42 protein-coding genes (1 of these 42 running past the window's edge) are annotated in these 57671 nt (G+C 58.6%); 30 read left to right on the top strand and 12 right to left on the bottom strand.

Annotated elements, in window-relative coordinates; all coding sequences use genetic code 11:
• Window positions 1-693: the 3' portion of a LysR family transcriptional regulator gene (locus tag EOI86_RS11000; RefSeq protein ID WP_161973794.1), read on the top strand. The gene continues 207 nt to the left of window position 1, outside the view; 693 of the gene's 900 nt are visible here — the last part of the coding sequence; its start codon lies off the left edge, out of view; its stop codon occupies window positions 691-693.
• On the opposite strand, the gene EOI86_RS10995 is transcribed toward EOI86_RS11000, so the two are convergent.
• Window positions 680-1372 (bottom strand): peroxiredoxin-like family protein, encoded by a 693-nt coding sequence (locus tag EOI86_RS10995; protein WP_161973793.1) that lies wholly within the window; start codon window positions 1370-1372, stop codon window positions 680-682. The two genes, EOI86_RS11000 and EOI86_RS10995, sit on opposite strands and share 14 nt — an antisense overlap.
• A 270-nt stretch (window positions 1373-1642) precedes the next feature.
• On the opposite strand from EOI86_RS10995, the gene EOI86_RS10990 reads away from it, so the two are divergent.
• Window positions 1643-1897, top strand: a complete 255-nt coding sequence (locus EOI86_RS10990) for a hypothetical protein (RefSeq protein WP_127765265.1) — start codon at window positions 1643-1645, stop codon at window positions 1895-1897.
• Window positions 1898-1941: 44 nt separating this feature from the next.
• Here EOI86_RS10990 and EOI86_RS10985 read toward each other — a convergent pair whose 3' ends face one another.
• Complete coding sequence (locus EOI86_RS10985; RefSeq protein WP_127765264.1) at window positions 1942-2367, bottom strand: Tat pathway signal sequence domain protein; 426 nt, start codon at window positions 2365-2367, stop codon at window positions 1942-1944.
• 273 nt (window positions 2368-2640) lie between these two features.
• On the opposite strand from EOI86_RS10985, the gene EOI86_RS10980 reads away from it, so the two are divergent.
• From EOI86_RS10980 to EOI86_RS10965, 4 genes are all read left to right on the top strand, one after another.
• Window positions 2641-3678 carry a histone deacetylase family protein gene (locus EOI86_RS10980; protein WP_127765263.1) on the top strand — a complete coding sequence of 346 codons (1038 nt, stop codon included), beginning with the start codon at window positions 2641-2643 and terminating at the stop codon, window positions 3676-3678.
• 7 nt (window positions 3679-3685) lie between these two features.
• Window positions 3686-4705: a hydroxyectoine utilization dehydratase EutB gene (eutB, locus tag EOI86_RS10975; RefSeq protein ID WP_127765262.1), complete on the top strand. Its 1020-nt coding sequence runs from the start codon at window positions 3686-3688 to the stop codon at window positions 4703-4705.
• A complete protein-coding gene (locus EOI86_RS10970) occupies window positions 4695-5690 on the top strand; it encodes a cyclodeaminase (RefSeq protein ID WP_127765261.1) in 996 nt (331 codons plus the stop codon). The genes eutB and EOI86_RS10970 overlap by 11 nt, the downstream gene beginning before the upstream one ends.
• Before the next feature lie 131 nt (window positions 5691-5821).
• Window positions 5822-7192 (top strand): aspartate aminotransferase family protein, encoded by a 1371-nt coding sequence (locus EOI86_RS10965; protein ID WP_127765260.1) that lies wholly within the window; start codon window positions 5822-5824, stop codon window positions 7190-7192.
• Window positions 7193-7219: 27 nt separating this feature from the next.
• Here EOI86_RS10965 and EOI86_RS10960 read toward each other — a convergent pair whose 3' ends face one another.
• Genes EOI86_RS10960 through EOI86_RS10945 form a run of 4 tightly spaced genes read right to left on the bottom strand, consistent with a single transcriptional unit; the run spans window position 7220 to window position 12305 of the window.
• On the bottom strand, window positions 7220-7780 hold the full coding sequence (locus EOI86_RS10960; RefSeq protein WP_240035699.1) for a sarcosine oxidase subunit gamma: 561 nt from the start codon (window positions 7778-7780) through the stop codon (window positions 7220-7222).
• A gap of 1 nt (window position 7781) precedes the next feature.
• On the bottom strand, window positions 7782-10730 hold the full coding sequence (locus EOI86_RS10955; RefSeq protein ID WP_127765258.1) for a sarcosine oxidase subunit alpha family protein: 2949 nt from the start codon (window positions 10728-10730) through the stop codon (window positions 7782-7784).
• A gap of 2 nt (window positions 10731-10732) precedes the next feature.
• Window positions 10733-11041, bottom strand: coding sequence for a sarcosine oxidase subunit delta (locus EOI86_RS10950; RefSeq protein ID WP_127765257.1), 309 nt, complete (start codon window positions 11039-11041; stop codon window positions 10733-10735).
• Between the two features lie 13 nt (window positions 11042-11054).
• On the bottom strand, window positions 11055-12305 hold the full coding sequence (locus EOI86_RS10945) for a sarcosine oxidase subunit beta family protein (protein WP_127765256.1): 1251 nt from the start codon (window positions 12303-12305) through the stop codon (window positions 11055-11057).
• 93 nt (window positions 12306-12398) lie between these two features.
• On the opposite strand from EOI86_RS10945, the gene EOI86_RS10940 reads away from it, so the two are divergent.
• The 6 genes from EOI86_RS10940 to EOI86_RS10915 all read left to right on the top strand — a co-directional run bounded on the left by EOI86_RS10940 (window position 12399) and on the right by EOI86_RS10915 (window position 19382).
• Window positions 12399-13349: a GlxA family transcriptional regulator gene (locus tag EOI86_RS10940; protein WP_205032173.1), complete on the top strand. Its 951-nt coding sequence runs from the start codon at window positions 12399-12401 to the stop codon at window positions 13347-13349.
• A gap of 105 nt (window positions 13350-13454) precedes the next feature.
• Window positions 13455-14264, top strand: coding sequence for an enoyl-CoA hydratase/isomerase family protein (locus EOI86_RS10935; protein WP_127765254.1), 810 nt, complete (start codon window positions 13455-13457; stop codon window positions 14262-14264).
• 54 nt (window positions 14265-14318) lie between these two features.
• A complete protein-coding gene (locus EOI86_RS10930; protein WP_127765253.1) occupies window positions 14319-15080 on the top strand; it encodes a glucose 1-dehydrogenase in 762 nt (253 codons plus the stop codon).
• Window positions 15081-15106: 26 nt separating this feature from the next.
• On the top strand, window positions 15107-16279 hold the full coding sequence (locus EOI86_RS10925) for an acyl-CoA dehydrogenase family protein (RefSeq protein WP_127765252.1): 1173 nt from the start codon (window positions 15107-15109) through the stop codon (window positions 16277-16279).
• A 122-nt stretch (window positions 16280-16401) separates the two neighbouring features.
• Window positions 16402-17370: a phosphate/phosphite/phosphonate ABC transporter substrate-binding protein gene (locus EOI86_RS10920; RefSeq protein ID WP_338033046.1), complete on the top strand. Its 969-nt coding sequence runs from the start codon at window positions 16402-16404 to the stop codon at window positions 17368-17370.
• Window positions 17367-19382: an ATP-binding protein gene (locus EOI86_RS10915; RefSeq protein ID WP_127765250.1), complete on the top strand. Its 2016-nt coding sequence runs from the start codon at window positions 17367-17369 to the stop codon at window positions 19380-19382. Before EOI86_RS10920 ends, EOI86_RS10915 begins: the two co-directional genes overlap by 4 nt.
• Before the next feature lie 30 nt (window positions 19383-19412).
• Here the strand turns inward: EOI86_RS10915 and tmpT are convergent, their stop codons facing one another.
• Window positions 19413-20051, bottom strand: coding sequence for a thiopurine S-methyltransferase (gene tmpT, locus EOI86_RS10910; protein ID WP_127765249.1), 639 nt, complete (start codon window positions 20049-20051; stop codon window positions 19413-19415).
• 88 nt (window positions 20052-20139) lie between these two features.
• On the opposite strand from tmpT, the gene EOI86_RS10905 reads away from it, so the two are divergent.
• Window positions 20140-20559 (top strand): helix-turn-helix domain-containing protein, encoded by a 420-nt coding sequence (locus EOI86_RS10905; protein WP_127765248.1) that lies wholly within the window; start codon window positions 20140-20142, stop codon window positions 20557-20559.
• A 93-nt stretch (window positions 20560-20652) separates the two neighbouring features.
• Here EOI86_RS10905 and EOI86_RS10900 read toward each other — a convergent pair whose 3' ends face one another.
• Window positions 20653-21534 (bottom strand): LysR family transcriptional regulator, encoded by an 882-nt coding sequence (locus EOI86_RS10900; RefSeq protein ID WP_127765247.1) that lies wholly within the window; start codon window positions 21532-21534, stop codon window positions 20653-20655.
• Between the two features lie 74 nt (window positions 21535-21608).
• On the opposite strand from EOI86_RS10900, the gene EOI86_RS10895 reads away from it, so the two are divergent.
• Window positions 21609-23207 (top strand): proton-conducting transporter transmembrane domain-containing protein, encoded by a 1599-nt coding sequence (locus tag EOI86_RS10895; RefSeq protein ID WP_240035635.1) that lies wholly within the window; start codon window positions 21609-21611, stop codon window positions 23205-23207.
• A 4-nt stretch (window positions 23208-23211) separates the two neighbouring features.
• Window positions 23212-25635 (top strand): YbcC family protein, encoded by a 2424-nt coding sequence (locus EOI86_RS10890; RefSeq protein ID WP_127765246.1) that lies wholly within the window; start codon window positions 23212-23214, stop codon window positions 25633-25635.
• Between the two features lie 46 nt (window positions 25636-25681).
• Here EOI86_RS10890 and EOI86_RS10885 read toward each other — a convergent pair whose 3' ends face one another.
• Window positions 25682-26638 carry a helix-turn-helix domain-containing protein gene (locus tag EOI86_RS10885; protein ID WP_127765245.1) on the bottom strand — a complete coding sequence of 319 codons (957 nt, stop codon included), beginning with the start codon at window positions 26636-26638 and terminating at the stop codon, window positions 25682-25684.
• Window positions 26639-26909: 271 nt separating this feature from the next.
• On the opposite strand from EOI86_RS10885, the gene EOI86_RS10880 reads away from it, so the two are divergent.
• From EOI86_RS10880 to EOI86_RS10870, 3 genes are all read left to right on the top strand, one after another.
• On the top strand, window positions 26910-27341 hold the full coding sequence (locus tag EOI86_RS10880; protein ID WP_127765244.1) for a 2,4'-dihydroxyacetophenone dioxygenase family protein: 432 nt from the start codon (window positions 26910-26912) through the stop codon (window positions 27339-27341).
• 96 nt (window positions 27342-27437) lie between these two features.
• Window positions 27438-27866, top strand: a complete 429-nt coding sequence (locus EOI86_RS10875) for a nuclear transport factor 2 family protein (RefSeq protein ID WP_205032172.1) — start codon at window positions 27438-27440, stop codon at window positions 27864-27866.
• A gap of 330 nt (window positions 27867-28196) precedes the next feature.
• Window positions 28197-28592 (top strand): VOC family protein, encoded by a 396-nt coding sequence (locus EOI86_RS10870; RefSeq protein ID WP_127765243.1) that lies wholly within the window; start codon window positions 28197-28199, stop codon window positions 28590-28592.
• A 429-nt stretch (window positions 28593-29021) separates the two neighbouring features.
• Here EOI86_RS10870 and EOI86_RS10865 read toward each other — a convergent pair whose 3' ends face one another.
• Window positions 29022-29687, bottom strand: coding sequence for a Crp/Fnr family transcriptional regulator (locus EOI86_RS10865; RefSeq protein ID WP_127765242.1), 666 nt, complete (start codon window positions 29685-29687; stop codon window positions 29022-29024).
• Window positions 29688-30014: 327 nt separating this feature from the next.
• Here EOI86_RS10865 and EOI86_RS10860 point away from each other — a divergent pair, with 327 nt between their 5' ends.
• The 5 genes from EOI86_RS10860 (at window position 30015) to EOI86_RS10840 (ending at window position 38769) form a co-directional block, all read left to right on the top strand.
• The gene (locus tag EOI86_RS10860) at window positions 30015-31781 is read left to right on the top strand and encodes an adenylate/guanylate cyclase domain-containing protein (protein WP_127765241.1); all 1767 of its coding nucleotides are present in this window, start codon (window positions 30015-30017) and stop codon (window positions 31779-31781) included.
• A gap of 187 nt (window positions 31782-31968) precedes the next feature.
• Entirely contained in the window at window positions 31969-33249 is a 1281-nt protein-coding gene (locus EOI86_RS10855) for a phosphatase PAP2 family protein (RefSeq protein ID WP_127765240.1), read from the top strand.
• 47 nt (window positions 33250-33296) lie between these two features.
• Window positions 33297-35552, top strand: coding sequence for a S8/S53 family peptidase (locus tag EOI86_RS10850; RefSeq protein WP_127765239.1), 2256 nt, complete (start codon window positions 33297-33299; stop codon window positions 35550-35552).
• Between the two features lie 353 nt (window positions 35553-35905).
• Window positions 35906-36958 carry a hypothetical protein gene (locus EOI86_RS10845; RefSeq protein WP_127765238.1) on the top strand — a complete coding sequence of 351 codons (1053 nt, stop codon included), beginning with the start codon at window positions 35906-35908 and terminating at the stop codon, window positions 36956-36958.
• Window positions 36959-37044: 86 nt separating this feature from the next.
• Window positions 37045-38769 carry a M4 family metallopeptidase gene (locus tag EOI86_RS10840; RefSeq protein WP_127765237.1) on the top strand — a complete coding sequence of 575 codons (1725 nt, stop codon included), beginning with the start codon at window positions 37045-37047 and terminating at the stop codon, window positions 38767-38769.
• A 301-nt stretch (window positions 38770-39070) separates the two neighbouring features.
• Here the strand turns inward: EOI86_RS10840 and EOI86_RS10835 are convergent, their stop codons facing one another.
• Window positions 39071-41182 carry a D-alanine--D-alanine ligase family protein gene (locus tag EOI86_RS10835; RefSeq protein WP_127765236.1) on the bottom strand — a complete coding sequence of 704 codons (2112 nt, stop codon included), beginning with the start codon at window positions 41180-41182 and terminating at the stop codon, window positions 39071-39073.
• 286 nt (window positions 41183-41468) lie between these two features.
• On the opposite strand from EOI86_RS10835, the gene EOI86_RS10830 reads away from it, so the two are divergent.
• Together EOI86_RS10830 and EOI86_RS10825 are read left to right on the top strand one after the other, a co-directional pair.
• The gene (locus EOI86_RS10830; RefSeq protein WP_127765235.1) at window positions 41469-42200 is read left to right on the top strand and encodes a ferritin family protein; all 732 of its coding nucleotides are present in this window, start codon (window positions 41469-41471) and stop codon (window positions 42198-42200) included.
• Window positions 42201-42441: 241 nt separating this feature from the next.
• Window positions 42442-44073, top strand: coding sequence for a methyltransferase domain-containing protein (locus tag EOI86_RS10825; RefSeq protein WP_127765234.1), 1632 nt, complete (start codon window positions 42442-42444; stop codon window positions 44071-44073).
• 24 nt (window positions 44074-44097) lie between these two features.
• On the opposite strand, the gene EOI86_RS10820 is transcribed toward EOI86_RS10825, so the two are convergent.
• Window positions 44098-45198, bottom strand: coding sequence for an aminoglycoside phosphotransferase family protein (locus EOI86_RS10820; RefSeq protein ID WP_127765233.1), 1101 nt, complete (start codon window positions 45196-45198; stop codon window positions 44098-44100).
• Between the two features lie 580 nt (window positions 45199-45778).
• Between EOI86_RS10820 and EOI86_RS10815 the strand changes: the two genes are divergently transcribed.
• From EOI86_RS10815 to EOI86_RS10795, 5 genes are all read left to right on the top strand, one after another.
• The gene (locus tag EOI86_RS10815; RefSeq protein WP_161973791.1) at window positions 45779-46366 is read left to right on the top strand and encodes a toxin-activating lysine-acyltransferase; all 588 of its coding nucleotides are present in this window, start codon (window positions 45779-45781) and stop codon (window positions 46364-46366) included.
• Between the two features lie 3 nt (window positions 46367-46369).
• Window positions 46370-47158 carry an imm11 family protein gene (locus EOI86_RS10810; protein WP_127765231.1) on the top strand — a complete coding sequence of 263 codons (789 nt, stop codon included), beginning with the start codon at window positions 46370-46372 and terminating at the stop codon, window positions 47156-47158.
• On the top strand, window positions 47155-47682 hold the full coding sequence (locus EOI86_RS10805) for a hypothetical protein (RefSeq protein WP_127765230.1): 528 nt from the start codon (window positions 47155-47157) through the stop codon (window positions 47680-47682). The genes EOI86_RS10810 and EOI86_RS10805 overlap by 4 nt, the downstream gene beginning before the upstream one ends.
• 1496 nt (window positions 47683-49178) lie before the next feature.
• Complete coding sequence (locus EOI86_RS24890; RefSeq protein WP_476702844.1) at window positions 49179-57476, top strand: cadherin-like domain-containing protein; 8298 nt, start codon at window positions 49179-49181, stop codon at window positions 57474-57476.
• The coding region (locus EOI86_RS10795; protein ID WP_150132798.1) for a hypothetical protein at window positions 57404-57671 on the top strand (268 nt) is incomplete at its 3' end. The genes EOI86_RS24890 and EOI86_RS10795, both read left to right, overlap by 73 nt.

Below are 57671 nucleotides of genomic sequence, written 5' to 3'. Positions count from 1 at the left end.
CAAAGCTTAGAAGCCGCTGAGCAGGCAAAGGAACAAGCCGAAAATTATGGCCGTGGCGATGTCGCACCGTTGCGGATCGGCCTGTCGGAGTCGGTACCTCTGGAATTGCTCCTTCCTCTGATCCGCGAACTGACAAAGGCCTATCCGGGCATGCAACTGGAACTGTCGCGCGGCACCGGTTCCTCGGTTATGGCACAGTTGGAGGAAGGGGAAGTCGAACTCGCCCTTGCCGCCATGGACGGGTCGATCTGGTCACGGATCGATGCCTGGCCGCTATTCAGTGAAGATATGCGGCTTTGTCTCGCCGTAAACGGGCCCTTGGCCCTGCAAAGCAGTGTGACCGCTAGCGATCTTTCGGACGCCGTGTTTGTGACGCGCAGGCATTGCGAGAGCAGCGAGGCTATCGTAGACGCGCTGCGTAGGATGAATGTAGCCATGTCCGAAGGGTATTCGGCCGACCGGGAATCGGACTTTGAAACCCTCGTGTCATCAGGGGCCGGCGTTGGATTCGCGCCGCAAAGTATCGTGAAGAATGCCGGCGCGACGGTCGTGGCGCTGCCGGTAGAGGGGTTGGACATTCAGCGCACGGTGTCGCTTTTTGCCGTGGCGGGCCGCCGATATTCGCCTGCGGCAGCCGGGCTCGTCAGATTGGCGCGGTCCGCCGATTGGTCTGTTTCGGTCACGCCCCCATAGACTCGTTCAGCATCCGCAAAGCGTCCAGAATGGACGCGACCGGGAAGCGACGGCGGAAATCGATATCGGCACCGCCGCCGACGATCCGCCCATCCTGCGCGACGATATAGGTCGCAGGGATCGGTACGAACCCGGCATCGTTCCCTTGCCTTTCTTCCAAATCTATTCCAGCCGCGGTCATCTGTTCCCGCAATTCGGGGCCAAGGGAAATCATCAGTCCGCTGGTTAGTGCGTAGCCATTGTCGATATCGGTCAGGATCTGAAACGGCAGATTGAATGCCTCTTGTATCGACTTGGTGCGTGCGGCGCGATCGGGCATGACCGAAACGATTGACGCATTCTGCGCCCGAATTTCCGAATAGGCTTCGCCGAGGGCGGAGAGTTCCAACAGGCAGTAGGAGCACCAAGTGCCGCGGTTAAAGCTGACGACCAGGGGGCCGTCGCGAAGCAATGCGCCGGATGAGACGAGTTCACCATCGGCGTTGGGCAGTGCGAATGGCGGCAAAAAGTCCCCGCGTTTCGGCGCAGTATCCGCCGCCTCACCGGCGTCCAGCCTTGCAATGAATGCATCGTAAAGCGCTGCCGTTTTCGAGCCCGCCGCACGCTGTCGGCTCTCATAGGCGCGTAACTTTTCCTCCAAAGGGGCATCCAGCCCCAGCAAGTCCTCCAAACCGCTCATCCCGCCCGCGTTTCTCCCTGAAATAGGTACCATTCTGACATGGGTCTGACCCTCAAACAGGGACACTAGCAGAAAGAACGATGCAAAGGGGGCATGGAAATCATTCCCGTTTGATATTTAACAATCGGGGATATTCGGCGGCATTCTTCTTTTCGAAAACGTATGCAAGGGCCGGTTCGACAACCGCCCGTCCACTGAAGCCCGACCGAAAGCACTCTTAAGGATCGCCCCATGTCTTCCGCCCCCAAAACGCAATCCGGAAAAGGCCTGATGCCTATTGGTTTGGCGGTATGCACGGTCGCGATGCTATCGATTTCGGTGTCCTATGCGGCGTCGGATTCCCGGCACGATGCGCGAATGCCCGAAACGTGTATGAAGGCCGGTTCGGAAAGCGAAGCGGAGTGCCGGAAGCCAATGCCCCCCTGTCCGCTACGGACCCAAGGCGTACCGGACGGCCCGCTGCTCATGCTGCCCAACGGGGTGTGCGGCATGCTTGTCGACGGCGGCGTAGAGAAGCGGAACTAGCTTCCTCGCAGGCGCTATTTGAGTAAGCGCTATTTGAGTAGGCGCTATTTGATAAGGCTAAGGCCCGGCTTCGCGGACACACCGACAAGGTCCAAGCAGTCGGTGCGCTCACCGTTTTGATCGCCACAAGCCAGCACGGAATTCAGCAGCAAGTGGCCGATCCCCTCGCAGGAAAGGTCGGACATGTCGAACAGCTTCAAGCTGGTCTTGCCCGGGGGGAGGGGCGCGGCTTCAACCGCCAGGCGTTTCGCGACGATTCCGTCCGTGTCGAAGGCGACCAAGTCGAGGCGCAGGGACGAAAATTCGCTTTCCGTTCCGTTCTGCAGAACCAGATAGGCGCGGCAGGCATTCGCCTGGGGTTCCAGCTTGTTCAGTTCTACTTGAACCGCTTGCGATCCGGTTTGGGCATGGGCGGCCGGGACGGCGGCAAATACCAGAAACAAACCAGCGATCATGGTCGAAAAGCGCATATTGTCTTCCTTCGCCTGCATCAGAATTCTTGTGCCGGAGGGGGCGGTCCCGGTTCCGCGACCTCGCTCTGAGGCCGGCAGTCTAGACGGTTCGAAGGTTGAAAGCCAAGTGTTCAAGCCGGTGAGGCCGGACGCATAACCAGGATGTCACAATCCCTCCCACACAGGTCCGGAATGGGTTGCGAAACCAGGGGCGGGTGAACCAGACTGGGCCGACGAATTCCAGTTTCGCCGGTTGCGGATGCGCCGGTATCACTTAGAGGGCTTACGCGTATGAAGACGGTTTTCACGGAACGGCACTACTTGCGGAACTCAAAGACGGAACTTTATGGCGGCACTCTCGTGCGGCCGTTCGAGTGCCCGGAGCGGATCGAATTCATCACCGCTGAGTTGGACAAGCGCGGTCTTGGGGATTACGTGGAACCGGCGGATTACGGGATGGACCCGGTGCTCGCGATACATGACGCCGGCTTCGTCGATTTCCTGTCCAAGGCTTGGCAGCTGTGGGCCGACAGTGGGTATAAGGGAGAGGCGATCCCCACGGTTTGGCCCTCCCGTTCCCTTTCCGTTGACAGAATCCCGAAGCAAATCGACGGTCTTCTGGGCTATTACGCCCTGGCGGGGGAAACGTCGATTTCCGAAGGCAGTTGGGAAGCCGCTTTGGCATCGAAGGACGTGGCGTTGACGGCCGCCGATTTGGTGATGAACGGCGACCGGGCTGCTTTCGCACTGTGCCGCCCACCCGGCCATCACGCATCGACCAGCCAATTCGGCGGTTATTGTTTCTTGAACAATGCCGCCATCGCCGCGAACCATATGCGCGGCAAGGGCGCGGCAAAGGTTGCGATCCTGGATGTGGATTTTCATCACGGCAACGGCACGCAGGAAATATTCTACAACCGGGACGATGTTCTCTTCGTTTCCCTGCATGGCGACCCGGTCGATGCCTTCCCGCATTTCCTGGGTTACGCGGATGAGACGGGGGCTGGCGCCGGCGAAGGCTTTACGGCGAATTTCCCCTTGCCGGTCGCTGCCCCCTATGAGGTGTGGGGCGCGGCGCTGGATGAAGGCTTGAAGCGGATCGCGGATTTCGGGGCAGACGCTTTGGTCGTCTCCCTTGGTGTCGACACCTTTGAAAAGGATCCAATCAGCTTCTTCAAGCTGCGCAGCCAGGATTTCACGGATTACGGTGGGCGCATCGCCGGCGCCAACCTGCCGACCCTTTTCGTGATGGAGGGCGGCTACGCGGTGGAAGAAATCGGGATCAATACCGTTAACGTCCTGGACGGCTTCGAAGCAGCTGCAGGGTAGGGACGGTATGATCGACTATGCGGATTTCACGCCAAGTTGGATAGACGCGGCGCGGGACAGGATTGCCGACATGGCGGTGACGACACCCCTGGTGCCGTCGCCCCATCTCAGCAAACTCGCAGGGAATGAGTTCCTGTTGAAGCTTGAAATGACCCAGCCGATGGGGGCGTTCAAGCTGCGTGGTGCGGCCAATGCGATCCTCGCGCTTGAGGGGGATGTCGGCGGCGTGACCTGTTGTTCGACCGGGAACCACGGCCGTGGGGTTGCCTATGCGGCGCGGGCGCGCGGGATGCGGGCGATCATCTGCATGTCGTCCCTGGTGCCGCAGGCGAAGATCGACGGTATCAAGGCCTTGGGGGCGGAAGTGCGCATCATCGGTAAATCCCAGGACGATGCAATGGCGGAGAGCCTGCGGTTGGTCGAAGCTGAAGGATTGGTCGAAATATCGCCCTTCGACGATCCGTATGTTATTGCGGGACAGGGAACGATCGGGCTGGAACTGCTCGATCAATGTCCCTCGCTCAAGACCGTTCTGGTGCCCTTGTCGGGCGGCGGTCTGGCCGGCGGCATCGCCTTCGCCGTGAAGGCCCGGCGGCCGGATATCCGCGTCATCGGCATTTCCATGGACCGCGGCGCGGCGATGCATGCCTCGCTTCAGGCGGGCAATCCCGTGGAGGTCGAGGAGGTGCCGAGCCTTGCCGACTCGCTAGGCGGCGGAATCGGCCTTGATAACCGGCTGTCCTTTCCTCTATGTCGAGACTTCCTGGACGATGTTTTGCTGGTGACTGAGGACGAGATCTATCGCGCCATGCAGACCATATATTACGAAGACCGGATGGTTTGCGAGGGGGCCTGCGTTGTCGGCATTGCCGCGTTGCAATCCGGCAAACTACCGAAATCTGACGGTCCGATTGCGACCATCATCACAGGCCGCAATATCGATATGACGGTCCACGCGGATATCATGCAAGGTCGCGATGTGACGCTTGGCAACACAACAATAAGGGGGCAAGCCTATGCCGCGTGACATCCATATACTGACCGAAGCGCAGTTGCGCCAATTCGTCTCCGTTGACGAGACCGCGATAGACATCGTCGCGAAAGCCTTCGCGACCCTGGCCGGGGGCGAGGTCATCATGCCGCCGATCATGTCGATGGATATTCCCTCCGTACATGGCGAAGTCGACGTGAAGACCGCCTATATCCCGGGCTTCGACGGGTTCGCCGTCAAGATCAGTCCCGGTTTCTTCAACAACCCGTCGATCGGCCTGCCCAGCACCAACGGGCTGATGGTTTTGTTTTCCGCGAAGACGGGCGTGGTCGAAGCCGTGCTGTTGGACAATGGCTATCTGACCGATGTCCGGACGGCCGCCGCGGGCGGCCTGGCCGCCAAACTGATGGCGCCGCAAAATGTCGAGACGGCAGGCGTGATGGGCACCGGCGCCCAGGCGCGGTTACAAATCGAGGCGGCGCACCTGGTTCGGCCGTTCAAGAAAGTGCTCGTCTGGGGACGCGATGCCGGAAAAGCGGCGGCTTGTGCCGCGGACATCGCCGCAAGGACCGGCGTCGACGCCGTTGCCGAACCCGACCCGGCGCGCCTGGTCGCCGAAAGCCAGCTTGTCGTGACGACGACCCCGTCCGCGGAAGCGGTCCTGAAGGCGGACTGGCTCCATCCGGGTCTGCACATCACCGCCATGGGGTCGGACCAGACCGGTAAGAATGAAATCGACCCGGCCGCCTTCACGAAATTGGACGTCTATGTGGCTGACCGGATCAGCCAATGCGAAACCCTGGGCGAATTGCGGTCCGCGCTTCAAGCCGGTACGGTGGCCACGACGGATGGTATAAACGAGTTGGGGCAGGTCGTATTGGACCCATCCCTGGGGCGGAAATCGGACCGGGAAATCACGCTCTGTGACTTGACCGGAACGGGCGCACAAGATACCGCCATAGCAACATTCGCCTTCGCTGCGGCCAAAACCGCGGGTACGGGGACGATTGTGGAAGCATAGGTGGCAGCCGGCACCAATGCCGAAAAGTTCACCGGCCCAAAGGTCCTTTTTTGCACGGAACGCTGCGGGTGACAGTCTTTACGGAGACTGTCTTCAATACCGGCTGACTGTAAAAAAGAAAGGATCGAAACATGTTGACCAATGATCAGTTGGACAAGTGGGATCGGGAGAACTTCTTCCATCCCTCGACACATCTTGCACAGCACGCACGCGGCGAAAGCCCCAGCCGGATCGTCTCCGGGGGTTCCGGTGTGTATATCGAAGACCGCGACGGCAATAAGATGCTCGACGGTTTCGCGGGCCTCTACTGCGTGAATGTCGGGTATGGCCGTCAGGAAATCGCCGAAGCGATAGCGAAACAGGCGAAGGAACTTTCTTATTATCACGCCTATGTCGGGCACGGGACCGAAGCCTCCATCACCTTGTCGAAGATGGTTGTCGACCGGGCGCCGGCCAATATGTCCAAGGTCTATTTCGGGCTTGGCGGGTCCGATGCCAATGAGACCAACATCAAGCTCGTCTGGTACTACAACAACATTCTGGGCCGTCCTGAGAAGAAGAAGATCATCTCCCGCTGGCGCGGTTATCACGGGTCGGGCCTGATGACCGGTTCGCTGACCGGTTTGGAACTGTTCCACAAGAAATTCGACCTGCCGCTCGACAAGGTCGTGCATACCGAAGCGCCGTATTATTTCCGCCGGCCCGATCTGGACATGTCCGAAAAGGACTTCGTCGATCATTGCGTCCGGGAACTGGAAGCGCTGATCGCCAAGGAAGGGCCGGATACCATCGCAGCCTTCATCGGTGAACCGATTCTCGGCACGGGCGGAATCGTTCCGCCGCCGGAAGGCTATTGGGCGGCGATCCAGGAAGTCCTCGCAAAGCACGATATTCTGCTGATCGCGGATGAAGTCGTCACCGGCTTCGGCCGCCTGGGCAGCATGATGGGCACGACCCATTACGGGATCAACGCGGATATCATCACCATTGCCAAGGGTCTGACCTCGGCCTATGCGCCGCTCTCCGGCTCCATCATCGCCGACAAGGTCTGGAAGGTTCTGGAACAGGGCACGGACGAGTTGGGGCCAATCGGCCATGGCTGGACCTATTCCGCGCATCCGATCGGCGCGGCGGCCGGCGTCGCCAACCTGAACCTGATCGACTCGTTGGACCTGGTCGACAATGCCCGCGTCGTCGGTTCCTACCTGAACCAATCGATGCACGATGCGCTGTCGACCCATGCGAATGTCGGCGATGTGCGTGGCGAGGGCATGCTTTGCGCGGTCGAATTCGTCAAACAGAAGGACGGCCGGGTTTTCTTCGATGCAGGCGACAAGGTGGGCCCGCAGGTCGCCGCCGCGCTGGCGAAGGAAGGCGTGATCGGCCGGGCGATGCCGCAGGGTGATATCTTGGGCTTCGCGCCGCCGCTCTGCCTGGATCGCGCGGAAGCGGACAAAATCGTCGACGCCGCCCGAAAGGCGATCGTGTCGGTGCTGGGCTGAAGGCCCGCTCTTTGACCGGCTAACCGGTCAGGTCACGTTGCGGACGGATTGTTCGACGGCGTGCAGAAAGTTCGCGGCAGAGGAACGGGCGGCCATCAGCAAGAAGCCGTCCGTTCCCTCCCGAAGGACGATCACCCCCATATGCTCCATCACTGTCCGGGCGACTGTCCCGTCCGGGAAGACGGACGCGTCCAGGTCGAGCGGGCAGATGCGCGCCAAGGCGTCGATAGCGGCGCTGCCGGAAAGGTGCAACATGGCCCAGCTGTCCGACTGGTCCGTGTAATAGCCGTTGTCTCCCAACGCTTTTTCGATTTCTGTCACGGCTGTGTCACCATCATAGGCGAACAGTGCGAAGACCTGGCCCGGCTGCAATCCCATAAGGCGTATGGCGCCGTCATTGCCGATGGTGCTTGAGCCGGTGGGCGGCAGGGCACAGCCATAGGCGGACTGAACGGCACCTTGCAGCGCATCGACGCCACCGCGCGGCGTGGCGATGGAAACCAATCCCATCCCCGCGATCTCTTCCAGAACCGTTGCGCCAAAGGTTTCGCTGTATCCGTTCAGCGGCGTCTTGGGTTTCAATGTCATGTCAGGCACGGACGCGTTCCCCTTCCGGATCAAAGAAATGGGGTGAAACGATTTCGACTTCGATACTCTCGCCCCGGATCGGATCGGCGGCGACGATGGTCTCGCCCAGGCGGTCGGATCCGCGTTTGATGAAGCCAAGACCGATGGAATGGCCCAGCGTCGGGGAATAGGCGACGGATGTCATCCAGCCTTCGTCATTCTCCAACGACGGTGTCTTGCCCTTGGGAATGAAATGCGCCCCGGACTTCAATTGCCTGGCCCTGTCGACAGGCCTGAACCCGACAAGGGCAAGGCCGTCTTCCCGGTTCAATTCAGGCCGCTCGGACAGGATGCTGCCGATGGAGTCTTTCTTCTTCGAAACCATGCGGCCCATGCCCATGTCCCGCGCCGTTGTTTGGCCGTTCAATTCGTTCCCCGCGGGATGTCCTTTTTCGATCCGCATGACGCTCAGCGCTTCCGTGCCGTAGGGAACGGCATCGAATTCCTCACCGGCCGCCATCAAGGCGCGGATCAAGCCATCGCCATAGCGCGACGGGACGGCGATTTCGTATGCCAACTCACCGGAGAAGGATATCCGGAACAGCCGGGCAGGCGTGCCGCCGCAGACCGTGATTTCGCCACACCCCATGAAGGGAAAGGCGTCGTTGGAAATATCGAATTCCGGGTCGACGATTTTCTGCAGCAGCTTGCGGGCATTTGGGCCCGCGACAGCGTATTGCGCGAATTGTTCTGTCGCCGAGATCAAATGCACGTCCAGATCCGGCCACAGGCATTGGCGGCAGAATTCCATATGCCGGAACACACCAACCGCATTGGCCGTTGTCGTCGTCATCACGAAATGATTTTCCGACAGGCGCGCGGTGGTACCGTCATCCATCACCATGCCGTCTTCACGCAGCATCAAGCCGTAACGAACCTTGCCGACTGGTAGTTTCGCAAAGCCGTTGGCGTATACCTTGTTCAAGAACTCGGCCGCGTCGCGGCCCTGAACATCGATTTTACCGAGGGTCGTAACATCGCAGATCCCGACTGATTTGCGAGTCGCAAGAACTTCCCTATCAACACTTTCCCGCCAATGGGTTTCGCCGGGTTTTGGGAACCATTGGCCACGAAGCCACATGCCCGCTTCGACGAAAACGGCCCCTTGTTCCGCGGCCCATTCATGCCCGGGCGTCAAGCGCGTGGGGCGGAAGTCCTTGCCCCGGCTGCGGCCGGCAAAGGCTGCGATGGGAACCGGCGTATAGGGTGGGCGGAAGATTGTCGTGCCCGTTTCGGGGATCGATTTTCCACTGGCTTCGGCCAGGACGGCCAGCCCAAGGACATTGGCGGTCTTGCCCTGGTCAGTCGCCATTCCCAGGGTCGTGTAGCGCTTTAACAATTCGACGGATCGATACCCTTCCCGTTTGGCAAGCTGGACATCCTTGGCCGTCACATCGTTTTGCAGGTCAATCCAGGCACGGCCTTTGCTTTCGGTCACATGCCAGAAGGGCGTGATGGCCGAAGCTTCATCCGATGCCTCGGGGATTTCCGCCATGCTGGCGGTGAGCCCCAGGTCTTGCGCGGCTTGCGCCCCGGCCTTCGCCCCCTCTTGCAGGCAGGCCGCAAGGGTCAGGGCGCCCTTGGCCGCGCCGGCGACACTCATCCCCACCGGAAGGTCCTTGCCCGGAACAAAGGCAGCGATTTCGTCCGCCCAATCGGGACGACCGCGTTGGTGGCAGGTCAGGTGAACATTGGGGCTCCAGCCGCCAGACACCGCCAGACAATCGACGGGAACCGTCGTGCCGTTCGACAACGTCACGGCGGAAATACCCTTCCGACCCTTGGTGTCGACAATGGATGCGCCCATCGCGATGGTGGCGCCCGCAACGTCGGCCGGCGCCGCACCGGACCGTGTATCGATCACGGCGGCGATGGAAACACCTTTCGCGGCAAGGTCCGTTGCGGTGCGCCAGCCGTCATCGTTGTTTGTGAAGATGGCGACGTTGCGGCCCGGCGCGACGCCCCAGCGGTTGGCATAGGCGCGTACGGCGCCCGCCAGCATGACGCCGGGACGGTCGTTGTTACCGAAGGCGATCGACCGTTCGGTCGCGCCCGCGCAGAGCACAGCGCGCTTGGAATAGATGCGCCATAGGATTTGTCGCGGCTTTCCGCCGCTCATCGGTAGATGGTCCGTCGACTTTTCCAAGGCGCCATAGACGCCATGATCATACGCGCCATAGACCGTGGTCCGTTTCATCAGCCGGACATTGGGTAGACTTTTCAATTCGGAAAGGACGCTGGCGGTCCAGCCTTGCGCGTCGCCGCCGTTAATTTCATGGGTTTCCGCGTTGAGCCGCCCGCCCGGCGCGAAGTCCTCGTCCGCCAGGATCACCCGCGCGCCGGAACGCCCCGCCGTCAGGGCCGCCATCAGACCCGCTGGCCCCGCGCCGATCACAAGAATATCGCAATGCAGGAAACCCTTGTCGTAGATGTCCGGGTCGTCCTTACCGGAAAGCCGTCCCAACCCGGCCGAGGCGCGGATTGCGGGTTCGTACACTTTTTCCCAGAAGGCCTGCGGCCACATGAAGGTCTTGTAGTAGAACCCGGCGCTCAGGAAAGGCGCGAACAAGTCGTTCACGGCCATCAGGTCGAAGTTGAGGCTGCCGCGGTAATTCTGACTGGCGGCATGCAGCCCGTCATAGAGTTCCGCAACGGTCGCGCGCGTGTTCGGCTCCTGATACGGTCCCCGGCGCAGTTGAACCAGCGCGTTGGGTTCTTCCGGGCCGGCCGTGAAAATGCCGCGCGGCCGGTGATACTTGAACGACCTGCCGACAAAGCGGATATCGTTCGCCAACAGGGCCGAAGCGAGCGTGTCGCCCGCAAAACCTTGCAATTGCTTGCCGTCGAATTCGAAGGAAAGTGGTTTGGACCGGTCGACGATGCCGCCGTTGATGCGCATGCGCTGGCTCATGATCAACCCTCCCTGCCCGTGTTTGCTGGGTCGGCTTGTTTAGCCAAGGCAACGTCATGGGCCAGTTCGACCTTGGTGATGTCATGGGTCAACGTATCCCGCGTGACGATCAGCCAGGAACGGTCACCCTGTTCGTGATACCAAAGTTCACGATGTTCGCCGGCCGCATTGTCGCGCAGATATTGGTATTCGTAGAATTTGTCGGCGGCGTCCGGCGCTTGCCAGTCGGGCCGGTCCAGAAGGGATGCATCGCCCAGGTAATAAAACTCGGCGGCGTCGCGTGGGCCCAGCAGGGGATGATTGATGATCATGCGCCGTGCCTCCTCAATGCAAGTTCGGTTGGGCGCCGGCGCCCTTTTCGTCGATCATGTGGCCCCGTTTGAAACGGTCCAGCCGCATTTCGGTCGCGACCGGGTGCGGTTCGTCCTTGGCCAGCAGATGAGCATAGCAATAGCCGGATGCCGGCGTTGCCTTGAAGCCGCCATAGCACCAGCCGCCGTTGAAATAGAGGCCGTCGATATGGGTCTTGTCGATGAAGGGCGATCCGTCCATCGACATGTCCATTACACCGCCCCACATGCGGAGCAGCCGGGCCCGTCCGATCATCGGCATCAGGGCCATGCCGCTTTCGCAAACATCCTCCACCACAGGCAGGTTGCCGCGTTGGGCATAACTGTTATAGCCGTCGATATCGCCGCCGAAGACGAGGCCGCCCTTGTCGGACTGGCTGATATAGAAATGGCCGGCACCGAAAGTGATGACGCCGGGGATGATCGGCTTCAACCCTTCAGACACGAAGGCCTGCAAAACGTGGCTTTCGATCGGCAGACGCATCCCCGCCTGTGCCATCACCCGGCCGGAGGAGCCGGCGACGCAGACAGCGATTTTCTTGGCGGAAATGGCGCCCTTCGTTGTTTCAACGCCCTTGCAGACACCGTTTTCGATATGGAAGCCGGTCACTTCGCAGTTCTGGATGATATCCACGCCGCGCAGATCCGCACCGCGGGCGTAGCCCCAGGCGACCCCGTCATGCCGGGCGGATCCGCCACGCTTTTGCAGCAAGCCGCCCTTGATCGGGAAACGCGCGTTGTCGAAATCCAGGAAGGGATACAATGCCCGCACGCCATCCTGATCCAACAGTTCCGAATCCGCACCGGATAGGCGCATGGAATTCCCGCGCCGCGCAAAGGCGTCGCGTTGTGCATCCGTATGGCACAGGTTGAGGACCCCGCGCTGGGAAACCATGGCGTTGTAGTTGAAGTCCTGCTCCAACCCTTCCCACAGTTTCATGGAAAGTTCGTAGAACGGTTCGTTGCCGGGCAGCAGATAGTTGGATCGGATAATCGTCGTGTTCCGACCGATATTTCCGGACCCCAGCCATCCCTTTTCCAGAACGGCCACATTGGTGATCCCGAATTTGTTCGATAGGTAATAGGCGGTCGCCAAGCCGTGCCCGCCGCCACCGATGACGATGACGTCGTAAGACTTTTTCGGCTCAGGCTCCCGCCAGGCGGGCTGCCAGCCCTTATTGCCCGTCAGACCCTCCCACAGGACGCGAAGCCCCGAATACCGCATGTCTACCATCCCTTTTTTATGCTGTAGCCATAATTGAAGGTCGGGCATCAGATTTACTTGCCAAAAATGGTCGGAAACTTTCAAAATCCGGGCATGACCTTGCATAACACTGGGCCCTTCCGGGTCGGCTTCCTATTGATCGACGGTTTCGCCCTGCTTTCCTATTCTTCGGCGGCGGAACCGATGCGTGCGGCAAACCACCTGGCAGGGAAGCGTCTTTATGATGTTCGGCATATTCCCGTTGCCGGCGGTCGGTCGGTTTCGTCCAGCGGCGCGGTGATCGAGGGGACGGCGACCCTGGATGGCGATCGCGATTTCGACCTTGTTTTGGTCGTCGCCGGTGGTGATCCCGCGCGGTTCGACGATGGGCGGGTTTTCCAGTGGCTGCGTATGTTGGCGCGTCGCGGTGTGCAGATTGGTGGCGTTTCCGGTGGGCCCGTCATTCTGGCGCGTGCGGGTGTCTTGGCAGGGCGGCGCATGACGGTTCATTGGGAACATGTCCAGACCCTGGCGGAGATTACGCCATCCCTGCTGGTCGAGCGCTCCCTGTATGTGATCGACAGGGACCGAATGACCTGCGCCGGCGGAACCGCGGCCCTGGACATGATGCATGCCGTCATCACCCGGCACCACGGGGCGGCATTCGCAAGAAGGGTCAGCGACTGGTTCATGCATACAGATGTACGGCCATCCGGCGGTCCGCAACGTGCGGGCCTGGTAGAGCGATACGGCGTTTCGGACCCTGCCGTCATCCAGGCGATCGAGATGATGGAAAACCATGTCGCCGATCCTCTCAGCCTGGATCAACTGGCCCATCTCTGCGGCTTGGGTGCGCGGCAATTGAACAGGCTGTTCAGCGAAAAACTGGGGGCCAGCACCATGGCTTTTTATCGTGGTTTGCGGTTGGAAAAGGCCAGAAACCTACTCGAGCAATCGGTTATGAGCGTTACCGAAATTGCGCTTGCAACCGGTTTTGCCAGTTCCGCGCATTTTTCGACCGCTTTCAAAAGCCGTTTCCGACACGCACCGTCAAAAATAAGATAACGCTGTTATAAAAATCCCCGTGCAGGCGCCATGTCGGACTCGCCTGCATCCCGCGGATCATTTACCCTTCATACCAAATCAATAAATTTTTTACGGGAGGGAACGGTGAGCGACCGCTATGCCGCCTACACGAAACTTCGGATCGACTACCCCGCCGACCGGGTGCTGCAAATCACCTTCGACCGGCCGGAAACCTACAATTCCGTCGATCGCGAGACCCACAGCCAATTAGTTGAAATCTGGCGTACCATCGATGCTGATCCCGACATCAATGTCGTTCTGGTGACCGGGGCCGGGAAGGCCTTCTCCGCGGGTGGCGATTTCGACCTGATCGAGGAAATGATCGAAAGCCAGGAAGAACGCATGCGCGTTTGGAAAGAGGCGAAGGATCTGGTCTACAACGTCGTCAACTGCAACAAGCCTATTGTTTCGGCCATTAATGGACCGGCGGTCGGGGCGGGCCTGGTCGTCGGTATCCTGGCCGATGTCTCCATCGCCGGGAAATCCGCGAAAATCGTCGACGGGCACACCCGGCTGGGCGTTGCCGCTGGTGATGTTGCGGCGATGATCTGGCCGCTGCTCTGCGGCATGGCCAAGGCGAAATACTACCTGATGACCTGCCGGCCGGTCAGCGGCGAGGAAGCCGACCGCATCGGCCTCGTCTCCATGTGTGTGGAGGACGATGAATTGATGAAGACGGCCTTGGATGTGGCTGTCGAGTTGAGCAACGGTGCGCAGAGCGCCATCCGTTGGACGAAATATGCCCTGAACAATTGGCTGCGCAGCGCCGGGCCCAGTTTCGACACCTCGACCGCGCTGGAGATGCTGGGTTTCGCTGGCGACGAGGTGAAAGAGGGCGTCGCTTCCCATCGCGAAAAACGCAAGCCGAACTTCAAGAAAGAATGTCCTGTATAGGGGCTTGCCTTCCTTGGAAGTCGAAACAAGAACGTAACCACAGGGGAAACGGCAATGCGTGGACTGGCTGGGAAAAGAGTGATCGTCACCGGTGGGGCCAGCGGCATCGGGCGGGAAATTTGCAAACGGTTCGGCGAAGAAGGAAGCACCGTCGGCATCTTCGACCTGAACGAAGTGGGTGCGGGCGAAACGGCAGGTATCGTCGCCTTGGCGGGCGGCATGGCAACGGCCCATAAGGTGGACATAACGGACCGGGCCTCTGTCGACGCGGCGGTTGCCGCCTTTGCCGAAGACGGGCCGATCGACATCCTGATCAACAATGCGGGATGGGACAAACCTATCGCCTTCCTCGATACAGATACGGATTTCTGGAAAAAGATCGTCGACCTGAACCTCTATGGCCCGCTTCATATGCATCATGCAGTTCTGCCCTACATGGTGGAACGGAAGTCCGGGCGGGTGGTCAATATCGCGTCTGATGCGGCACGGGTCGGGTCCTCCGGCGAAGCGGTTTACGCGGCCTGCAAGGGCGGTATCGTTTCCTTTACCAAGACAGTGGCGCGGGAACTGGCGCGCGCGAACATTCAACTGAATGCGGTCTGCCCCGGCCCGACCGACACACCGCTTTTTGAGGAATTTTCGCAAGGCGAGGCCGGCGCCAAAGTGGCGGAGGGATTGAAGCGGGCCATTCCCATGCGGCGGCTGGGCGAGCCGGAGGACTATCCCGGCATCGTTGCCTTTCTGGCCAGCGATGACGCGGGCTTCATCACCGGGCAGGTGATCAGTGTTTCCGGCGGATTGACGATGCACGGCTGACGCCGGGACCGAAAGGAATAGCCAGGATGGATTTCTCGCTGACAGAGGAGCAAAAGGCCTTCCTTGAAACCGCAGAACGGTTCTCAACGGAAAAGTTGGCGCCCTTTTACATGGACCGCGACCGGGATGACGGTCTTGATCGCGATCTGGTCCGCGAAATGGGGGCGATGGGCCTGATCGGTGTCGACTTGCCGGAGGAATTCGGCGGCCTCGGTATGGGCGGGGTGACCACCGGCGTCATTGCCGAAGCGATAGCCTATGGCGATATGAATGTCTGCTATGTGCAGCTTCTAGGCTCACTGATGGGCCAGATTATCGTCCGGAATGCCAACAAGGATCTCGCCGGGGAATGGGTGCCGCGCATTGTGTCCGGGGATGCGATCGTGGGCCTCGGTCTTACCGAACCGCGCGGCGGCAGCGATGCGGCCAACCTGCAACTGCGCGCCGGTAAAGTGCAGGGGGGCTATCTTTTGAACGGCGAGAAGACGTCGATGAGTTTCGCCGACGGGGCGGACGCCGCCGTGGTCTTCGCCCGAACCGGTGCGGCCGATGGCGGCGCGCGGGCCGTATCGGCCTTCATGGTCGGCATGACGGACGAAGGTGTCACCACGACGCGCTTCAACGATATCGGATCGAAGATGGTCGGGCGGGGATCGGTTTTCTTCGATGATGTCTTCGTGCCGGACGAGCACATGATCGGCGATGAGAATATGGGATTCGTCCAGGTCATGCAGGGGTTCGATTACAGCCGTGCCTTGATTGGCCTGCAATGCATTGCCGCGGCGCAGGCGTCCCTCGATGAGACTTGGGCCTATATCCGGGAACGGGAAGCCTTCGGCGCGCCGCTCGCCCAATACCAGGGCGTATCCTTTCCGCTGGCCGAAGGGGAAACCTACCTGACCATGGCGCGGCAGCTTTGTTACTATGCGTTGGATCTGCGAGATCGCGGCCTGCCGCACACGGCGGAAGCTTCCATGTGCAAATGGTATGGGCCGAAAGTCGCGCATGAGGTGATACAGCAATGTCTTCTGACCCATGGACATTACGGCTATAGCGGCGACCTGCCGCATCAGCAGCGCATGCGGGATGTGTTGGGGCTGCAAATCGGGGATGGAACCGCGCAAATCATGAAACTGGTCATTGCCCGCGAAAAGGCCGGCCGCGCCGCAGTTCAGCATGCCGCGCCGAAACCGTCTTGAGGAAGGTGCAGTCGATGGTGATCCGCGTAGCGGCATTGTGTTCTGGCAATGAACAAGGCGTCTGATGAATTGCCAAGGATTGTGCTAGAGTAAGCCGGGACCGAATAAGGGGGTGTTGGGCTGTGCCGAAAGGCCTGAGGGGAGGTTGCGTGACGCGGACCGGGTGTCAACGTCCCGGAACATGTCGTTCCGTCAATTGCCTTGCCATATTGGTTTTTCTTCTCGTTGTCTTCAATAGTGGAGGCGGCGTCGCGTCCGCGCGCGTATTGGTTCTTGGGTCGATCAGCCTTGATCCGGTTGGGGTGGTCCGTGTTTCCCAACCATTCGTGGACTACCTGGCCGAAAAATTGAGTTCGTACGGTATCAAGCGTGGGGAGGTTGCGGTCGCGGATTCGGTCGCGGGGATGGCGTCTTTGATGCGCGAGAAAAAGGTGGATTTGCTGATCGACAGTTCGGTCACCGCTTTGCTGGTAAACGAACGGGCGGGATCCAAGTTCCTTCTGCGCCGGTGGAAGGACGGAAGGGATGCCTACCGAAGCGTCGTCGTCGTGCGACAAGACAGCAGATTCAATTTCCTGAGTGATCTTGTCGGCGAAACAGTTGCCCTAGAGGAGAGTTTTTCGACATCCGGGTTCATGCTGCCTGTTTTGGGAATGGCCAGTAGCGGTCTTCGGTTGGTGCCGTTGGACGGGTTGGCGCAGGTGCCGCCCCCGGACGCGGTTGGATACGTGATGGGGTATGACAGTGAAACCCAGATGACATGGGTCGAGCGGAACCAAGTCGCGGCAGCCGGCTTGGCTGAGAACGATTTCAAGCAGCTTGCGAAATCGGCGTTGGTCCCGCTTCGGGTTGTCTATACGTCACCGATCGTTCCCTACGATGTCGTCGTCTACGGCAAGCACTTGGATCACGGATTGGTGTCCCGGATCCGCGCAATACTATTGTCTGCGCATGATACTCGGGAAGGGGCGAACACGTTGGACGGTTTCGATCAAACGACAATGTTTGACGAGATCCCCGCAGAGTTGTTGCGGAACGTCACGACCTTCGGACCCGAATTGACCAGGCTGTTGGAGGGCGGCGCAGAATGAGCGCACCTCGCGTCGGTCTAGGTTTCAAGGTGGCGCTCATCGCGTCGGCGATCGTCGTATTTATCGGGGCGGGACTGTTCGGGGTCGTTGCATACGAACAGCGTGTCACCTTCCAGGAAATCAGAACGGCGGAAATGGTAGAGGCGGTTCGTAAGACCGCATTTCAGGCTGAAAATTATCTATACAATTACAACGTTCGGGAATTGCGGTCGATTGCCACGGGAATTATCGAGGGGCGCCGCATCGATCTGGTCTGGATCCTGGATTCGGAAGGACGGCTTCTAACCGATGGATCGCCCTGGCCGGCCCTGCGTAACAAGCGGCCGCAAATCGGTTTCATCGACAGGCTTCTGTCCGGCGGTCTTATACGGACCGAAGCCGACGAAACCAATCTTTGGGCGGGGACGCCGGTTTTGCTGAACAAGAACGAAGTTCTCGGCTATGTCGTCGCGGCCGTGCCGATGGAGGAGTTCAACAACAATATCTGGTCCACGATTAAGAAACAGTTGGTCGTCCTTGGTCTTGCGCTTATTTCCGGGATTTTCGCCGCTATTATTTTCGGTCAGCGGATCGCCGCCCCCGTCGAATCCTTGCGGGAAGCAGCGGACCGCATCGGGAAAGGTGACTGGGATGTTAAGCTGGATATCGATCGGCAGGACGAGATCGGGGATCTGGCGAAGGCAATCAACATCATGGCCGAACGGTTGAACGATGGGGCGGTCACGCGGGACCGTCTGCAAGCGTTGGTCGATGAAAAAACGGCTGAGATTGCCATGCACCGGGACAAGCTTGAAGCCCTGGTTGAGGCAAGGACGCATGAACTTCAGTCGGCGAAGGAAACCGCCGAGCGGGCAAGCTTGGCCAAATCCGAATTCCTATCATCGATGAGCCACGAATTGCGCACGCCGTTGAACGCCATTCTGGGGTTCGGGCAGTTGCTGGACTATTCGGATCAAAGCGGCATGGATGCGGAACAGCGCCAGGCAATCGACTATATCAACAATAGCGGCGAACACTTGCTGAACCTGATCAACCAGGTTCTGGATTTCAATAAGATCGAGGACGGAAATCTCAGTGTCTATGTCGAATCCTTCGAGCCGATGGATGACATGCGTGACTGTTTCGTTATTGCCTCGGCGATTGCCGCCAAACATGGTGTCACCATCGAGCTGAGGAAGCATGTTGCCGTTCATCCCGCCATCAGGGCCGACCGAACCCGGTTCAAGCAGGTCCTGCTGAACCTGATGACCAACGCCATCAAATACAACCGACGGGGCGGCAAGGTTTTTCTGGACTGCGATCTGATCGATGACCGGTATCTGCGCCTGATCGTGGCCGATACTGGCATGGGAATAGCCGCCGACCGGCAGCACTTGATGTTCGAACCGTTCCAGCGCCTGGGCCATGAATCCTCGTCCATCGAGGGAACGGGAATCGGCCTCACCATTACGAAGAAACTGGTGAGCTTGATGCGCGGGCGGATAGGTTTCGAGAGTGAGGAAGGGAAAGGTTCTACGTTCTGGATCGACTTGCCGCTGGATCCGCAATGGAAGGAGGACGCGCCGGCGGGAACATCCAAGGCCTATGAACGACCGGCGGTCATCGCTGAACCGAAAAACGGAAAAAGCTGTACCCTGCTATATGTCGAGGACAATGCCGACAATGTCCGTCTCATGGAAATGATCCTGGATAAAGAGGACGAGTTTACGATGATATCCGCGCCGAACGCCGAGGAGGGGCTGGCAATGGCGGCGCGTGATATACCGGACGTGATCCTCATGGACATCAACTTGCCCGGCATGGACGGGTTCCAGGCGCTCCAGGCTTTGCGGGCTTGCGAGGGGGCAAGGCACGTCCCGGTCATCGCGGTTACGGCATCGGCCTTGCCATCGGAAGTGCAGCGCGGGTTGGACGCTGGATTCGCGGCCTATCTTACCAAGCCAATCCGCATTGATGTTACGCTGAATGCAATCCGCGATGCCGTGGCGTCCCATGAGTCGGATATGGTTTGACACCCCGCCGGCTTCGGCGGCCAGGTTTGTTTACTTGGGGTTTAGAAGCCAAAGGTCTTCCGTCGCGTCGAATTGGCCTTTCAGCCCACCCGGCAAATCCTTGCGCAGCATGTTGGTGACTTCATAGCGGATTTCGTACAGCCGGCGGACTTCGTCTTCAGAAACCGAAAATGGCGGGCCATCCATTTTGCTTTGGTCATAGGTGAAGGTGATCAGGAACTGGGGAGCCGTCGCAGTTAAGCTGGCCAGATGGGCCGCATAGGCCGTGCGCATTTCCTTCGGCAAGGCAACCAGCGCGGCTCGGTCATAGATCGCATCGACCGGTCCCAATTTTTCTGCCGTCAGGTCGAAGATATCGCCGACGAAAATGTCGATGCCGGGTGCGCTATGCCGGTCTAGGGAACCGATTGTGGTGATTTCCGGCGCGAGACCAAGATCCTCAAACAGTTGTTTGATTGCGGTGGCGCTCAACTCCGCACCGGCAACGCAGAACCCTTGGTCCAACAGCCAGGCGATATCCCGCGTCTTGCCACAGAGCGGCAGGAAGACCCGACTTCCCCTGGCAAGGTCGAGGCGACCGAAATGCGCTTCCAGCAGGGCGTTGGTTTCGCCTTCATGGAAGCCGATTTGATTGTCCGCCCATTTACGATGCCAAAAATCCGGGTCCATTTCTCTGTTCGCTCCTGTTGCTCGTCATTGATGTTGATTTTAGGTTACAAGTTCAAGTCGACTTCAAGTCAAGGGGTGGGGGGTTGTGATGACCGCATTGGATATCGGGGTGGTGAGGGAACGCTCGGGCCTACCGGCTTCGACCCTGCGTTACTACGAGGAATTAGGCCTGATCCGCTCGATCGGCCGAAACGGGTTGCGGCGCGTTTATGCGGGCGATGTCATGCAACGGCTTTCCTTCATCGCGCTCGGCCGTCATGCCGGCTTCTCGCTGGAGGAAATCGGCGCGATGTTCGCTCCCGACGGCCGACTGTCGATCGACCGGGATCAGTTGATGGAAAAGGCAGATGGTCTGGACAAGCGCATCAAGCAATTGACCGCTCTGCGCGACGGTCTGCGCCACACCGCCAAATGCTCGGCCCCCAGTCACATGGAATGTCCCAAGTTTCAACGCCTGATGCGAATGGCCGGAAAAAACCCGCTGCGGGGCAGGGACGCGATTGTGTGACGGCGCGCTCGTGCCAGCGGTGGGGGGGTGAACCTTTCATGCGTCGGAGCCTTGGTCCGACTGCGCAATGGCCCCTGTCCCCCCTCTAGGCGATCAGTTCCCGGATGTCTTGATCAGATCGCGCAGCAGCGGGTTCGGGAAGCGCCGCGACGTGGTTACAGCGAAAAAGGTTTCGGTTAGCCCGTGAAGCTGGGCGGCTTCAACGAGTCGCCCGTTTTCAAGCTCGTCCTTCACCACGATCGGCGGCACGACGGCAAGCCCGGCCCCCTCCCGCGCAAGCAGCCGTATCATGGCCATGTCGTCCACTTCCGCCGCGATACGGGGGCGGAGGTCCAGGCGATCGAACAAGGCATCCACACCGGACCGTAGGCTGCTTTCGACGGTTGGCAGGATCAGCGGTTCTGTCTCGATCAGTTCCTTTAAATCCGATCCGGGGCGGACCCTGTCTGGCTTGCCGATCAGGCTGATTGGTTGTTCGGCGAGCGCATGCGATATCCATCTCGTTGCCGTGTCGCGCGGGGGTGAAATGTTGGAAAGCACGACATCGAGCTGATGAGTCTCGAGATTGAGAAGAAGGTCTCGAAGCGTGCCTGAACGGACGACGACCTCGACATCATCCCGCCCAAGAAGAGGGCGCAGAAATCTAATCTGAAAGTTTCTGGAAAGTGTCGCCAAAGACCCGACGCGAAGAACCGTCCGTCTGCCGCCGGCCCTCTCGCCAAGTGTGCTCAAGAGTTCTTCGCCGGTCGCAAAGATGGCGTCTGCGTGATCGAGGGTGATGTGCCCCGCTTCGGTGAGAACGAGTGAACGGCCACGCCGCTCGAACAGTTGTTGGCCCAGCCGGTCTTCAAGCTGCCGAATCTGCGTTGAGACAGCGGATTGCGAGACATTCAACCGCTGGGCCGCGCGGGTCAGGTTCCCGTCATGGGCAACCACGTGAAAATACCGCAGGTGATGAAAATTCAACTCCGCCATAACGTTCACTTAAACAGAATGATAAGTGAAGAACAATGAATTTTTATTAACATTCACTGTTGGCTAGAAGTGCCGTGACGTTGACCTTCACGGAAAGCCGTTCGGCCATGCTCAATGATCTGATTCCTACCCTCGCTCCCGCGGTTCTGCTGTGTGCAGCGACCGCCGCATTCGTGAATCCGGGGAAGCGCCCAAAGCTGGCTCCAAAGGTTATCGAGGCTTCGGCTATGCTGGCGGTGATCGCCGCGCTTGCGTCGGCCGGGCTGTTGATGATGCAAGGCGCCCAAACCACCCTGATCTTTGGGCAAGACGGATTTAGCTTCTCAACCCGGCTCGATATCGTCAGCGTTTCGATGCTGGTGCTTGTGGCTTTCATTGGCTGGATCGTGATTCGCTATTCCGTGACTTACCTGGATGGCGAAACACGGCAGGGGGCGTTCCTTGGTTGGATGGCGGCTACCCTGGCCTGCGTTCTCCTGCTGGTTCAAGCAGGCAATCTTGTGATCTTTGTCTTCGCCTGGATTGCCACCAGTCTGTGTCTGCAGCGGTTGTTGTTGTTCTACACCGATCGGACTTCTGCCATTCGAGCGGCACGGAAGAAGTTCATCGTCGCACGCCTGGGCGATGCAGCTTTGGCAGGCGCGGCTGTTCTGCTCTTTGTCGATTACGGAACGCTCGATATTGCGACGATCCTCGACACAGCACGTGGTGGCATTGTGCCCGACAACGCGATGTGGGTCGCAGGTCTGCTCGCAATCGCGGCCGTGCTCAAGTCAGCGCTGTTTCCGACCCATGGCTGGCTCATAGAGGTCATGGAAACACCGACGCCGGTCTCCGCGCTGCTACATGCGGGCGTGGTCAATGCCGGCGGGTTTTTGCTCATCCGCTTCGCTGATGTGATGTTGATGAGCCCCGGCATACTTGCTGTCCTTGTTTTGGTCGGCGGTTTCAGCGCGCTCTTCGGCGGGCTCGCGATGTTATCGCAGTCCGCTGTCAAGAACTCGCTCGCCTGGTCGACGATCGCCCAGATGGGGTTCATGATCATGCAGTGCGGCCTCGCGTTGTTTCCGCTCGCGCTGCTGCATATCGTGGCCCATTCGCTCTACAAGGCGCATGCCTTCCTTTCCGCGGGCATGGCGGTTGAACGGGTGGCGTCCCTTCGCCGGCCTGGTCCGATCGCGGTTCCGAACGGCGGCGCGGTCGCGCGCGCGTTTATCCTTGCAATAGGCATTTACACAATTATCGGCATAACGTTCGGGTTCGATGTCAAATCGTCACAATCTATCGCGCTTGGGGGCATCCTGATCTTCGGAATTGCCTATTTGTTAGCGCAAGGATTTGCGGATGCCGCGCCGCGCGCGTTAACCCTGCGTACCGCACTTTACTCTGCCGCAGCGTCGGTGAGTTATTTCGCCCTTCAAACCGGTGCCGAGTGGCTCACCGCCAACACTTTGCCGGCCGCGCCCCCGCCCGGCCCGCTGGAATGGGCGATGATGGCGCTTGCCTTGTTCAGTTTTGGTCTTGTCGCCATAGCACAGTCGCTGTTTCCACTGTGGTCCATACACCCGGCCGCGGCGGGATTGAGGGTGCATATGGCAAATGGACTCTACGCCAATGCGATCTTCGATCGAATGATCGGCAACTGGTCTGCCTTGAACACCAAGAGGAGTTGAAGTCATGAACACTAAAAGAAAAAATCAAGAAAGTGACTTGGCGATGTTTGAGGCCGCAGCCGACAAAGCGGCGCAGCAGATACCGCCGCTTTGGCCGCTTGCCTCCTCGGTTGCGGTAAATCCCTTCTTGGGCCAAGCGACGGAAACCTTGGCGAAGACGGGCGCCAGATTGGCGCGTGTCGGCGGTGTTGCCGTCACAATGCCGCGGTCTTGGTATCAGCGAAAAATCGATGCTGGAGACATCATCGACGATGACCTTGAAGCGGCGTTGACGGCTACGCGTCATGCCGGCAAACCGGCGGATCTCGCGGCCCTTAAAAGCGCCGCATCGAAAACGAGGCCCGAGCCCGCCGCGGCGCCGACCATAGCGGACTTGGCGGCCAAGGCCAGTGGCATTGATTGGCCGGGCCTCATCGCGGACAGGTTCGGTGCATGGGCCGGCGGATATTTTGACCAAGGGCAAGCGCTGTGGGCTGCACCGCGCGGCAAATCGGCTTGGAGTGCCTGGAAGGCCTATGCGACCCATGACCTGACGCCGGAAATCGCCGGGCTCAAAGGTTTTGCGTCCCTCGTGGCCGATGCACCCGAAGATCCGACCGCGGCAATCGCCGATGTGGTCGCGCGATTGGGCCTTGGTACCGCCGCCCTTGAAACATACTTCCATCAGCTGCTTTTTTCGCTGGGCGGGTGGGCGCAATTTGCGCGCTACGATCTTTGGCGCGCCGAGCTTGCGGACGGGGATGATAGAACGATCACAGATTTCCTGGCGATCCGCCTGCTTTGGGAAGAGGCGCTATTCATTCAATATGAAGCGGTGATCCGCGATGATTGGGCCGCGGCGCGCCAAGTACATGAAGAACCCATCAGTCCCACGGAAGAACACATTGTCGACGAAATTCTCCAGGAAGCCGCCGAGCGGGCGACGCAACGGGGACTTGCGCAAACACTGTCCAAAGTGACAAAGTTGCGCGCGGGTGAGCGTGCTTCGGTTCAAGCCGTATTTTGCATCGATGTCCGGTCGGAAGTTTTCCGGCGCGCATTCGAGGTTATCGATCCATCGATACAGACGCTCGGTTTTGCTGGATTTTTTGGTATCTTTACTAAGCATAGGCGGTTCGCTTCCGACGTTGAGGAAGGCCGTTTGCCGGTTCTCATCAATCCGGCAGTTGAGTCCTCGTCGGGCACGGAGAATGAAAAGGGCGAAGACACGGCGATGCGCTACAAGGCCCGCGCAAAACGCGCTTGGGGTCGTTTCAAGCTTGCTGCCGTATCCTCCTTCGCTTTTGTTGAGGCAATGGGCCCGGCCTATATCGGAAAGCTGCTGGCCGATGGGCTATGCCTCAATGGCGGATCCCCCGCAACCGAGCCACCGCCGCGCTTCGACCCGGAACTCGTCCTTGAAACAAAGATCGCATCCGCTGAAACGGTTCTCCGTGCCATGTCCCTCACGGATCGGTTTGCCCGGGTTGTTTTGCTCGTTGGCCATGGTTCGGCCGTGGTCAACAATCCCCATGCAAGCGCATTGCAATGCGGCGCCTGCGGCGGCTATTCGGGGGAGGTTAATGCGCGCCTGTTAGCGGGGCTTCTGAACGAAAGTAAGGTGCGCGAGGGCCTGGTGGCGCGTGGCATCGTCATCCCATCAGACACGCTGTTTGTCGGTGCATTGCACGATACCGCGTCCGACCGGGTAACCCTCTATGATCGGGACGTCGCGTCAAACCACCACGCCACGGATATTGGCCGTATCCGGCAATGGCTGGAATCCGCCGGGAAGCTAACGCGCGGAGAGCGCGCCTTGCGGCTTCCGCGGACGTCGGGTGAAGGCGATGTCGGGATGCGGGCCCGCAATTGGGCGGAAGTGCGTCCGGAATGGGCGCTCGCCGGTTGCAAAGCTTTTATCGCCGCACCGCGGACCCGGACCGCCGGACGCGATCTGGAGGGCAGCGCTTTCTTGCACGATTACGATTGGCGGCAGGACAAGGACCGGGACTTCTCTGTATTGGAGCTGATCATGACGGCGCCGGTCGTTGTCGCCAGCTGGATCAGCCTGCAATATTACGGTTCTTCGGTTGCGCCGACGGTTTTCGGATCCGGGAACAAACTCCTGCATAATGTTGTCGGGGGCATCGGTGTTCTGGAAGGCAACGGCGGGCTGCTGCGTACAGGTTTGCCCTGGCAATCGGTCCATGATGGCGAGCGCTATATTCACGATCCTCTGCGCCTTTCGGTTTGTATCGAAGCTCCGATCGATGCGATGACGGAAATTCTTGAGCGCCACGAAGATGTTCGTGCATTGTTTGACAATCGCTGGCTTCATCTTTTCCAGATCGATGAAGAAGGGCGGATTGCAAATCGGTATACGGGCGGCCTTGCTTGGGAAAGTGCTGAAGTGGACACCGATGTCAGCGGGTTGCATGAGGCGGCGTAGTGCGTCGGTATCCTCCCCACCATGGAAGTCGGTTGCGGTGATTGAACTACTTTGGTGCCAATGTTGACCTGAAGGCCCGCGGTCCAAGGCCAAAGCGCTGAGTAAAGGCACGGCTGAAATGTGCAGAGTCACTAAAGCCGCAGTCGAACGCTATGGAGGTGATGGTGCGCCGACCAATCGCGTCGCCTATTATATACTCACGGGCGCGCAGAAGGCGTTGGTCCTGAATCCACGCACGCGGTGACATGCCGGTACTCTCGAACAGCTTGTGCAAGTAGCGTCGAGAGATCGACACTGCAGCAGCCACCCGGTCAAGGGTCAACGCGCAGTCACCCAGATTCTCAAGGATATAGCACTGAGCCCGAGACAATTGGTAATCGGCCAAGGATTGGTTCGGTCGATCTAGCGTGTTCGATACGACACCGGCAATCATTTCGAGCGTCGCCGTTTCCACAGCATATCGCTCTTGTTCAGAGAACTCCGTTCGATGTTCTCGAAGCGCTAGCATGTGAGCGCGCAGGAGCGCCGCTGCCCCGGTCGACGCAGTCAGTACCCGGCCATGCAAACGGCGGTGGCGCGGCAGCCAACGCGCCATGGTCTGTTCAGGCAAAACGACCGTGACCTTATGCAAACGTTCCGGTACCTCGAAGCTCATCGGTTCAAGACTGTTCCAAAGAACGATATCGCCGGTTCTGGCGATATATCGATCATCGCCGAAAGAGAAATGCTCCTCTCCTTTCACGACAAGCTGCACAGCGACACGCGGCTCATCATCCTTGCGGACATTCTGCTGATGCCGAAAGCCGCCATTCGCCCCACACTGACACTCGATGACTGACGTGCGTGCAAAACGAGTCACGTGCAGATCGGCGGAAAAGGGTTCTCCAACGGATCGGGAAGTCTCCCAATGTCCGAAGCCGCTGCGCAATGCCGAAACCCAGGCATCGTTCCGGGCCGTCACCGCAGGTTGGTTGATGGCGTGAGAAACCGTTATCCCGTCCATGGTCGCCTCCCCATGTTTTTTGATTATTTTTCACACGTCTTTTAACGCCAAGATATCTCAATGTGCGCTGTTTGCCATCCAGTGAAACACACAGAGGCAAGTCTTGTTGCACACTGAGACAAAAACATGGCGGCAATTTTCATCAAAAAAGCGGGAATCTTTCTGTCACGACTGCCATCCGGGACAAGAAGGTGATCCGCCTCAGACAATACAAAGCTCCGACGGCTCGGCTAAGGATTGAAGCACAACAATTCTAACCGGAGGAACCGTCATGAAGACGCATATCGCTGAAGAATACGTACAGATGGACGCTGTCGACTGGAAACCCTTCCCGGAGGTTTTCGGACCTGGTGGTATCCGCTGGAAGCTCCTTCACGTTTCGCCTGAAGCCGGTGCTTGGACCGCCATTTTTGACTGCCCCGCTGGCTCTTCTTTTGCCTCCCACATCCATGTCGGGCCGGGTGAGTATTTTCTTACCAAAGGCAAGATGGACGTGCGGGGAGGTAAGGAAGCCGGCGGCGACACTGCCGTCGCACCGGGCTACGGTTATGAGTCATGCAACGCGCGCCACGACAAGACCTACTTCCCCGTCGATAGCGAGTTCTACATGACATTCCTGGGACCTTTGGTCTTCATCCAGCCGGATGGCACGCCAATCGCTGTTGTCGGTTGGGAACAGGCCCAAGCCGCCTGGCTGGGATAAGGGGCCTCCGCCGATTCCGGCTCTCTCTTCAAAGCCGACCTTCGGTCAAGGCCGGAGATCTGCATCGAAACTCACTCTTTTTGAAGGAGCAAGCTTATGGCTGCTTCGAAGTTGCGGGCGTCGCTGCTCGCTGTCGCAATTCTCACGGGTGCGCTAATGACGAATGATAGCCATGCAGAAGATGCTGCCTCGGGCGCGGCGTCACAGGTTCTGAACCATCACCTTGGCGCCTTTGCCAAAGGTGTCGATGAATTGATGGCGGACTATACCGACGACTCGATCATCTTCTCGAATGTCGGGACATTTCGCGGCCGGGCGGAAATCCGGGCGTTCTTCGAAAACTTTCTGAAATCGGCCCCCGACGGCCTTTGGGAGGCTTTCAAGATCACAGTCACCGAGGTGACGAATGAGGTCGCCTATATCGCCTGGGAGGCCAAACCCTGGGTGCCTTTGGGCACGGACACCTTGGTTGTCAGTGATGGAAAGATCGCCGTCCAAACCTACACAGCCTACTCGGCACCATAGAACGGACTGTGTTCCCAGTCCAACTGGCGCCACGTGACCAGCGTCGAAACCATTCACGTGGCGCCCCTTTTTTTGCCAAATCCGCGATCCGCTTCCCGGATCTCGTTGCGGCAAGTTGAACGCACGCGAAGACTTGGGCAGGCTAGGGACAACGGTATTCTCAGTGGCCGTACCCCAACGGCGGGACCATGGCGACGAAACGGAAAACACGATTGCGTCTCGACGGAAAAGCCCGCACAGATGCTTAAGGCCGTAACCTAACGGAAAGAACAATCCGCGCCGACCTAATGGCCGGCCTTAGCAACAACACGAAGGCACTCTCACGATCCCATGGCAAAACTGATTCACACGATGATCCGAGTCCTGGAAGAAGAACGCTCGGTGAAATTCTATGCCAAGGCTTTCGGCATGAAGGTCTCAAGGCGTCTCGACAAGGACACTTTCACGCTGGTCTATTTACGGGGTGAAGAAACGGATCAAGAAGTTGAATTGACCATCAACAAAGGACAGAGCGAAGCTTATTCGCACGGCGAAGGCTACGGCCACATCGCTTTCGTTGTCGATGACCTGGAAGCGGAACACCAAAGGTTCGAGGCCGAGGGATTACACCCCAGAAATATTGTGGAGTTCAAAGACGAGGAAGCGCTCATAGCCAAGTTCTTTTTCGTTCAAGATCCCGATGGCTATCAGATTGAAGTTCTGCAGAAGCACGGTCACTACCAATGAGGCGAAATCCTGAATGTCGTCCATCGCAGTGAAGGATTCCGCACGATGGGTGCTCGGCCCCGGCAAACCGAGAAGGATCTGCGCCCTAGGAAGGGATTCAAAAATCTTTTGGTGCACCCGAGTAGAAAAACAATTGGAGATCTTCCTATTTGGGAACTACGCGTCTAGTCCAAGCTGATATTGCGACCCTCCCGTCGCAGTAGAACAGGGATGTGCTGGTAGCCTTACCTGACGCGGGTCTCGCTGTTTTCCCGGGTTCGGTTGATACCGATGCGACCGGCAAAATAGACGATCCGGGCTGTGTTCTTCTTGCTTCCAGAGATCGGTTTGGAATGAGGCCCGTTTCGTTCGAAACTGAACTATTTGCTGTTTCCAATTCGGCATTTGGTGCGCATCAGCGTTTCCCAAATAGATGGGCCGGAACAAAACTCATGGTTCTTGGAACTCTGCTATTTTCGTCAAACCGACATAGTCGACAATGGCGATTGAGCCTCGCGCTAAACCGATAAGGCCCTTGCTGCGCCAGCCTTGCAAAATTTTGTTCGTAGACTCGCGCGATAGTCCGAGGAAATCTGCAAGCTCGCTCTGAGAAAGGTTTAGGTGCCCTTTCTCATCGGAGAATTTGCGGGCGATGAGAATGAGGCGCCGCGCGAGGCGTTTTTCCGTATTGAGCAGGGCCATGTCTTCCACTTGCTGGCTGATCCAGCGCAATCTGCCGCACAGAATCTGTATCAACTCAAGGGCGATGTCGGGGTTCCTTCGCATCTGGTCGATCAGCGTCGTACGATCGACACGGGCCAGTTCGGCATCTTCCAGGGCGGTAACCGTCGCTGTTCTCGGCCCACCGTCCAAAACCGCAATTTCCCCGATCACATCGCCGGGTTGCATGATGTTAAGAGACAGCTTCTTGCCGCTGCTGGCGAAGATATTCGCTTCGAGCGTTCCGGATTTGACCAGATAGAGAGCATCCCCCGGATCGTCCTGAATGAACAGGGATTGTCCTTCCTTGACGGATACGGTCCGCGCCAACCCCCCATTGTCGAGGGTTTTTGCTATAGCGCCCAAATCGATCAGTGTCTCGCCCTGGGCGTTCATCGCATTCTTTCAAAATGAGGCCGCATGAGACATCTCTTGAACTCGATATCGAGACGGCGTTCGGGACCGCAAGGACCTGGCCGCGGTAAAGCGAAACGAACATGTGCGGCTAGCGGCAGTGCTAACGTCATCGTTGTGTTTCTGACAGAATGACGATTTACTGTAGCAAGTTGGCGCTGAGGGAACAATTGGTCTTAAGCAATCTTGGCGTGCGAGAGGGGATGCGTGCCGTGAAATCGCGTCTACGCCGCAAAGGGGTGCGAGCGTATTCGCATTTTCGTCGTTGAGGGGCAGGCACGGCGAGAGGTCTAGATGGCCGGGCGGGGAATGTCTGATGGCGAAGACGGCTACCGTGCCGTCCGAACCTTGTTGTTCATGGATGTCATGGAGTACACGCGCCTGCTCGTCGAGGACGAGAGGGGGACGATCTCTCGCTGGCGCGGCTTCGTGGATTATGTAGAGAACGCGGTTCTGCCACGGTATTCCGGCCGTATCGTGCACAGTCTCGGCGACGGACTTCTGCTCGATTTCGACGATGTGCGAATGGGTGTTGAAGCCGCGCTTTTCCTACAGCAGGTCATTGCCGGGTTCAATCAAGGGCATCCTGAATCCAGCCACTTCTTTCTTCGCATGGGAATGGAAGTCAGCACTTTCGAGGTCGATGGACGAGACGTCTACGGCCGCGGCGCGATGCTGGGCGCACGGTTGATGAGCATGGCCGGCCCGGGAGAGTGCGTCGTCTCCGGCACTATCCACAAGCAACTTGCGCCGACGGAAGACCTAGAAATCGCGGATCTCGGCCTTTGCTATTTGAAGCATCTGGCGACGCCGGTCCGTGCCTATCGCGTCGGCCCGCCCGGAGCAAAACCGGTCGTTGACGTATCGCGATTGTCGAGCCGGTTGGTTCCGTCGATCGCCGTGGTGCCTTTCGAAACGAGGCAGCGGGACGGTTCAAGCCTCGCGGTCGGAGATATCGTGGCCGAGGAGATAATTTATGCCATTTCCCGCACGCGGCAAATGGATGTGATCTCCAGGCTCTCGACCCGGGTTTTTCGGAACACGGACTGGACTCCGCGTGATCTCGCCGAGCAACTGAACGTGGACTACGTTCTTGCCGGTCAGTATCGGACCGATGGGGATACGATAACCTTGGAATCCGAACTGGTCGAAGCAGGCGCGGAAAGGGTCGTCTGGGCGCAGCGGCTTGAGCTTCGAATGCAGGATGTGTTGCAGGGCGACGGAGAGGCCATCGGCAGAATCGTCGCGGATCTGAGCAACTCCATTCTATCGCACGAGTTGATGCGCGCGCGCACCTTTCCACTACCGAACCTGCAAAGCTATTCATTGCTGCTTGCCGGTGTGAACTTGCTGCACAGCCCGTCTTTGGAAGACTTCATGCGGGCACATGAGATGCTCGAAACCGTCGCGAAGAGGGTGACAAGACAGTCGGTGCCCAGGGCATGGCTCGCGAAATGGCACGTGATGCGGACGCATCAGGGTTGGTCGACGGATGTCGACGAAGATTCCAGGATGGCCAGGGAAAACTGCAAGCAGGCCTTGGACTCGGACCCGACCAGTTCGCTCGCCCTGGCGATCGACGGTTTGGTCCACACCCATGTGCTCCACGATCTCGATACCGCCTACGACCGATACCAGGAAGCAGTTCATTCCAATCCGAATGACCCGATCGCCTGGCTGTTGAAGGGGGCCCTGCACGCTTTTCGCGACGAGGGGGATCTCGCCGTGGGTCATACGCAGCGCGCGCTGAGCCTCTCCCCGCTCGACCCGCACCGTTACTATTTCGAATCCCTGGCCGCGACGGCGTTTCTGGCTGCGCGCCGGTACGACATGTCGTTGGTCTTTGCCCAGCGTTCCCTTCGCAACAATCCGGCCCACACATCGACACTTCGCGCGAAACTGATATCGGAACTTAATCTCGGCTACGAACGAAGAGCGGCAAGGACCGCGGAAGAACTCCTGCGGTTGGAACCGGGTTTCACGGTTTCCGGTTGGAAACAGCGATCGCCGAGCGCGGCCTTCCCGATCGGCAGCGAATGGGCAGATGCACTGAAGGGCGCGGGCCTGCCGGATTGAAACGCCGCTGCCGTCGTTTTGCACGGGTTCGCCGAGGGAATTACGGCCGGCGGCTATTTTTTGTGCGCCGTGTGAATGAATTCACAGAGGGGTGGAGCCGTGGGGCACATGGTTCCGAAGTATCAAGAGTGGGAAATGTCGCATTCGGGCCTTCCGCTGTGCGGTCGACCAAGGAGGGGAGCAAGTCATGAGTATCAATACAGGGGTAACGGGAGTAACCGGAGTAACCGGAGTAACGGGGGTGACGGGGGTTACCGGCGTTACGGGGGTCACCGGGGTCACAGGCGTTACTGGCGTTACGGGGGTTACAGGGGTCACAGGCGTGACCGGCGTTTCAGGGTTTCTAGGCGGTGGTGCGTCCGCCGGGGCATTGATCACCAATCGTGACGGTATCGCAGGGCATTGGATTTCGCCGCAGATAGATCAGCTTCCAACACCGTTTTGCCAAGAGAACAAGGACCACCTCAAAAGGCTGTCGCCCGTTGACCGTGCGGCGATCTTTCAGTTCGAACTGAACTCCCGCGTCGGTTTCGGTGCTGCCGCGGATGCGGCCGGGGGCGGAGAAGGCATGCCCAGAACGATGCATATCTGGCATCTGCACAGGGCTTCCGGTAGTTCGGGCATTCCGGCGGTCAAATACAAAGAGCTCATCAAGTTTGAGAGGCCGACACAGGCGGTTTTTCTGGATCAGCTTCGCTATCTTGAAAGTTATTCGGATCTGCGTCCCGAAAGAGCACCGGAAATTCTCTCTCAGCTCGGCGTGCCGGACGCGTTCTTCAGTTCAATCTTGTTTTTCCATCCAGACCGGATGCCCCGGACCATCGAACTGATACTGACCGCGTTGCGGTTTTCTTTGGGCATCACGGAGCGATTGAAATACGCGATGGCCTGCCGTCGGCCCCACGAATACTCACCGCAGGTTCAGCCGATGATCCCTTCGCCGCTGCATCCAACCCTGCCCAGCGGCCATGCGACAGAGGCGTTCCTGACGGCCCATATCCTGGTGAAACTCTTTACAGGTATTCATCCCAAAATTCAGGAGGACCGCTGGGTCCAGCAACTCATGCGCCAAGCTTCTCGCATCGCCGTCAACCGTACTATTGCCGGGGTCCATTTCCCGGTCGACAGCGTTGCCGGTGCACTGCTAGGGCTCACGCTCGGCGAGTACATCGTCGCTCTGTGTGGAGAGCCTCAGACCAACGTTACATTCACGGAAAGCACTTTCCATGGTGCGGAATATCCGATCAACCACGATACGGATTTTCGGTGGACTGATTTTTACAATGTTGCCGAACAGGAACTGGCCTTGAGCGACAGAGCTCAGCAATACGCGGAACTGGGTAAGAAAAAAGTGGAGATCGGCGAAAAGTCTGTCGCCCTGCAATGGCTTTGGCAGAAAGCGCGGGAAGAATGGGAAGAAATGGTCTGTCCGGAAATCGCGGACGATCCCGAAAACGGCGACAGCTAGCGCGCCTGGCGCCTTCCATTGTTTCAACTCTTCTCGAGGATTGACCGATGTCCAGCAGTTGGCATGAATTCACGTTTTTAGCCCCCCTAGATTCCTACGTCGATTGGATAATGGATCCGGGCTACAAGTTCCCTCCCGTCTTCAAGGACTTCGAGCCTGGTGCGACGGATCCGGCAACGCTGCTGCCGATGCTGGTAAGTTTGGCGCCGGGCGCGACGTTAGAGAAGTTTATCAGGCGCGTGAGTGAGCTGGGTGGGGCAAAACTCGCGGGTTTTGATGTCTCGCCCATGGAGGCGCCATCCTTCACTTTCGAACTCTCTTCCCTATACACGGCGTCATTCATCGTAGGGCATCCGGGCCGTCGTCAGATCCCGGCGATCGGCGACAAGGCCTTTCTGGCCCTTGTGCAATCGGACGATGACCTGCGCGAAATGACGGACCGCATCATGCTTGGCCAGAAGTTGCCGGCGGATGCTGTTTGCAAGCCGGACGACGCCGGCCACAACGGCTGGGACGGGCGCATCGGTCGGGCAGGCGGCATCGATCCGAAAGGTGTCTGTATCGTTGGGGTCATCGACGAAGGCATCGCTTTCGCGAATGAACGGTTCCGCAGCGATACCTGCGCGTCGCGGGTGGAGTATTTCTGGATGCAGGACGGGGCCTGTCGCGGTGCGGAGGACGCAGGGGTCGACTACGGCCGTGAACTGACCAAGGCCGATATCGACCAACTTCTGAAATGCAACGAGTTCGCAGGGTTGGTCGACGAGGACGCAGTCTATTCGCAGGCCGGCCTGACCGACTTTCGACGGGAAGGCCACAAGGCTGCCGCGTGGCGGACATCGCATGGCGCCCATGTCATGGACCTAGCCTGCGGATACGACATGCGAGAGCCGCCAAGCCAACCGAGCGGGGAAGGCGAGGAACGGGAAGAAACCCGACCGATCATCTGCGTACAATTGCCATCGGTCATGATAGCCGATACGTCAGGGTTGGGGCTTGAAAAATATCTAGTCGATGCCGTCGATTACGTATTCGCGCGTGCGGCCGAAATCGCCGAGGCCCGCGGCTACAAGTATCTTCCCGTTACGATCAATTTCAGTTCCGGAATTCGGGGTGGGCCGCACGACGGCACGCATCCTGTGGAACTTGCGCTGGACCAACGGATTTTGGAGCGGCGAAACAGCCTCAAAGAAGAACACAAAATTGTCCCGACGGAGATTGTCCTTCCGTCCGGCAACAGCCATCTGTCGCGGATCCACAGTCGTGTCTCCCTGGCCCCCAGCACGAATCCAGATCGTTCCGAAGCCAAATTGACATGGCGGATTTCAGCGGACGACAAGACTTTCAGTTTCATGGAGATCTGGCTGGCCCCCGACATGCAATCGGCAAACAATGCCGAAGTCGAAATAACGGTCTGCCCACCAAATGGCGAGGAGAGCGGCCCGGTTGGCAATGCAAAGGATCGGTGCGGGTTCGCCTGGAAACCGCTCGGCGACGAAATACTCTGCAAGGTGTCCTATGAGCAGGCTCGGTCGAACACGGCGAGAGGACGTTTTCTAATTGCCGTCATTCCGTCGGAAATGCCTGATTTCGATCAGGCATTGCCGGACCCGCCTACGCAACCGGCGCCGTGCGGTGACTGGACGATCAAGATCAAGAATCTCACCGACCGCCCGATTGAAGGAATCGACGCTTGGATTCATTGGGATGACAGCCCTTTCGGGTACAAGCGGCAAGGTCGGCAATCCTACTTCGTTGACGATAGCTACTATGTTTTCGACCCTAATTCCGGCGCCTGGATCGAAGAGGACAACAGCGTCAGTCTAATCCGGCGCGAAGGGAATATCAGCGGTATTGCCACAGGGCAGGAAACAATCGTCGTCGGAGGATATGTCAGGAAGGAATTGAAGGCGGCGCGCTATTCGGCGGGTGGACCGATCGTGCGTCAGGCACGACGCCCGACACCGCATCGCACGGGCCCTGATACGATGGCGCCGTGCGAGGAATCTCTGGCGCTTTTTGGGATTCTTGCCGCCGGGACGCGAAGCGGTTCGGTCGTGGCATTGAACGGGACGAGTGTCGCAGCACCACAGGTTACCAGGATCGTTGCGGGGCTCCTCGCCGATGGGGAAATGTCCGGGAGGGACGGAATTCTCCGATGCGCCGGTGTCGAAGAAACCGATATTCACCACCATGAAACTCATCATGCGCGTGTTCGGACACCGTCCAAAAAGCGGAAAGGTCGTGGCCGCGTGAAATTCAGGGTCAATAGGCCGTCGCAAGAGCACCGCCGGCCGGACTAGCGATAGGTATTGTCCGTACGGGACGCCGTTTTGGCGTTCCCATACGGGGATGACCGTGGGTCGCATCGCCGGGCATTTCTTCCCTTCGCTAAAAATGTGCGGGATTTGTGAATGTATTCACATACCGCTCCCCCTTGCCGGGTCAGACTTCACAGGTTCCCGCGTAGGGGTTGGATCCCTGCGTCATGCGGCGGCGCCACGCCTGATGTTCTCTAGGAAGCGCCCCAGGCTCCAGCAGCTCATCGCGGGTATTCGATCATTTGATGAGGGGAACGTCGATGCTTTGGAAAATAAACCAACATGGGGGCCGGTCCAGATTACGGACCCATGCCCTTCGCGGGACGGCGCTTGCCATGGCCCTATCGCTGGGCGGGTGCAGCGCTTTGATGAACAAACAAATTGATGACAGTCTTGGGGACCTTGGAAATACGAAAATCACTTTCCAAGAAGCTCTTGCCTATGCGGACACGAAGAAGAAAGAGCTTTCGGAGCGGGTCGACGAACTCGAACAGTTCGATTTCTTCACCGGTACGGCGATGGTCGTGGCAGGAATCGCCGGCCTGGCTTTCGGACTATACGACTCGCATGTCGATGCCATCTACGGTGCCGGGCTGGTAGGTGGATCCGCTGCGGCCGGCCGGGCCTTTGTTCCGGTTTCCGCCCGCAAAGAGGCCTATTTGTCGGGCAAGGCAGCGATTACCTGCGCTGCCGTTTCGTTCAGCGTGCTGGAAGATTCGAGTGCTCCGGCGGGTGTTGCACCGGGAGCTGTGGTGGACGATGGCACCGAGACCCTCGGCAAAATTGCCGAAGACTTGAAGGCCTATAACGTGACAGTGCCGAATGTCTCCGTCATGCCAGCCTTCGGTTTGAATGAATTCGGAGCGAGCGCCGGAGCCGGGAACCAGCTGTATAGCAAAGCTCTGTCCAATGTCCGGGATGCAGAAAAGGACACCTTAAAGAGCGTCAATGCGCTCAGCAGCCAGATCGAGGCCGCAATCAATACGCGGGCAACCAAGCTCGTTTCTGCGGTAAGCGTGATTATCGTGGCCGTCAATGAACAGCTTTCAAAGGCCCGCGTCGACCCGTCCGCGGCGGCCGATGCGCTAAATCAGCATATGTCCGGTGCGTTCGCGGAGATCCGCAAGACGGCCGAAAAAGTGATGGAGGACGCGAAAGACGTCGTGGACGAGACCGACGCAGCGGAAGAAAGGGCGGCCATCATGACGGAAATTCTAGGTGGATCCTCCCTTCAAGACGGCGCATCGGATCAACTGAGGTCAAACCTCGCCGACATCGAAAAAGCTGTGGAAGACGCAAATCAGGAAGCAGCCAAGATGCAAATTCTTGCTCAGAAGGTGCTGGCCAAGCTGGGTGTGGCGGAAGAGTGCCTTTCCGCAATCAATTGAACTGAAATCCAACTCGGTGCGTGGTGGCTTGCTATGATGAAGCTGGAAGCCACCGCCGCCGAGGCTTTCGCCGAGAGGAGGGTGATATGGCGGCGCATTTCAAGAAATTGATGTACAACATTGCTGATCGTATGGACGCCATGAGCGAAATCGCTCCGGGCTTTGTGACGGAGGCGTTCACGGACGAAGCCACGGCGGATACGGTCCTTGCCTTCGGCACGGATGAAGAGGCCGCCCGCTACTACGCCGAGCGCTTCATTTCTGAAACGGAAGACGCCGATCTGCTGCCGGCGATCGGGCCTGACCTTCCGGCTGTCATGCCGGGATTGGTCAGAACACGGGACGAGGATCTGAAGCGCGCCGAAACACGCACGCTGCATTTCGGCCAACAGCACCGTACTGTGCCTATTTTCGGGACGAATGCGGTTGTGGAAATCGATTCCGGAACGCGGGAACTGGTTTCCTTTGACGCCGAACTCACGAGCGAGCCGGACGTGGATCCAATCCCGTATAAAAGTATTCCACAGGCCTATGCCTCGATTCAGGAGGCGACGCTGCATTGTCCGCCGCTCGACACTATCGACCCTCCCAAGCTGTGCTACTTCGCGGAAGCCGAGGGCAGTCAGTGGCATCTCACCTATCACTTCAAGGACGTCGAGGCGGTTCCCCGAGAGGTCGCCGACGTGATGACCCGCTCGGACGGGCAGCACGGCCATGGGCTAGCCGATGTTTCACCGCGGGAAGTGCGGCTGACCTACGACTATCTGGTTGATGCGAAAGATGGGCAGGTTGTCTACTTCTTCAGTTCGGGCCCCACCGTCGTACCCGTCCTGTGTGAAGGCGATGATGAGGTCAGCGTCCGCCGCCAGTTCCACGGTCAAACGAAGAACAACACCTATATTCTGTTTGATCCGCAAAGGAACATCGTCACCTTCGATCACAACTTCAATGACATTCAAGGGCCCGCGCCGCTCGCGCCGATCGACAACCCTTCAGCGGATTTCGGATCGACGGCGACCGCGGGGGTCAGCGCGCATTATCACGCCACGCTGGTTTTCGATTTCTTCAACGACGTCCTCAAACGGAAAGGCATCGACGACAAGGGCATGCGCCTTGAATCCGTCGTGAATTGCACCTACTCCGCCCATGGACCGGGCATGGCTTGGCGGAATGCGGTCTGGTGGAAAAAGCGGATGTGGTACGGACAATCGGCCCTGCCGAACGGTAGCTATGAAAGCTTTGCCCGGTATTTGGACGTCATCGCACATGAGTTGACGCATGGCATAACGGAGACGACTTCCAACCTGGTTTACCGTGACGAGTCCGGCGCGCTGAACGAATCGTTCAGTGACATATTCGGCGTGATGGTCGCGAACTGGTACCCGGGCGAACCGAACGCATTGGCCAACTGGAATTGGGAGATCGGATCGGGCTTGGGATCGAATGGTGGGCCTATGCGCGACATGAGTGACCCGGCAAGGACATCGCACCCCGATCATTGGAGCAAGCGCAAGTATCTCGGAACTCACCATGACAACGGTGGCGTGCACTACAACAGCAACATACACAACAAGGCCGCTTTTAACCTGTTCATGGAAAAGAACGCCGCGGGCGATCACGTTCTGTCGCCGGACGAAATCGGGCTGTTCTACTACTACACGCTCCTCCGGTTGGGCCGCCGCGCGACGCTCCGGGACTGCCGGGCGGCGCTTCTTAGCGTTGCGGCCACATACTTCCGCGGGTTGCCCGCCAGGGCTCGTGAGGCTGCCGATGCAATCAAGGCCGCCTACGACAAGGTCGGCATTCTTTGACAGGCCTTGTGACTGTCGTGGAGACTCCATAAGGGGCCATTACTTGAGCGTCCAAGGTGCAATAAATCGGTTACAACATTCGAGAATTCGAATGATAATGCGTTGAAGAAGGCTTGGGCGTTTTCCGTTGGACCAATTTTCCGCGGGCGGCGGATACTCTGCGCATGACGAAGACAACCCTGACCAACGTTGTCCAAGGACGTGAGAAGAATCAGCAAACCAAGCTGCAGAACCGGACCACCCGACGGGTCAAACGAATCCTACTGTGGGAATCAAGAGGTGCGGCGTGCGTCATGTTTTTCTAGGCGAGGGACGGGACGGCCCTCAAGGTCGTCTCTGGGAGTCTCAGCCCCTGTCGCATGAGGCTGCCCGCAAGGATATCTCTAACGAGGTCCGGATAACGATCGGGGCCGCCCACGGTCGAAAGGCAAAAGGTGCCGAGTGGGTCAAGGTTGCACTGGATGTTCGCCTCTAGGAAAAAGATCTCACCGGTCGCCTCGTTGTATCGGAAATCTGCGCGGAAATAGTCTACGGGGCGGAGCTCTTCATGAAGTTTCGCCATATAGGTTTGGATCCGCGCGTTTCCGGAAGCGTCATCGAAGCGGGATTTGCTACGCCGTCCCTTGTCGAACATTTTCTGCTCATAGGTCTGGATGTTGCCTGGTGCGTCCGTGTCTGTCCGGATCGTCTGACCGACCTGAAACCCGCCTTGGGAGGCAAGAGCGGCGGTGGTCAGATTGGTTCCGGGCACAAATTCCTCGACGATGACGGGAAGGTCCCGGGCCTGGAATTCCGAAACCTTCGCGGAGGCCGCTGCCGGGTCCGCGACGATCGAGTCCCCGTCGATATATTCCGAGTTTGCGCCCAACTGCCATTTCACGATGCATGGGTAGTTCAGGGTGTCCAGGGCGAAGCCGGTTTCCCTCGGTCCGATCCGTATCCAATTGGGCGTAGGAATCCCGAGGCGTGAAGCTAGGAGTTTGCAGAGCTGCTTGTCGGCGACAAGGGCGAGGGCGCCTGCCCGTGCGCCCAGGAAGGGAAGGCCGGCGGCTTCGCACATTGCGGGGACGACCGCTTCGGTGCTTGGGAAGCGCGCGCCTTCGTAGACGGAGAAGACGAAATCGACCTTGTCCCGAAGGCGGATCAGATCCTCAGGGTGCCGCGCCGGTAGGACATCGAGGCCGAGTTCAACCAAGGTCCGGTAGAGCTGATGATGGTAGCGACTGAGGCTGCCCCATTCCTGATCGAACTCAGCCATGGTTTCGGGTCCCAGAGGCGCGAACTGTGCGAGGAAAAGCAGCCTTCGAAGCGGCTTGTGCGTGACCTGGGCGGCTGGACTGTTCACCTTCGGGCCGCCAACCGGTTCGCGGTCTGGGATTGCCTGAGAGGCATCCTCCGGCCGAGGTAGCCGGAGGGCATGCCGGCTCAAACCGGCGTCAAGAACCGCGAGCATGACCGCTCTGTGCTTCTTTGGTTCTCTGGCGAGCGATTGGACAAAAATCGACTCGGGCTCGCTATTTGCCGTCGGGTTGACCTCCAAAAAGTGCAGGCTGTCTTCTTCCTGATTCCAGCGGAAATCGACTCGGAAACAGTCGAGCGGCTTGATCTCGTCGTAGAGGCGATGGACGAGGTCATGAATACGTTTATACAGTTCTTTGTCGGTCAGGACCGTCCGCCGTCGAACGCCCCGGCCAATCATCTTGTGTTCGTAGGTCTGTATGTTCTCGGGGTGGTCGGTGTCGACCCTTACCACCTTGCCTATCAGCAGGCCCTTTGCACCGCGATCAATGACGCCAACGATCAGGTCTGCGCCGGGCACGAAATCCTCCGCCATCACCGTGAGGCCCGATCGCTGCCACTTCCGGGCCACCGAGACGGCTTCCTCGGCCGAGGCGACGAGGCCATCGCCAGCGATGGAAAAAGAGTTCCCGCCGACGGTCCACTTGATCACTGCGGGATATGAAAGTTCGGTCAGCCGGTCGAGTGCATCGCCCGGTTGGATCGTCACCCAGTCCGGGGTGGGAACGCCGGCGCGGATCGCGGCAAGCTTGCTGAGCGCCTTGTCCCGGGCCATGGCGACGGCGAAAGTATTGCCGTTGAGACATGGCAGCCCCGCGACCTCGCAGAGCGAGGCGACAGGCACGTCGACGCTTGGATAGTCGTAGCTCGCCCGGGCGGAAAAGACGAAGTCGACCTCACCCTTGTAGGTGAGGATGTCCTCGGGTCGCGAAGTCGCCAGCACGTCAACGCCGGTGGAGGTCAGGGCCCTATAGAGATGGGAGGCGGTATGGGCTTCGAAACTGGACGGGCGGTCGTTTGCTGTAAGCCCGACATATGCCTCCGGCATCATATCCGAAAGGAACAGGATGCGTTTCACTGGCCGGACGAACCGGGCTATTGGTTGCTTGCGCATCGGGTTTCCTTCCGAGGGGCCGTTGTTTGTGTTCTCCTACAAGATGTATACCTTCTAGGGCAATCGGCATAAAATACTCAAGAATGGTAAGCGAGCCGAAACATCGTTGTTTTAGGGACACTAGAAGTGCGCTGAGTGACCTATGGTCGCTGTGTAACTTGTTTTGGCAATGGAGGCATGGGAAAATGGAAAGCGAACGGGCATACGATCCTGGCCGAACGACCGGGGCGGTTTCTTGACCAATACCCTCCCGGCGGCATGACAGTCTTTCAACTGGGAGAGGCAAGTGTACGAAAACAGTGAACAGTCCATTCTCCGTGTGCGGAGGGGCACTTCCTGGCGGTCGGAGCAGGTTCTGGCGACACTCCCCGAATGCTTGGAAGTTCCGGCCGATCTGCGGGAGGCCGCGGTGGAGATTTTCGAGAACGATGTCGCGACGGAGTACGACGCGCGGCATCTCTATGACTTCTTGCAGGATGACCTGAAGTCTTGGCCGCAGGAAATAGCGGGGTTTCTCTCTGCCTGGCTGGAGGATGAAGAGAATCACTACCTGGGTCTCCGGCAGTTGCTGAGTGCCGTGACCGAGGAGTCTCAAGAAAGCATTCATTCCCGAATGCGCCAACGCAAGCCCGATTTCTCAGCTCTGGAACCTTTCTTGGACACCCCTTTCGAGTTCCTGGTTGCGCTTGCATACGATGAACGTGTGACCGTGCAGGCCTATGCGAGCGATTACGCCCTGTATGACTCACTCGACGCGTCAGCGGGGCGGTGGGTCCGCCATGCCAATAGGGACGAAGCCACGCACTATCGGAACGCGGTTGCCTTATTGCGAGGGTTGTATCCGAACCGGAAGGCGGATGTTCCGGGTGTTTTGGCTCGCTTGGTGGCTCATGACGAAGCACGGGGGCCCTATAAGGCAACATTCATCCTGGATCACGATACGCCGGAATACTATTTCACCGCCCAGAAGCTGCGTCGCTGTGCAGCGGTTGCTGAAAGGACGATCTGCAGAACCTAGCCGCAAAGCAGCAGGGAAGGGGGCAAAGGGATCGGCAGGAGAAGCGACGCCCTACTAGCGGCGCTTCCGCCAGACTGGTGGCGCGGTAGAGAAACCTTGTGAGGCGGAATTGGCATGCAGGTGTTGTCCCAGGCGATTGCCGAGGCTTTTCCGATGCTCTATTCCGTTCACACGATAGCCGTGCATCATCGTGTGGGCATGGCGGCTTGACGGGACCGCGGCAAACAATAGGCAAATTGCGTTGCACGACATTCCAGAAAACATCATGGCCCTTGCGGGCAGCGGTTGGCGCCCCTGGCTGGCTCATATCCATGGCCCCTTGGAAGGCGCGGTCGAGCGCTACGAGAATGCGATTCAGGCAACCCTGGGAAAGCGACTGCCAAGCGGTCTTGTGGTTGATGTCGGATGCCGATCGGGACTGTCCACAGCGGCACTTCTTCGCAGCGGTTACGAGGTGTTGGGGCTCGACCCGGCCCCTGATGCCTTGGAGTGGGCCTCTGAACGGCTTGGCCCTTCCTATGGCGAGAGAGTCCGTTTCCAGACAGTTGATGGTTTTCGCGTTCCAAGCGAGCATGAAGGTCAAGTGGACGGCCTATCCGTCCTCAACGGCGCTTTCTCGACAGTCTTGACGAAGGAAGCGCAGGTCGAACTGCTGTCGAGTATGTTTCGGGCCCTGCGACCCGGCGGGATATTGATGCTCGGCACCGAAGATTATAGGGCTCTTTTGGCGACCGACCCCGATGCCTTCGTCTCTCGACCTGTACTCTGTGAGGATCGGGACGGGCAGTTCGTCTTCGTTGAAAGACGACACTGGAACGGTAGGCCCAGAGCCCGGCTGTATCGAAGAGAGTACTTGCGGTTGGGGCTGGAAGGCACGGTTCAAAAGCTTGAGGGCGAGTTTCTCGCGACGACTGAGGCCGAGATCGGCAACCTCCTCGAAGAGGTCGGTTTCGGCGCCCGTGTGGTGCATGGGCCGTTGGAAACCGGGTTTCCGTTGCAGATCCTTGTCGCAACAAAGCCGCCCGTGCCAATGGTCCACTATCTTCCATCCGGTATGGAAAAGCTTATCGACGAGAAGGAACAGCCACATTCCGGCGAGCCCGTGAAATTCAACTTCTTTCCCGAAGACCTTGATGAGAACCCGTTCCAAGAGGCGCCGACACAGAGGAAGAATACCCTGACGCTGGCCCGGGATCGGCGCGGAAAACAGGCGCTTGTCCGGCGGCGTCAAGCAACGCTCGTTATGTTCTCCGGAGGTATCGACAGTGTCTACGCGCTGCATCGTTTGCTTCGGGAGAGCGATGACGAGATCATCGCGCACCACATCCATTTCATTAACCGGGAGGGACGGCACCGGGCGGAAGACGCCGCTTGTCGCCGGATCGTCGAGTTTCTCCGCAGTTCGGTCCGCAACTTCGTCTATACGGAAAGTACGATCGACCGCAGGCATTTCCGGGCGTTCGGGATGGACGACATGTCGGTCGGATTCGAGGTAGGGGTGATTGCGAACTCATTCCTTATCGACCGTGGCTTCGGGATCGATCGTTGGACGTCCGGGACATGTCTGGAGGAGGAGATCGAGTATTATGGTCCCCGCGAGATTGAACGGTTTGAACACGTCCTCAACGCCGTCGCAGCCAGTTGTTATCCGAACCCGGCCCCTCGTTTCTTTCAGCTTGAGATGATCCCGAAGCGGGAGCAGATGGACTACATGGGGCCTGAACTGACTGGCCTTTGCTGGACATGCCGGTCGCCGGTCTGGCAAGCGGATGGAACGCCGACGGAATGCGGGACCTGCAAGACCTGCAATCTGATGAACAAGATCAGGCGTGGCGAGGAAACCATCCCTCACAAGCCGACAAAGCTGCCGTAGCGCGATTGGCCGAGGAAAACGCGCTCAAATGTCCAGTGTGGTGATCGCGTCGAGAACGGGTTGCCGCGCGGCCTCGTAGTACTCTAACAGCTTGGGCGCGGCTTCGGCCTTCGCCCAAGCCGTGAGTTCCTTGAAACAGTGATGCGCAAGAGCGGCCCGGACTTCCTTGCTCGAAAATGGATGGGGGAGCCCGGCGCCGTCCGGATCGGCATAGCCCGCGAGTGTCCATCGAATTGCATCGTCGGGCAAATCGGGCCGCGCGCATCCTGCTTCCACTAGGCCTAGCACAAGGTCGGCCAGTTGATCGCCCTGTCCGAACTCCTCGAAATCGCTAAAACGGACGAACCTCCCCGTCTCGTCGGCCAGCGTGTTGCCAAAGCGCACGTCTCCGTGAACAGGGCCGGAAACGGGTATTGAATAACCTACCGTCCGTTGGGCTGCACTGCCGATCCGGTTGACGGTTCGCCATTCCGGTCGGTCGACGTAGCGGACTGGAACGCCGCCCTTTACGCTATGTATCGTGCGCAACGCATATCCCATCGACCGGGCATAGGCTTCGTCCAAAGTTCGGGGAGGAAACAGCCCATCGTCCGGCCAGATTAGGACACGCGCGGATTGGGCGTAGATCGCCTTCGGGGCGTGGCGGTGCGGGCCTAAAACCGAAATGGCGTTTGCTTCGTTGTTCTTGAGCCATTCCGAGCGGTATCGCTTTACAATATAGCTGCGATCATCGCAGAAGATTTTCCAGACACTATTGTTGTAGCCACCTGAAAGGTCGATCTTGCCCCGTATTTTGGCCGCGCCAATGAGTTCGAGTGCGATTTGTGGGACAGGCAGCATGGTGATCGGAAGCTCTGTACTGACGATTGCTCTTCGACTGAAAGCCTGAAACGTCGACGGCTTGGAAGCTCTACAGGCGATCGTTCGACCTCGGACATGCCATAGAGGATCGGCCGCGCAGTGTCGAGCGCGGTCTCGCTGCCATAGACTGTCCGGTCCATGCGTGCCTGCTAAATCACATCGGCGGCCGCGATTGGCGATGACAGTGTTCCGCCGACTGACGCATGGGTTGGCGAAGGTGGCCTCGCGCGATTCGGTGCCGGTCCAAAATTGTGCGGCGACCACAGAACTGGTGGCCCTCTTTTCGCCGCGTTGTGACTGATGAGAACGCAACCGGTAGCGGTGGGGCCAATTCCAAATCCTATGACTTGTCATTGATTACGGAATTTGAGGTGAAAATCTTCAAAACAACCCTAGTATTATCAACCACTGTTAACACGGCAACTGAAAAACGATAATTGTATATAAAAAACAATATATTAAACTCATCTTCGGAGCTAACCTGGGGGCGGCGGTTTCCCTTGACTCAAAACAGAGCAATTGCGAAATACAACTAAGGGGTTGGTATGGGGTTTCCGGTAATCCAGCGGTCTGCCAGCAATTAGGCGGTGGGGGGCTGACGCTGGATTAGACCAATTCATTGAAATTTTAAGGGTGTGCGGTTTTGGCTTCGATCTCGTGCGCCTTCGGCGTAGATGCGACTCAATATCCCAATTTTGAGCTCGCAAACGGTGGAGGCTGCCCTTCTTCCGGCGTAGATTGCTCCAGCAAGGCAGCAATCAACGAACGGAGGAGCCGAAAGATGAGCGACAAGGACAAGCACCCCCAGGCAGGTCAAGGGCCAACAGGGCCTAAGGAGAGCGAGATGAGCGCTGCGACGCAGAAGTCACCCGTATCGCCCGAAATGCGCGCCCGAATGGATGAGCTGAAGCCCGGCAGTGCCGAACAGGCTGTGCCCGAGGCGCTAAAGAAGATCGCCGAGCAGGCTGACCGCGTCACGGCGAAGGTGGAAGGCACCGCCTCGAATCCGCAGCAGACCGTCTCCAGCGTATTGGGGGAGATCGCCTGGCTGATGACCATGACGCCGTCGCACCGCTACTTCTTCCTGGCGGACATGGAATGGCTGATCATGACGCCGGTCGTGCTGGCGCAATACCGCCTGTTCCGCGACGACGGCGGCAAGCCCGCGGGCCTCGTCCTTTGGGCAAAGATCGACGATGAAACGGAAGAACGCCTGAAGGCCGGCGCCACCCGCCTGCGTCCCCAAGACTGGAACAGCGGTGAGAACTACTGGGTCATCGACATCCTCGACCCCATGGGCAAGGCCCCGCAGATGCTCCAGGAAATGAAAGACACGGTCTTCAAGGGCAAGACGTTCAAGTACCACCAGACTGGTGCCGATGGGAAGCGGTCGGTTGTGTCGGTAAAGTCAAAGGTAAACGTAGAGGGTTAGGTAATGCCGTACACACATGACTCCATGGCACGGCACTATAAGAAAGACTTCGTAAAAGTAGTCGGATTTGAGTCGCCGCCGGAAAAAGGGCCTGGTATCGCCTCCCTACTTATTTGCGGGAGGGAGCGATTCGACCGGCCAGGCGAAAGAACGGAAATGACGGATGCCATGCGGGCTCAGGTTCCCCGTGTTTTGCGTATCGAACAGCCCCAGACCAAGGACGGCGTCCCGGATTTCTTCGACTCCGGCCTTGGATATGTCGTTAGCGAACGGTTCAAAACCAAACTTCAACAGCTTGAACCCGATGCTCATGAGTTTTTTCCGGTCAAGGTTGTCCAAGACGACACCAATGAATCCTTGGGGACGCACTACCTACTGTATTTGTTCGAGAAGCCCGACATTATCGATCACGATAACACAGTTTATGGTGGAAAAGGATCTGCGGTCGGTGGCGACGAAGCAGCCAAAGTAAACTTCAATTTTGCGAGGATTAGGACGGATCCAAATTCCGTTACTGGATCCTTTCTGATCAATTTCAAGCCTCGTGGATACGAGGGGCATCATCTTTGGCGAGGTACGGTCGGCAAGGAAAGGTGGCATGTCGTTCGTGATGTAGAGCGATTCCCGGGCGGCAAGAGCTATTCCGAACCACTGGAACGCGTCTTGTTCTTTTCTGATGAATTCGGTGAATTTTTTATTTCGGAAAAGCTAACCGGCCTTCACCTAAAGAAAATTCTAGAAAAGCCAATTTCCTGGTTTCACGATAGCAAGGCCAAGGGACAAATCCGATGATCACGGTGAATGTTGCTGGAGAAAACTACAACCTCGAAATCATCAGTCAAACGTTCAATGGAACGAAGGATGTTGCTCGCGGCTTTACGTCTGGGTCGATCTCTAAGACGCCAAACTTTATCGTTGAGTTCAGGGTCAATGGTGGTCCAATACAAACACACGAAGTTAAGTACACGGCTCACCACATACTGGATTTTGAGAACACGAGCGTAAGTGTCCAGCGTGACGCCTTGTTGAATAGTATTGGCTTCAATCTTCAAAATACCGATCAGAATGCTGTCTTGCTGCCAAACTTTGGTACGACGTCAACCTCTACGACTGAACTCCAGGTGTTGGCGGCCGCAAATGGAGCGACGCACAAAGGCGGCCACTTTGCCCTACTAAAGGATTCGGTCGACTCGCTTGCTATTGCGCGAGAAGAATTTGTCCTTGATTTCGGGGAAGGCTCTCCAGAAGTCTTGGAATTCGATGCCAACGCCAAGCAAACGATCAACGGCCTAGTCGCTAAAGCCGTGCTGATCTGAGTAAGCCAGGTAATGGCGTAGTCCTTCAGACCGTTGACCCGGATTACCGCGGCGAAAACGTTTACGCGTCGTTGATAGACGATATTGACCCTACGACTGGGAAATTGGTTGAAGGATCTCAGTTTGCCGAGGGCAAATTCTTCAAGCTTGGTGCTGAGTTCGGCTCTGATAATCCTCTTGTGAACTTTGACCGATTCGAGGGATTTGACAGCACAACGGGCAAGCTCACGTCAAAAGATGTGCAATCTCTACTTGGTGACGATCTCATCTCCCACATCGAAGATGTGCGAAGTCGCGGCGATTTGCTCGGCATTACCAAGCGTCTTGGTAACGACCTTACCGATGGGCATGGGTCGACTCTTGTCGATGCGGCTTCAATAGCTGTTTTGGGTACACTCGTATTTGGCCTTTCGATTCAGGAGGATCTGCCAGCCAGTGTTGTTGCATCGGGCCTTGGGCTGGACCTCGATTCCATTTTGGAGTCTCTCGCGGAGGGGCTTGCGGATGACCTCGCGGTCAGCGGAACGGCAGCGGCATTGACTGCTTGGTCCGGTCCAGGTGCTGCAGTTGCGTCGACCTTCGCTCAGGTTATCCGACAAGGATACAAGCTGTGGCAGGCGGGTGAGAGCATCATTGATGCATACAACTTGGTTAAGCTCACCCTCGAGACCTTGGATATCGAGAAGATTGCCGAAAAGAGTGGGCTCGATCCAGACGTTCTCACAGATGCCCTTCATGGGGATTTTGAAAAGTTCAAACAATTCCTGACGGACCAAGGGGCTACTTTCGAAGATCAGGGCAGTCAGGGGGACGTTCCTGAGGTGGTGGATATTCCCGTAAATCCAAATCCTGTCACAGATTTGTCATCTGCGGCGGCGGCGGACCAAGCCTTGTTGGAGGAGGTGGATCCGGCGACTGTTGCTACGGGAACATATGTCAACTTGCTGGGTGACACGGACATAAATCGAATTAGCGACAAGAATACTGTCGTTGCAATTGCGATTACACCCGAAGGAGAGCAGGTCGACATCTTGGCCGCTGATGTGTTCCGTTGGAAACAGGCCGCATTGTCGAACAGCGTATTCTATACGACAGAGAACATTATTCGAGACTTGGGTCACGGTGCGTCCGATCTTAGCGGCTTGGACATTATTACAGAAGAATTGCAACAGATTCAGGAGCAGCGTCTTGCGGTGGCATCTGCCGCCGCAGCTCTTGGTGTTCCGGCAGATGGTAGCGGTGATGTGTCGTACTGGGTGCTGGACGACTCGGTTGATACCCAAGACTTGGATTCCGCGTTTGAGAGCCCAGTTCAAGTCGCTTCCGTTAGTGAGACGGGATGGTTCGACTTTATACCAGATCAATCCACACAAATTGCGACAGAGGCTAAGCAGTTTCTGAAGTCAGCAGGGTTCGGAAATATTGAAGCGCCCAATGGCGGTGCTGTCGTCTGGGTACGTGACAATCGAGGCGCAGATTCCACAAACTACTACGCGATGGATTCAAACGGGCGCGTATTGTTCCATTTGACGTCTACGCAGGGTCAAGGCACCGAGCGATACTATTCGGTCGAGACGCCCTACGGCTTGGGTGTTCAGCAGTCGGAGTGGTATGTCCCTGAGTCCGGCGCTGCGCCGCAGATCCTTCAAGTTCGTTCCGATCCTGATGGTGACGGACGTGGAAAGGTTATTGAATACACGGCCGAATTTCACCTCGGTGGAGATATCGGCAGAGCTTTGGGATCTTCGCTGGGTAGCATAATCAGCGGTGGCGATAATCAGTTTGTTTCCATTGGCAGTTCCGTACTGGTTGGTTCCATCCTTCAGAATGTTGGTGAGGAGCTTGATCTGGCAATTGAAGATGCTTCAAGCATCCACAATCAGGTCACCGGTGAAGAAGTCATTGGGTTTGACAATTTCGGCAAGGATATCCGTCTTGCCGCGGCAGGGGCGATTTCTTCCCTTATAGTCGGTGAACTGTTCGAAAGCCTGGAACTGGACGGCACTGCAGCCGAACTCGGCGAATCGGTCTTGTCGTTTGCCGGCAAACAAATTGTCGACAATGCGTTTCAGATTGCCGGCGGCGCAAACATCGGTCTCGGGAGTGGGTTAAGCGACGTCCTGACGGCTGCGAATATTGCCAACGTTATCGGTGGGTTCGTTGGATCTAAAATCGCATCGTCCATTGTCGACGCCGAGACCATCGGTGGTCAGATCGGCGGGGCAATCGGGAATGCAGTTGGTGGTGTAGTCGGGTCAGCAATCGGGACCTCTATTGGAGCTGCTGCTGCCGGTCTGAGTTCAGCTGGTGCCGCGTCCGTTGGTCTGGCCGCCTCTGCTGCGTTTTCTGCCGGCGGGACAGCAACCGCTATCGCTGCTGCCACCAATGCCGCGTTGGCGTCAGGTCTTTCCGCAAGCGCGGCTTCTTCCGTCGGTTTGGCTGCGGGCCAAGCTGCTGCGGGAGGTGCGGCAGCCGCGTCGTCTGCGGCAACAGGCGCCCTTGCGGGCAGTGTCGTGCCCATCATCGGTACGATCATCGGTATCATCGCGGGCCAGGTTCTCGGGACTTTGCTGGGTAATCTGTTCGGTGGGCGCCCATCCGTCGGGCCGAACGGGGGTGCCAATGTCGAAGTGGTCAATGGACGATACGCCGTTACCGACTATGGCGTGGACAATGGGCTGGATCCGGCGGTTGTCCTTGGCATGGCCCAGGCCGCCGCGGACGGGATGAACGCCCTTGTCGACGCCACCGGTGGCACGCTGATCGGTGGCACGCATAGCGACTACGGGTATAATCGGGACTTCGGGGGTTGGAATGTGTCCACTAGCCCCGCCGGCAGGCAGACAGTCGCGGACGGGACGCAGGCCGTCTTGACCGGAACGATGCGGACAATCCGCAACTCCAAGATTGAGGGTGGCAACACCTTCGCAAAGCGCGCGCTCTTGTCCACCTCTGCCGGGTCTGTCGATGAACTCGCATCGAACATGCAGATTGCGCGCGATTACCGGGTGTATCTCGACAATCAGGAAGAGATCGAGGCACTTGCCACGACGCTGCCCAACTCTTCCTTCGCGGTTGGGTGGGCCGTTACGCTCGCGAAGGCTGCGCAACTTGGTCTTGACGACGCTCATCCCCTCGAAAACTACACCCGCTTCGGCGAGATGGTGGAAAATGCCGGGCTGGATTTCTCCGAGGTCGATCTTGCGGACCTGATTGTCTATCGCGACGGAAACCGGGTCGAAATCGGCTGGGCGGGAAGTGGCGATAATGGCGGTTTGGGGCCGGACGACTGGGCGCATCTCCATTCGAAGATCGTCATCTCCAATTTCAACGCGTGGGATCGCGACATCAGCCGTATCCACTTCGCGAACGGTCAGGAAATATTGATCGAAACGCTGCTGGACGCGGTCGAGGCGGCGGGGCTCTTCCTTGACGGCGGGCCGGCGCTCGTCCGTGACCTGATCATGATGGTCGGGGCGGGCGAATTCGAAACGGAAGCCGGATTCGACGGTGCCGGGGTCACAGCGGAGGCAATCGCCTCGATCGTCTCGACCGAGGCGCTGTTGAACGCCTTGACGCCCGACGACACCTATCGCGCCGGGTTGATCGAAACCGGAAACGCGGCGGCGGTGGCCGCGGCGGAACGCGCCATCGATAACTGGGATCCGACGAGCCCCGCGCCGGCGCCGGTGCCGGATGCGGTGGAGACGGTCACGGGGTCTCGGCATAACGACCTGCTCGGCGCCGATGCCGGCGTCACGCTGCTGGAAGGCGGCGACGGCGACGATGCGCTCTACGGGTCGGCTACGGCACAGGAACTGCGCGGTGGGGAAGGCGACGACAGGCTCTTCGGCTTCGCCGGCGCGGACACCCTGGATGGCGGCGTCGGCGACGACCGGCTTGAAGGCGGTGCGGACGACGACCTGTTGACGGGCGGCGACGGCAACGACCTTCTGCGCGGGGATGCGGGCGTCTGGGCCGAAGACCTGGAAGGCAGCGACGTTATTACCGGCAACGACACGCTGTTCGGCGGCGCCGGCGATGACGTGCTGGAAGGTGGCGCAGGGGACGATACCATGGTCGGCGGCATCGGGAACGATGTCCTGCGCGGCGGCGCCGGCGACGACCTGTACACCTTCGATCTCGGCGATGGACGCGATGAGATCCATGACGTCGAAGGCAGCAGCAGCGACCTTGTCGCTCAGAACTATACCTACTACACGACCGAGACGGTCCAGGTTCAGGTTGCCGACGGCGAATCTTACGGGGGTGACGGCGCATACGGGATCACATTGGGCGAGGATTCCTTCTACGTCCGTGACGTTGAGGTCAGGACCGCCCATACCGGAACCCGCTGGGTGGAGGTTCAGTCGGACGAAACCTCCGGCGGTCAAACCGATGTCCTGGTCTTTGGCGAAGGGATCGAGGTCGAGGACCTGCTGCTGAAGCAAGACGGCGACGATCTTCTGATCGGGATCCGCATGGACGGCGACGAGGAAACCGCATTCGAGGATTTGGAGAACCAGATCCGCATCACTGGCTGGATCCAGCCGCAAGGCCGGATCGAGACCCTTCGCTTCGCGGATGGAACGGAGCTGAATGCAACCGACGTCGTCAACCGTTTCGGTACCGAGGATGTCGACGTGGTGCGCTGGTACGAAACCGCAATCACCAGCATTGATCTGCTCGGATCGGACGACACCATCCATACGGGCAACGGTGACGACGCCATTGTCGGCGGAACCGGAAACGACACGATCCGCTCCGGCGGCGGCAACGATACCCTGATGGGGACGGAAGGCGCAGACATCATCGATGGCGGCGCGGGCAGCGACGTGGCGGCCTATGATATCTCCGACGCGGGAGTGAGCATCGATCTGAAGGCGGGGACCGCGGCTGGCGGACACGCCCAGGGCGACACTCTGATCGGGATCGAGAATCTTTGGGGATCCGATTTCGACGATACCTTAACCGGTGATGACAAGGGCAACTGGCTGGAAGGAAACGACGGGGCCGACACACTCACGGGGGGCTTCGGCGCTGATGTCCTTTCCGGCGGCGCGGGCGACGACTCGCTGTTTGGTGGAAGCGACTCCGACGTCTATAAGTTCGGTCTGCACGACGGCCAGGACACGGTGTTTGACGAAGGTCTGGTTGAGGTCGCCTATGCCGATACCGAGACCTATACGGCGACCCGGATGGTAACCCAACAGGTCTACTACGGAGAAGTTGGCTGGGTCACCGAACAGGTTGAAGAGGAATACACGGCGACGCGGAACGTCACGCGGTACGAACTTGAGGCCGGTGACGGCGGCAGCGACGTGCTTCTGCTGGGCCCTGGCATTGGGTTCGATGAGATCGTGTTGCGGCTCAGCGGTAACAACCTGGAGGTCGCGGTGCTTGATCCCCTGGCGGGCGCCAGGGCCGATTTCGCGCAGACCCCCGAGGCTTTCGACGATATTTCCGACCGGATCACCCTGCAGAACTGGAATCTGTCCGACAATGAGATCGAATTCCTCGCCCTGAACGATGGTACACGCATCAGTCTGCGGGGCTTGATGAACGCCTTCGGCGTCGTCGATGGCTCGGTCCTGAATCTCGGTGACGCGATGGACGCCGCCTTTGAAGGGCAGTTCGACGGTTCAATCCTGGTCGGAACGGCGGCGGACGATGTCATCGTCGGGTCCGATGCGGCCGATGCCATCGTTGGCGGCGAGGGATTGGACTCCCTTTCAGGCGGCGACGGAAACGACTTCCTCGACGGCGGCATGGGCGAAGATGTGCTCGACGGCGGCGCGGGCGACGATACGATGGTCGGTGGCGAAGGAAGCGATACCGTCTATGGCGGCGCGGGAAGCGATAAAATCTATGCCGGGACCGGCAACGACACGATTTTCGGCGGGGCCGGCAACGACAATATCCAGGGAGATGCGGGCGACGATACGATCGACGGTGGCGACGGGAACGACACGATCGACGCTGGTGAGGGCGAGGACACGGTAACGTATGCCTCCGCCCAGGTAGGCGTTGCTGTAGACTTGTCCGCCGGGGCTTCGACCGGCACCGACGGTTTTGAAGACACCCTGTCAGGCTTCGAAAACGCGACCGGCTCTGATTACGACGATTTGCTGACCGGGGATGATGGCGTCAATACCTTGGAGGGCGGCGCCGGTAATGACGAATTGGATGGCGGGCTTGGCGACGACAACCTCCTCGGCGGGACGGGTGACGACATTCTGGCCGGCGGTGAGGGCGCAGATGTGCTCGACGGCGGCACGGGGTCGGATACGGCTTCCTACACCGGGTCCGCGGAAGGTATCGTCGTCGACCTCGAGACCGGCGCTGTTTCCGGGGGCGACGCGAATGGAGACGTCTTCACCAGCATTGAGAACGTGACGGGCACCGATCATCAGGACACCCTGACGGGTAACAGCGGAAGCAACGTGCTTTCCGGCGGGGCCGAAATCGATCTGATCTCAGGCGGCGAAGGGGCGGATACGCTCGACGGCGGCGCCGACGACGATGTTCTCATCGGCGGGACCGGCGACGATATCTACAGGTTTGGCCGGTTCGATGGCGATGACATCGTCAGGGAAGAGAACTACGAGGAGTTCACCTGGACGGAAGAGGTGCCATATACGGACTACTATACCGAAACCTATGAGTACACGAGCGGCGAGGAGACGCACACAGGGACGCGTCAGGTGGCCTACACCGCCTACCGGACCGAAGAGTTTTCGGAAATGCGGCTGGTCGACGGCGGCTCCGACACAATCGAGTTTGCCGAAGGCATTTCGCGCGACAATATTACCGTGCGTCTGGTTGGAGGCTTGCTGGACCCGCCCGACAATCCGAGTCCTTTCAAGGATCTCGTCATTGGGATTGTGCCGGATGAGGATATCGAGACAAAAGACACGATTGCGCTCGCGGATCTCGAAAACAAGATCCGCTTGGTAAACTGGACCGATGTGATGCAGCGGGTGGAGACCTTCCGCTTCGCGGACGGTACAGTGCTCAGCGTGCCCCAGATCGCAGGTCTTCTTGCAACGGGCGGCAACGACACCCTTGAATGGACTGACACGGCATTCGATGTGTATGGCGGTGCCGGTAACGACAGCCTGACCGGCGGCGGTTTCGACGACAATCTGGTCGGCAATGCTGGCGACGATACGCTGATTGGTGCGGCGGGTGCTGACACACTGTTTGGCGGTGACGGGGCGGACAGTCTTTCCGGCGGGGCCGGAGACGATGTATTCGACGGTGGCGCGGGCGATGACGCGATCACGACCGGTGCGGGCTTGGACACGATCTACTTTACGGTTGGCGGCGGCAATGACACCGTCACCGACGGAAGTCTTTCCGATACGGTGGTACTCGGGCCGGAGGTCGATCTGGAAACACTGGCCTTCGAACGGAGTGGCGACGACCTCACGTTGACGCTCGCGTCTTCTGACGTCCTCACTCTGACAAGTTGGTTTGCAGCGGATGCTAATCGCGTCAACTTCGCCGATGCGGATGGGAACACGATCGATGTTGTGATCTCTATTACCGGGACCGAAGGCGACGACACGCTGACGGGGACGGATGAGAATGACTTGATGCTTGGCTTCGTCGGTCAGGACACGCTTCAGGGCGGGCTCGGCAGGGACGTGCTGCTCGGAGGCGCGGACGACGACCGGTTGATCGGCGGCGATGGGAACGACCGCTTGATCGCAGGTCTCGGGAACGACTTGGCCGAGGGCGGTGCGGGGAACGACCTATACGAATTCTCTGTCGGCGACGGCCAGGATACGATCACCGACTATAACGAAGGCATGGTAACGCTGACGCGGGAGGAATCATACACGGCGTCCCGCCAAGAGACGTATCAGACGACCAATGGAGAAGGCGATACCGTCACCCACACCCATACGGTCTACTACACGGCCTATCGAACAGTCTCGTACGAAGAGCTGCAGGAGTTTGACGCCGGGTCCGATACTCTGCGTTTCGGTGAAGGCATTGCGCTTTCCGATCTTCGGCTTTCGGTGGACGGCGTAGATTTGATCATTCGGGTCTCGGATGACGATGATCCAGACGCGGACTCCGTCCGCATCACCGACTGGATGGACGACCGGAACAAGATCGAGCGTTTCGTCTTCGCGGACGGTACTTCCGTCGATTTTCCGGCGCTATTGGACGTGAACGCCGCGCCACTGGACGGGACTGAATTCTCCTTGATGGAAATCATGGCTGCGACGACGGCCGCGGTTGAGGCATCATTGGAGGACGATGTAACCATCGACGGAGTTTCTTTCTCTGGAACCGGCCAGGATGAATCGTTCGTCGGAACGGATGACGGCGACCTGTTCGCGGCGGGCAGCGGCACGAACGTCATCGACGCTGGAGCGGGTGACGACGCGATCATTGCTGCCGCCGCATCGTTGAACACGATCGACGGGGGCGATGGCGACGACATTGTGTCCTTCTCGGGACGGTTCCAGGACTATTCGATCACCTCCGGCGAAGGCGGTTCCGTCGTTGTCACGGAGAATGCCAATCCCGGCAATGTGTCGGTGCTGGTGGGGGTCGAGCGACTTCGGTTTTCCGACTCCATTCGCTACACTGATGGGCGCAACGACGCGCCAATTGCCGTGTCGGACAGTTTTGAGACGGATGAAGACACGCCGATCACGATTCAACCTTCGCAGCTCACCGGAAACGATACGGATGCGAACGTGGACATTCTTGGCGTCACCGAGGTCAGCAATGCGGTCGGCGGAACCGTTGCGCTGCAGGAAGACGGTTCCATCCTCTTCACGCCCGACGCGAACTTTAACGGCGATGCGACCTTCGACTACACGGTGACCGACTATCGAGCGGCGAACGCCACCACAACAGGCTCGGTCACTGTGGCGGTTGCGGCGGTCGAAGACGCACCGGAAACAACGGCCGATACCTTCACCACCTTGGAGGACACGCCGATTGAAATAAGCCTCGCCGATTTGCTCGACAACGACTTCGAATTTGATGGAGAAACGCTGACGATTCAATCAGTTGGGAGCAGTGTCAACGGAGCCGCAGTCCTGACGGGAAACGGGACGGTTCTGTTTACGCCGCCGGCGGAATATTTCGGTTCGGCGAGCTTCGAATATGTTGTTTCCGACGAATCGGGAAATACCGCCACAGGGCTTGTCACGGTCTCGGTGGAGGCGGTGAACGACAACCCGAACGTCGTCGACGACGGCTCCTTCGAGATCGAAGAGAACGGATCGATTATGATCGGTGAGGCGGCACTGCTCGCCAACGATACCGATGTCGACTCCGAAACGCTGACGATCACCGGCCTGGGCGAAATGCATGGCGGGTTGGCCGTGCAGGATGGGAATGGCAACATCGTCTTTACAGCGGATGCGGGTTTCGCGGGAATCGCCAGCTTCGAATACGCGGTTAGCGACGGGACGTCCGGGGCCGATATTGGGCGGGTGGAGATCGTAGTCGCGCCCGTCAACAACATCCTGGAAGGCGGGACGGAGGCGGATACGCTGTTTGGAGGCGCTGGCTCGGACATTGTTTCCGGCGGCGATGGTNGGACGGGACGGACACGATCAGCAATATCGAACGGATACACTTCGACGCGAATGGCGATGGCGTTGTCGACGCGGGCGAGATACTTGATCTCGCTTCGGCCAGTTCCGCACCTGTCGGAACAGATGGAAAGATCGTCCTTCCTGCCGACTATGTGGGGACGGTCAGCGGGGTCATTGGGGCGACCGATGCGGATCTTGCCGATCCGGCGAACGGCGAAGTTCTGACATACAAAGTTGTTGGTGAAAACATCACCGACAATCAGGATGGCAGCTTCACCTTGGCGTCAGGGTCGGTCGTTACGATCGATGCAGCAACGGGCACCTATGAATATGTGCCGTTCTCCGCGCAGTTGGGTGGAGAACTGCCGCGAACTCATTTTTGGCACAACGACAGCTTTACGATCCGCGCGACCGATACCA

The sequence above is a fragment of the Hwanghaeella grinnelliae genome, assembly GCF_004005845.1.
GTDB lineage: Bacteria > Pseudomonadota > Alphaproteobacteria > UBA8366 > Aestuariispiraceae > Hwanghaeella > Hwanghaeella grinnelliae.
The sequence above is the reverse complement of the archived record's forward strand: the minus strand, read 5'-3'. Positions and strand labels throughout refer to the sequence as shown.

What these genes read in the sequence shown, in the direction of transcription:
- EOI86_RS10905 (WP_127765248.1), top strand. Translation starts at nt 20,140, where the DNA reads ATGACCGCATTGGATATCGGGGTGGTGAGGGAACGCTCGGGCCTACCG.
- EOI86_RS10865 (WP_127765242.1), bottom strand. Translation starts at nt 29,687, where the DNA reads ATGAACGCCCAGGGCGAGACACTGATCGATTTGGGCGCTATAGCAAAA.
- EOI86_RS10965 (WP_127765260.1), top strand. Translation starts at nt 5,822, where the DNA reads ATGTTGACCAATGATCAGTTGGACAAGTGGGATCGGGAGAACTTCTTC.
- EOI86_RS10955 (WP_127765258.1), bottom strand. Translation starts at nt 10,730, where the DNA reads ATGAGCCAGCGCATGCGCATCAACGGCGGCATCGTCGACCGGTCCAAA.
- EOI86_RS10805 (WP_127765230.1), top strand. Translation starts at nt 47,155, where the DNA reads ATGATCACGGTGAATGTTGCTGGAGAAAACTACAACCTCGAAATCATC.
- EOI86_RS10880 (WP_127765244.1), top strand. Translation starts at nt 26,910, where the DNA reads ATGAAGACGCATATCGCTGAAGAATACGTACAGATGGACGCTGTCGAC.
- EOI86_RS10995 (WP_161973793.1), bottom strand. Translation starts at nt 1,372, where the DNA reads ATGAGCGGTTTGGAGGACTTGCTGGGGCTGGATGCCCCTTTGGAGGAA.
- EOI86_RS10850 (WP_127765239.1), top strand. Translation starts at nt 33,297, where the DNA reads ATGTCCAGCAGTTGGCATGAATTCACGTTTTTAGCCCCCCTAGATTCC.
- EOI86_RS10940 (WP_205032173.1), top strand. Translation starts at nt 12,399, where the DNA reads ATGACCTTGCATAACACTGGGCCCTTCCGGGTCGGCTTCCTATTGATC.
- EOI86_RS10890 (WP_127765246.1), top strand. Translation starts at nt 23,212, where the DNA reads ATGAACACTAAAAGAAAAAATCAAGAAAGTGACTTGGCGATGTTTGAG.
- EOI86_RS10930 (WP_127765253.1), top strand. Translation starts at nt 14,319, where the DNA reads ATGCGTGGACTGGCTGGGAAAAGAGTGATCGTCACCGGTGGGGCCAGC.
- EOI86_RS10870 (WP_127765243.1), top strand. Translation starts at nt 28,197, where the DNA reads ATGGCAAAACTGATTCACACGATGATCCGAGTCCTGGAAGAAGAACGC.
- EOI86_RS10835 (WP_127765236.1), bottom strand. Translation starts at nt 41,182, where the DNA reads ATGCGCAAGCAACCAATAGCCCGGTTCGTCCGGCCAGTGAAACGCATC.
- EOI86_RS10900 (WP_127765247.1), bottom strand. Translation starts at nt 21,534, where the DNA reads ATGGCGGAGTTGAATTTTCATCACCTGCGGTATTTTCACGTGGTTGCC.
- EOI86_RS10885 (WP_127765245.1), bottom strand. Translation starts at nt 26,638, where the DNA reads ATGGACGGGATAACGGTTTCTCACGCCATCAACCAACCTGCGGTGACG.
- EOI86_RS10985 (WP_127765264.1), bottom strand. Translation starts at nt 2,367, where the DNA reads ATGCGCTTTTCGACCATGATCGCTGGTTTGTTTCTGGTATTTGCCGCC.
- EOI86_RS10860 (WP_127765241.1), top strand. Translation starts at nt 30,015, where the DNA reads ATGTCTGATGGCGAAGACGGCTACCGTGCCGTCCGAACCTTGTTGTTC.
- EOI86_RS10915 (WP_127765250.1), top strand. Translation starts at nt 17,367, where the DNA reads ATGAGCGCACCTCGCGTCGGTCTAGGTTTCAAGGTGGCGCTCATCGCG.
- EOI86_RS10990 (WP_127765265.1), top strand. Translation starts at nt 1,643, where the DNA reads ATGCCTATTGGTTTGGCGGTATGCACGGTCGCGATGCTATCGATTTCG.
- EOI86_RS10810 (WP_127765231.1), top strand. Translation starts at nt 46,370, where the DNA reads ATGCCGTACACACATGACTCCATGGCACGGCACTATAAGAAAGACTTC.
- eutB (WP_127765262.1), top strand. Translation starts at nt 3,686, where the DNA reads ATGATCGACTATGCGGATTTCACGCCAAGTTGGATAGACGCGGCGCGG.
- EOI86_RS10950 (WP_127765257.1), bottom strand. Translation starts at nt 11,041, where the DNA reads ATGATCATCAATCATCCCCTGCTGGGCCCACGCGACGCCGCCGAGTTT.
- EOI86_RS10815 (WP_161973791.1), top strand. Translation starts at nt 45,779, where the DNA reads ATGAGCGCTGCGACGCAGAAGTCACCCGTATCGCCCGAAATGCGCGCC.
- EOI86_RS10855 (WP_127765240.1), top strand. Translation starts at nt 31,969, where the DNA reads ATGAGTATCAATACAGGGGTAACGGGAGTAACCGGAGTAACCGGAGTA.
- EOI86_RS10960 (WP_240035699.1), bottom strand. Translation starts at nt 7,780, where the DNA reads ATGACATTGAAACCCAAGACGCCGCTGAACGGATACAGCGAAACCTTT.
- EOI86_RS10925 (WP_127765252.1), top strand. Translation starts at nt 15,107, where the DNA reads ATGGATTTCTCGCTGACAGAGGAGCAAAAGGCCTTCCTTGAAACCGCA.
- EOI86_RS10845 (WP_127765238.1), top strand. Translation starts at nt 35,906, where the DNA reads ATGGCCCTATCGCTGGGCGGGTGCAGCGCTTTGATGAACAAACAAATT.
- EOI86_RS10970 (WP_127765261.1), top strand. Translation starts at nt 4,695, where the DNA reads ATGCCGCGTGACATCCATATACTGACCGAAGCGCAGTTGCGCCAATTC.
- tmpT (WP_127765249.1), bottom strand. Translation starts at nt 20,051, where the DNA reads ATGGACCCGGATTTTTGGCATCGTAAATGGGCGGACAATCAAATCGGC.
- EOI86_RS10840 (WP_127765237.1), top strand. Translation starts at nt 37,045, where the DNA reads ATGGCGGCGCATTTCAAGAAATTGATGTACAACATTGCTGATCGTATG.
- EOI86_RS10945 (WP_127765256.1), bottom strand. Translation starts at nt 12,305, where the DNA reads ATGCGGTATTCGGGGCTTCGCGTCCTGTGGGAGGGTCTGACGGGCAAT.
- EOI86_RS10875 (WP_205032172.1), top strand. Translation starts at nt 27,438, where the DNA reads ATGGCTGCTTCGAAGTTGCGGGCGTCGCTGCTCGCTGTCGCAATTCTC.
- EOI86_RS10980 (WP_127765263.1), top strand. Translation starts at nt 2,641, where the DNA reads ATGAAGACGGTTTTCACGGAACGGCACTACTTGCGGAACTCAAAGACG.